Below are 54578 nucleotides of genomic sequence, written 5' to 3' on the forward strand. Positions count from 1 at the left end.
GCCCGTTGACCACCCAGTCCTCGCCCTCACGGACGGCCCGGGTGCCGAGGGCGGCCAGGTCGGAGCCGGCGCCGGGCTCGCTGAACAGCTGGCACCAGACCTCCTCACCCGTCCACAGCGGCCGCAGATGGCGCTGCTTCTGCTCCTCGGTGCCGTACTTGAGGATGGTCGGCGCGGCCATGCCGAGCCCGATGCCGTTGCGGCGCGCGTCGTTGTCGGGGGCGCCGGCGGCCTCCAGTTCGGCGTCCACGACGACCTGGAGGTGGCGGGGCGCGCCGAGGCCACCGAGGCCTTCCGGGTAGTGCACCCAGGCGAGACCGGCGTCGAAGCGGGCGCGCAGGAAGTCGAGTCGGTCGGTGCTCGCGGGGGGATGCCGGTCCAGCAACTCCCGTGTGCGGCGGCGCAGTTCTTCGGCGTCGGTCATGCTGCTCCCTCCATCACCACGGCGATCCGGCCGGTGGACCGGCCGTCCGCCACCTTCTGCACGGCCGCGGCGGCCTCGCTCAGCGGCACCCGCTCGCTCACCAGCGGCTTGATCGCGCCCCGGGCGGCCAGTTCGGTCAGTTCCTCGTGGCAGCGCAGGACGAGCTCGGGGTTCTTGGTGTTGTACAGACCCCAGTGCAGGCCGAGGATCGAGTAGTTCTTCACCAGGGCGTGGTTGAGGGCCGGGCTGGGGATGGCGCCGCTCGCGAAGCCGACGACGACGATCCGGCCCTCGAAGGCGACGAGCTTGGCGGACTGGGCGTAGGCCTCGCCGCCGACGGGGTCGTAGACCACGTCCGCGCCCCGGCCGCCGGTGGCCTCCTTCACGGCGGCGATCACATCCTCGGAGCGGCGGTCGACCACCACGTCACAGCCCTGCTCGCGGGCCACGGCGGCCTTCTCCGCGCCGCCGACGACACCGATCACGGTGGCGCCGGCCGCCTTGCCGAGCTGCACGGCCGCGCTGCCGACACCGCCGGCGGCGGCGTGCACGAGCAGGGTCTCGCCCGCCTGCAGGTGGGCCCGGCGGTGCAGACCGAACCAGCCGGTCTGGTAGCCGATGTGCAGCGCGGCGGCCTCGGCGTCGTCCAGCGCCTCGGGCGCGGGCAGCAGGGCGCGGGCGTCGGCGAGGGCGTACTCGGCGAAACCGCCGTACGGCAGCGCGGGGTTGGCGATCACGCGGCGGCCGTCCTCGGTCTCGCCGCAGATCTCCACGCCGGGTGTGAACGGCAGCGGCGGGCGCACCTGGTACTGGCCCCGGCACAGCAGCGCGTCCGGGAAGTTGATGTTGGCGGCGCGCACGCGCAGGCGCACCTGGCCGTCACCGGGCGTGGGCGGCTCCACCTGAGCCAGGCGCATCACCTCGCTCGGCTCGCCGTTCTCGTGCACGTGCCATGCCTGCATGCGGGGCCTCCACGGGACTGCTTCGTCTGACCGGGTTCCGATCGCATACTAAGCGGTCGCTTGCCGATCAGGGAACAGTCGGCCGTGTCACGTCCGCCTCGGCCTGGCCCGCACATGCATCCGCTCCCCCTGCGGCCCGAACAGACTGAGGAACTCCACCGGCCCCTCCCCCGTCGAACCGAACCAGTGCGGCACGCGCGTGTCGAACTCGGCGGCCTCCCCGGCCGACAGCACGACGTCGTGTTCGCCGAGGACCAGCCGCAGCCGGCCCGAGAGCACATACAGCCACTCGTAGCCCTCGTGGGTGCGCGGCTCCGGTTCGAGCTCGCGCTTCGGTTCCAGCACCTTGAAGGCCTGCAGGCCGCCGGGCTGGCGGGTCAGCGGCCAGTGGGTGCGTCCGCCCCGCACGATCGGCTCGGACCGCACCCGCGGGTCCCCCACCGGTGGCGCGCCGACCAGCTCGTCCAGCGGCACCTGGTGGGCCTGGGCGATCGGCAGCAGCAGCTCCAGGCTGGGTTTGCGCAGGCCGGACTCCAGGCGGGAGAGGGTGCTGACGGAGATGCCGGTGGCCTCGGACAGCGCGGCCAGCGTCACCTCCCGGTCCTTGCGGATGCGGCGCAGCCGGGGGCCCACTTCGGCCAGTACGTCGTCCGTGCTCATGGCCCCCATTGCAGGAACGGCAAATAGGTTTGTCAATCCCGCAGGGATCCGGCGACGGTCGGGTCATGACCGAGAACACACCCGCGAACAACAGGTACGAAGCAGTCGTCGTCGGCGGCGGGGCCGCCGGGCTGTCCGCCGCGCTCGTCCTCGGCCGCGCCCGGCGCCGCACCCTGGTGGTCGACGCGGGCGAGCCGCGCAACACGGCGTCCGCGCACCTGCACGGCTATCTGTCCCGCGACGGCATGTCACCGGCCGAGTTCCTGGCCGTCGGGCGCGAGGAGATCGCCCGGTACGGGGCGGAGCTGGTCCGGGGCCGGGTCGTGGACGCGGCCGGGGACGAGGACTTCACCGTCGCACTCGCGAGCGGACGGACGGTCGGGTCCCGGCACCTGGTGATCGCCACCGGCCTGAGGGACGAGCTGCCGGACGTCCCCGGGCTGGCCGAGCGGTTCGGCCGGGACGTGGTCCACTGCCCGTACTGCCACGGCTGGGAGGCCCGCGACCTGCCGACCGGGGTGCTCGCGACCTCGCCGCTCAGCGTGCACCAGGCGCTCATGGTCACCCAGTGGTCGAAGGACGTGCGGTTCTTCCTGCACGAGGTGAACGAGCCGGACCTGACGGACGACGACCTGCGCCGGCTGGCCGCCGCCGGGGTCACGGTCGTCCCCGGGAGGGTCGCGGAACTCGTCGTCACCGGCGACCGGCTCGCCGGCGTCCGGCTCACCGACGGCACGGTCCACGACCGCGAGGTCCTGTACGCCGCCCCGCGGCCCGTCCCCGACAACGACCTGCTCCTGAGGCTGGGCGCCGAGATGCGCGAGACGCCGTTCGGCGCCTACCCGGTGATCGACGAGCGGGGCCTGACGACCGTGCCGGGCCTCTGGGCGGCGGGCAACGCGAGCGGCTTCGCCGAGCAGGTGATCAACGCGGCGAGCCGGGGGTACCGGGCGGGGGCGGCGATCAACGGGGAGCTGCTGATGGCGGACCTGGACGCGGCCGTCCGGGTGTAGCCGCCGCTCCCGCGGTGCACGATGGCTGCATGCTGCTGACCCGCCTGGCCCAGGTGTCCCGGGACGTCGCCGCGACGACGGCCCGGTCCCGCAAGACGGCGCTGCTCGCGGAGTTGTTCCGGGAGGCGGGGCCGGACGACGTGCCGATCGTCATCCCGTATCTGGCCGGGCGGCTGCCGCAGGGCCGGCTCGGCGTCGGCTGGAAGGTGCTGAGCCGCCCGGTGCCGCCGGCCGGCGAGCCTTCTCTCACGGTCCGGGAGGTCGACGCCCTGCTCACCGACCTGGGCAAGGTGTCCGGGCCGGGGTCGCAGGCGGAGCGGGTCCGGCTCGTCGGCGAGTTGATGGGCGCGGCCACCGAGGAGGAGCAGCGGTTCCTGCTCGGCCTGCTCACCGGTGAGGTGCGGCAGGGCGCGCTGGACGCGGTCGCGGTGGAGGGCCTCGCCCGGGCGACGGGCGCCGACCCGGCAGCCGTACGCCGGGCGGTGATGCTCGCCGGGTCGCTGCAGACGGTCGCCGAGGCCCTGCTCGGCGAGGGGCCCGGGGCGCTGGAGAGGTTCCGGCTCACCGTGGGCCGCCCGGTGCTGCCGATGCTGGCGCACAGCGCGTCCTCGGTGGCCGAAGCGGTGGAGAAGCTGGGCGCCTGCGCGGTGGAGGAGAAGCTGGACGGCATCCGCGTGCAGGTCCACCGGGACGGCGACCTGGTCCGGGTGCACACCCGCACCCTGGACGACATCACCGGCCGGCTGCCCGAAGTGACCGCCGCCGCACGGGAGTTGCGGGGCGAGCGGTTCATCCTGGACGGCGAGGTGATCTCCTTCGACGCGGCCGGGCGGCCCCGGTCCTTCCAGGAGACGGCGGGCCGGGTCGGCTCCCGGACGGACGTGGCGCGGGCGGCCGGGGCGGTCCCGGTCTCCCCCGTCTTCTTCGACGTGCTGTCGGTCGACGGCACCGATCTGCTGGACCTGCCCTTCGCCGAGCGGCACGCCCGGCTGGCCCGGCTGGTGCCCGAGCCGATGCGGGTGCGCCGGACGGTCGCCTCCGGGCCGGGGGACATCGCGGAGGCGGAACGGTTCCTCGCCGAGACCCTGGCCCGTGGTCACGAGGGAGTGGTGGTCAAGGCACTGGACGCGCCGTACAGCGCGGGCCGGCGCGGCGCCGCCTGGCTGAAGGTCAAGCCGGTCCACACCCTGGACCTGGTCGTGCTGGCGGCCGAGTGGGGCCACGGCCGCCGCACGGGCAAGCTCTCCAACCTCCACCTCGGCGCCCGCACCCCGGACGGCGGCTTCGCCATGCTCGGCAAGACCTTCAAGGGCATGACCGACACGATGCTCACCTGGCAGACCGAGCGGCTGCGCGGGCTGGCCGTGGAGGACAACGGCTGGGTGGTCCGGGTCCGCCCCGAACTCGTCGTGGAGATCGCCTACGACGGCCTCCAGCGCTCCACCCGCTACCCGGCCGGCGTCACCCTCCGCTTCGCCCGCGTGGTCCGCTACCGCGAGGACAAACGGCCCGAGGACGCCGATACCGTGGAGGCCCTGCTGGCGGCCCATCCGGAGGTCAGGCCATGACGGTGCGGGCGACGAAGCACAGCGCGGGACTGCTGTTGTTCAGGCACACCGATGAGGGACTTGAGGTATTGCTCGGCCATATGGGTGGTCCGCTGTGGGCGAAGAAGGACGCCGGGGCATGGACCGTCCCCAAGGGCGAGTACGACCCCGACGAGCCCGCCTGGGAGGCCGCCCGGCGCGAGTTCCAGGAGGAACTGGGGCTGGCGCCGCCCGACGGGAGGGCCGTACCGCTGGGCGAGGTGGCGCAGCGGAACGGCAAGGTCGTCACGGCGTGGGCCGTCGAGGCCGACCCGGACCTGAGCGGTTTCAGCCCGGGCACCTTCGCCATGGAGTGGCCGCCGCGGTCCGGCCGGGTGCGGGAGTTCCCGGAGCTGGACCGCGTGGAGTGGCTCGGCGTGGAGCGGGCCCGGGAGCTGATCATCGCGGCGCAGACTGCGTTTCTCGACCGGCTGGCGGAGCACTCGGCCTGAAGGGACGCCACGCGTTGCGTACGGCCGTACCGCGCGCGAAGGTCTAAGCAAGCCCGCTCCCAGGGAGGTCAGCCATGCCCATCGCGACGGTGAACCCGGCGAACGGCGAGACGCTCAAGACGTACGAGCCCATGGGCGAGGAAGAGCTGGAACGCCGGCTCCAGCTCGCCGAGGCCACGTTCCGCACCTACCGGGCGATCTCGTTCGTCGACCGCGCCCGGCTGCTGCTCAGGGCCGCCGATCTGCTGGAGGAGGACCAGCGGGAGATCGGCCGGGTGATGACCACGGAGATGGGCAAGCCGATCAAACAGGCCTGGGCGGAGGCGGCGAAGTGCGTCAGGGCGATGCGCTGGTACGCCGAGCACGCGGAGGCGCTGCTCGCCGACGAGGAGCCCGCCGAGTCGGACGTGGAGGACTCCGGCGCGTCCCGGGTCCGGGTGCGCTACCGGCCGCTGGGCCCCGTCCTCGCGGTGATGCCCTGGAACTTCCCGCTCTGGCAGGTGATCCGGTTCGCCGCGCCCGCGCTGATGGCGGGCAACGTGGGCCTGCTCAAGCACGCCTCCAACGTCCCCCAGACGGCCCTGTACCTGGAGGACCTGTTCCATCGCGCGGGCTTCACGGAAGGCTGTTTCCAGACGCTGCTGATCGGCTCGGGCGCGGTGGACGACATCCTGCGGGACGAGCGGGTGAGGGCCGTGACGCTCACCGGCAGCGAGCCGGCGGGCCGGGCGGTGGCCGCCACCTGCGGGGAGATGATCAAGAAGACGGTGCTGGAGCTGGGCGGCAGCGACCCGTACGTGGTCATGCCCTCCGCCGACCTGGACCGGGCGGCCGCGGTGGCGGTCACCGCGCGCGTGCAGAACAACGGGCAGTCCTGCATCGCCGCCAAGCGGTTCATCGTGCACACCGACGTCTACGACACCTTCGCCGAGAGGTTCGTCGCCGGCATGACGGCGCTCAAGGTCGGCGACCCGCTGGAGGAGGACACCGAGGTCGGGCCGCTCTCCAGCGAGCAGGGGCGGAAGGATCTGGAGGAGCTGGTGGACGACGCGCGGCGCAGCGGGGCCGAGGTGCTGTGCGGCGGCGAGCGGCCGGACGGGCCCGGCTGGTACTACCCGCCGACCGTGCTGGCCGGGATCACCCGGGAGATGCGCATCCACCGGGAGGAGGCGTTCGGGCCGGTGGCCACGCTGTATCGGGCCGGCGACCTGGACGAGGCGCTGCTCATCGCCAACGACTCGCCGTTCGGGCTGAGTTCCAATGTGTGGACGCGGGACGAGGGCGAGGTGGAACGGTTCGCGCGCGACCTGGAGGCCGGATCGGTGTACGTCAACGGGATGACCGCCTCGCATCCGGCGTTCCCGTTCGGCGGGGTCAAGCGGTCCGGGTACGGGCGTGAGCTGTCCGGGCACGGAATCCGCGAGTTCTGCAACATCACCACGGTTTGGCAGGGTGCGTGAGCGCTGCGCGACTAGCATCCGGTTTGTGAACGGCGAAGTGACTCTGCCTCTGATCGTGGACGACCGTGGGGCCTTGCAGGTGGCGGCGCTCGATGTGAGTAAGTTGCTGCGGACCGTGGGGGCGCGGTGGCTGCGGCTTGTCGAGGCCGGCGAGCAGGGGTTGGACGAGGATACGGTTGCCGCTTTGACCATCGAGCTGGCCAAACTGGCGGATCGTATCGACGTGGCCTGTATCGCGCACAGCAGCGGGGCGCCCTAGAGGTTTCGGGCCGGCTGCCCCACCGCTTGCCAGAACATGCTCTCGAACTTCTGGAGCAGGGTTCCGTAGGTGTGTGCCAGCCCTGTGCTCAAGGCACCCGCGTCCAGGGCCGCCTGTACCGCCGCAGTCGCCCGGTCGTCCAGGTCCGGCGCCGGTTCGGCGAAGAAGTCGAAGAACGCGCACGCGTCGTCACCGAAGCCGTAGTGGGTGCGCAGGGCTGCCGCGATGCGGGCGCAGTAGTCACCCCAGGTGGAGAAGTTCGCCGTGAGGGCCAGGACGACGTCCGCGGGGGCGGCGTTGAGGGCCAGCCAGGAGACGTAGGCGGGGTAGGCCTGGCAGCCGGCCAGGGGGACGTGGGCGCGGGAGTGCTCCTCGGTGGCGCCGCAGGCCCGGGCGAAGGCGGTCAGGTGCCGGGCCGCCAGTTCCTCGCCCGTCGCGAGCGCGGTGAAGAAGGCCGCGGAGGCGGGGTCGGCGCGCTCGGCCAGGTGCTGGAAGGCGCGGCGGTCGGCGGGGATCACCCACTGCTGTTCCAGGGCGAGGCGGGCAAGGGCCTGCGGGGGTGCTTCGCCGCGTTCCACGAGGGGGACGAAGGGGTTGGCCTGCGGGTCCGGAGCGAGTTCCCTGGTGGTCGCCTGCAGTAGGCCCCTGGCCGTTGCCGTCATGGTGTTCTCCCTCGCGCGGACGTGCGGCTTCTCGTCCGAGCCTGACACGGGGGTCCCCGGTCTGGAGTAGTTCGGCGCGAGATCGTCGCCGGGACGAGTGATCGTGGGTGAACCACCCCCTGAGGTGAACGACCCTCTGACCGGCGGGCGCAGGCCTCCCGGAAGGCGAAAGCAGGCACGGTTCATGGCGACTTTGTGCAGACCCTCGGTGTCGGTTCCGGAACACGTGATCACGATGGAGGAGACGCTGGAGCTGGCGCGCTCCCGCCACGCGGACCACCCCCAACTGCCGCTCGCACTGCGGCTGATAGAGAACACGGGCGTGCGGACGCGGCACATCGTCCAGCCCATCGAGGAGACCCTCAAGCACCCCGGCTTCGAGGAGCGCAACAAGCTCTACGAGGCCGAGGCCAAGGCCCGGGTCCCCCGGGTGATCCAGCGGGCACTCGACGACGCGGAACTCCTCACCACCGACATCGACGTGATCATCTACGTCTCGTGCACGGGCTTCATGATGCCCTCGCTCACGGCGTGGCTGATCAACGAGATGGACTTCGACCCCACCACCCGACAGCTCCCCATAGCCCAGCTGGGCTGTGCGGCCGGCGGCGCGGCGATCAACCGGGCGCACGACTTCTGCACGGCCTACCCCGAGGCCAACGCGCTGATCGTGGCCTGCGAGTTCTGCTCGCTGTGCTACCAGCCCACCGACCTCGGTGTGGGCTCGCTGCTCTCCAACGGCCTGTTCGGTGACGGCATAGCCGCCGCCGTGGTCCGCGGCACCGGCGGCACCGGCGTGGAGCTGGAACGCAACGGCTCGTACCTGATCCCGAAGACCGAAGAGTGGATCATGTACGACGTCCGGGCGACCGGCTTCCACTTCCTGCTCGACAAGCGGGTGCCGGCCACCATGGAGCCGCTGGCCCCGGCGCTGCAGGACCTCGCGGGCATGCACGGCTGGGACGCGTCCGACCTGGACTTCTACATCGTCCACGCCGGCGGGCCGCGCATCCTCGACGACCTCAGCAAGTTCCTCCAGGTCGACCCGCACGCCTTCCGGTTCAGCCGGGCCACCCTCACCGAGTACGGCAACATCGCCTCCGGCGTCGTGCTGGACGCGCTGCGCCGGATGTTCGACGAGGGCGGCGCGCAGAACCGGGCGCGCGGGCTCCTCGCCGGGTTCGGACCCGGCATCACCGCGGAAATGGCGCTGGGCCGCTGGCGCAGCTGACGACCGAGAGACGGTTCGAGTACGGCATGACCGAAGAGACGCTCACCGAGACCCTGCCCCCGATCCGGCACTGGCCGGCGCTCGACCTGACCGGGACGGACTTCGACCCGGTGCTGAGAGAGCTGATGCGCGAAGGACCCGTCACCCGCATCCAGTTGCCCAACGGCGAGGGCTGGGCCTGGCTGGTGACCCGGATGGACGACGTGCGCATGGTGACCAACGACCCCCGCTTCAGCCGCGAGGAGGTCATGCGGAAGCCGGTCACCCGGCTGGCCCCGCACTTCATCCCCGACCCTGGCGCGGTCGGCTTCCTCGACCCGCCCGACCACACCCGGCTGCGCCGCTCGGTGGCGGCCGCGTTCACCGCGAAGGGCGTGGAGCGGGTACGGGAGAAGGCGCGCGCCATGCTGGAGGAGCTGGTCGACGAACTCCTCCAGGACGGCCCGCCCGCCGATCTCACGGCGACGGTCCTCAGCCCGTTCCCGATCGCGGTGATCTGCGAGCTGATGGGCGTCCCGGCCGCCGACCGGCACACCATGCACACCTGGACCCAGCTCATCCTGTCCTCCTCGAACGGAAAGGAGGTCAGCGAGAAGGCCAAACGGGAGATGGCCGCCTACTTCTCCGACCTGATCGGGCTGCGCGAGAACAGCACGGCCGAGGACGTCACCTCCCTGCTCGGCGCCGCGGTGGGCCGGGGCGAGGTCACCCTGGAGGAGGCCGTCGGGCTCGCCGGACTGCTGCAGATCGGGGGCGAGGCGGTCACCAACAACAGCGGGCAGATGTTCTACCTGCTGCTGACCCGCCCCGACCTGGTGGAGCGGCTGCGCGCGGAGCCCGAGATCCGCCCCAGGGCGATCGACGAACTCCTGCGCTACATCCCTCACCGCAACGCGGTCGGCCTGTCCCGGATCGCCCTGGAGGACGTCGAGATCCGCGGCGTACGGATCCGCGCGGGCGATGCGGTGTACAACTCCTACCTGGCCGCCAACCGCGACCCGGAGGTCTTCCCCGACCCGGAGACGATCGACTTCTCCCGCAGCCCGAACCCGCACGTCTCGTTCGGCTTCGGCCCGCACTTCTGCCCCGGCAACATGCTGGCCCGGCTGGAGGAGGAACTCATGGTGGACACCCTGCTCGACCGGGTGCCGGGCCTTCGGCTGGCCGTACCGCCGGAGAAGGTGCCCTTCAAGAAGGGCGCGCTGATCCGGGGGCCCGAGGCTCTGCCGGTGACGTGGTGAGCCACCGATGACCGGGATCGAGGCTCTGTACGTCCCGCCGGGCCACGGCCGTGTCGTCGAGACACCGGCCCAGCGGGTGACGTTCAAGGTCACCGGCACGCACTCGCGGATGGCCTCCACCTTCGAGGTGGAGGTCCCGCCGGGCTTCGACGTGGGCGCGCATGTGCACACGCGCAGCGAGGAGCTGTTCTACGTCCTGGAGGGCGAACTGGACGTCCTCGCCTTCGAGCCGCGCATCCGCACTCCCGACAACTGGCGGAAGTGGGAGTCGAGTTCGGGCCGCCGGGTGGTGCGGGCGACCCCGGGCACGGTCATCGTCGTACCGCCGGGGTGCCCGCACGCGTTCGCCAATCCGACGGACACCCCGGCCAAGATGTTCTTCCAGGCCTCTCCCCCACCGGATCACGAGCGCTATTTCGAGGAGCTGCTGGAGATCCTGGGCCACGGGGGCCCGCCGGACCAGGAGGCGATCGAGGCCCTGCGCGCCAAGTACGACATCGAGCAGCTGACGCCGCTCCGGCACCGCTAGCGGATGGGCATGCCCGACAGAGTGCGGGCGATCACCAGCCGCTGGATCTCGCTCGTGCCCTCGAAGATCGTGTAGATCGCGCTGTCCCGGTGCATGCGCTCGACGGGGTATTCACGGGTGTACCCGTTGCCGCCCAGGATCTGGATGGCCTGGGCGGTGACCTTCTTCGCGGTCTCACTGGCGAACAGCTTGGACATCGACCCCTCGGCCGCGGTGAACGGCTTGCCGTTGACCGCCATCCAGGAGGCACGCCAGACCAGCAGCCGGGCGGCGTCGATCTGCGTCCGCATGTCCGCCAGCTGGAAGGCCACGCCCTGGTTGTCGATGATCGGCCGGCCGAACTGCTCCCGGGTCTTCGCGTAGTCGAGAGCGACCTCGTAGGCGGCCCGGGCGGTGCCGACCGCCATGGCGCCGACCGCCGGGCGGGAGGCCTCGAACGTGGCCATCGCCGCGTTCTTGACGCGCTCGCCGCCCGTCCGGGCCTTCTCCCGCGCCCGGGCCAGCCGCTCGTCCAGCTTCTCCTTGCCGCCGAGCAGGCAGGAGCCGGGGACGCGGACGTCGTCGAGGATGACCTCGGCGGTGTGCGAGGCGCGGATGCCGTGCTTCTTGAACTTCTGGCCCTGGGCCAGGCCGGGCGTGCCCGGCGGGACGATGAAGGAGGCGTGGCCCTTGGAGCCCAGCTCCGGGTCGACGCAGGCGACGACGACATGGACGTTGGCGATGCCGCCGTTGGTCGCCCAGGTCTTCGTGCCGTTGATCACCCACTCGTCCTTGGCCTCGTCGTACACGGCACGCGTGCGCATGGACGCGACGTCGGAGCCCGCGTCGGGCTCGGAGGAGCAGAACGCGGCGACCTTGACGTCGTCGACGTCGCCGTACATCTGCGGGATCCAGGTGCCGATCTGTTCCTCGGTGCCGTTGGCGAGAACGCCCACGGCGGCGAGCCCGGTGCCCACAATGGACAGGGCGATGCCCGCGTCGCCCCAGAACAGCTCCTCCATGGCCATCGGGATGCCGAGGCCGGTGGGGTCGAAGTACTGCTGAGCGTAGAAGTCGAGGGAGTAGATGCCGACCTTCGCGGCCTCCTGGATGACCGGCCAGGGAGCCTCCTCGCGCTCGTCCCACTCGGCGGCCGCGGGGCGGATCACGTCGGCGGCGAAGCCATGGAGCCAGTCCCGGACTTCCTTCTGTTCGTCGTTCAGCTCCATGGTGAACTCGGCCATGTCCCCTCCAGCGGCGGCAATGCGATGTTACTAGCGGTAACTCGAGTCTGTTACCGACCGGTAGGAAAAGTCAACCGCTGATGACGTCTCGGCATCCCGTTCGATGTCAGGGGCACAGTCAGTGTTAGTTTGCGCAGGCGTCACCGAAACAGCAGGGGTGGGGAGAGCACATGGACACCACACAGCGGACCGACCAGCAGCGGTCCGCCGACCGCCGACGGCGCGAGTTGCTGGAGGCCGCCGACCGGGTGGTGCTGCGCGACGGCCCGCAGGCGTCGATGAACGCGATCGCCGCGGAAGCCGGCATCACGAAGCCGATCCTTTACCGCCACTTCGGCGACAAAGGCGGCCTTTATGCCGCTTTGGCCAAGCGGCACACCGATGCGCTGCTCGATTCCCTGCGGGCGGCCCTGGACGCTCCGGTGGACCGGCGGGAGCGGGTCGAGTCGACGCTGGACACGTATCTCGCCGCGATCGAGGCACGACCCCAGGTGTACCGGTTCCTGATGCATCCGGCGGAGGGGAGCGGGGGCGGTGACCAGGGGTTCGACGTCGGCAAGCATTCGGCTCCGCTGCTGCGGCGCATGGGCGAGGAACTGGCCCAGGTCATCGAGGAGCGAGTGGATCTGGGACCGGAGAGCCAGCAGCTGTCCCGGGTCTGGGGGCACGGGATCGTCGGGATGATGCATGCGGCCGGGGACTGGTGGCTGGGGGAACGCCCTTGTTCCCGGGCGGAGTTGGTGCGGTCCCTCGCCGACTTGTTGTGGGGTCGCCTCGCGGCGGCCGGCGACAGGATGGGGGGCCCGGGGTTCTAGGTGGTCTCGCCTAGCCACTCCATGAAGCCCGGCTGATCCGCCTCGCCAGCCTCCGCTTCCGCCAACCCGTCAGACGGTCCGCGTACACCCGGCCCTCCAGGTGGTCGCACTCGTGCTGCAGGCACCGCGCGAAGAAACCCGTGCCGTGCACGGTGACCGGTTCCCCGGTCACCGTGCAGCCCTCGACCACCGCATGGTCGTAGCGCTCGGTCCCTGCCTCCAGGCCCGGCAGGGACAGGCACCCCTCGGGCCCCCGGAGGACCACCCCGTCGGCCTCGACCAGCCGCGGGTTCACCACATGTCCCAGATGTCGCACCTCGTCGTCGTCCGGGCAGTCGTACACGAACACCCGGAGCGGCACCCCCACCTGATTCGCCGCCAGACCGACCCCCTGCGCCGCGTACATCGTGGCGAACAGGTCCTCCACGAGCGCCGCCAGTTCGGGGCCGAATTCGGTGACTTCCCGGCATTGTTCGCGCAAACCGGCGTCGCCGAGCAGGGTGAGAGGCCGGACGCGCCCGTGGGCGCCCGGAATGAAACCGTGTCGCATGGCGGCAAGGGTACGGTTCGTATCGCCCATGCCCGCCGCTCGAGCCGTGGGCCGGGATTCGGGTGTGCGAACGGATCTCGATAGGCTGAGGGCACACCACGCTGCCGGATGGCCCCAGGCGCGGCGCGTACGCAAGGAGGATCGAGAACTGATGGCAGGCAACTCGGACCCGCTCACGCCGCGGGCGAAGCTGGCCGTGACCGCCGGCAAGGCGGTCGCTGCGGCATCGCGCGCCGCGGGGCGCGGCAGCGGGTCGGTGATCGGTGGCCGGGTCGCGCTGAAACTCGACCCCGACCTGCTCGCCCGGCTCGCGCAGAACCTGGACGTCATCCTGGTGTCCGCCACCAACGGCAAGACGACGACCACCCGGCTGATCGCCGAGGCGCTGCGCGCCGCGGGCCCGGTCGTGTCGAACGCGCTGGGCGCCAACATGCCGGCCGGTATCACCTCCGCGCTCGCCGGCGGCTCGGACGCGAAGTTCGGTGTGATCGAGGTCGACGAGAAGTACCTGGCCGGTGTGGCCCGGGACACCGACCCGAAGTGCATCGCCCTGCTCAACCTCTCCCGCGACCAGCTCGACCGTGCGGCCGAGACCCGCATGCTCGCCGAGAACTGGCGCGAGGGTCTGGCCGGGTCCAAGGCCGTGGTCGTCGCCAACTGCGACGACCCGCTGGTGGTGTGGGCCGCTTCGTCGTCCCCCAATGTGATCTGGGTCGCGGCCGGGCAGATGTGGAAGGACGACGCCTGGTCCTGCCCGGCCTGCGGTGGCGTGATGCAGCGCCCCGGCGAGGACTGGTTCTGCGGCGAGTGCGGGTTCCGGCGGCCCACGCCGACCTGGGCGCTGTCCGGGGATCACGTGCTCGATCCGCACGGGTCCGCGTGGCCCATCCATCTGCAGCTGCCGGGCCGGGCCAACAAGGCCAACGCGGCCAGCTCGGCCGCCGTCGCCGCCGTCTTCGGGGTGCCGCCGCAGGTCGCCCTGGAACGGATGTACCAGGTGCAGGCCGTCGCGGGTCGCTATGACGTCGTGCAGTTCCAGAACCGCGACCTGCGGCTGCTGCTGGCCAAGAACCCGGCCGGCTGGCTGGAGACGTTCTCCCTGATCGACCCGCCGCCCACCCCGGTGATCCTGTCCGTGAACGCCCGCGGCGCCGACGGCACCGACACCTCCTGGCTGTGGGACGTCGACTACACCCGGCTGACCGGCCACCCGATCTTCGTGATCGGCGACCGGAAGCTGGACCTCGCCGTCCGTCTGGAGGTCGCGAACCAGCACTTCCAGGTCTGCGAGAACCTCGACCAGGCCGTGCAGATGTGCCCGCCGGGCCGGATCGAGGTCATCGCGAACTACACCGCGTTCCAGGACCTGCGCCGCCGCGTCGGCAACTGATCTTCTGATCCTCGAAGGGCGATCACCTCAATGAGCGACAACCAACTGCGGCTGGTGTGGATCTACCCGGACCTGCTGAGCACCTACGGCGACCAGGGCAACGCCCTCGTCGTGGAGCGGCGGGCCCGGCAGCGTGGCCTGGACGTGGCCCGTCTCGACGTGCGCAGCGACCAGCCGATCCCGACCTCCGGCGACATCTACCTGATCGGCGGCGGCGAGGACCGTCCGCAGCGGCTGGCGGCCGAGCGGCTGCGCCGGGACGGGCATCTGCAGCGGGCGGTGCAGAACGGCGCGATCGTCTTCTCCGTCTGCGCCGGCTACCAGATCCTCGGCCACGAGTTCATCAACGATCTCGGCCAGCGCGAGCCGGGCCTCGGTCTGCTCGACGTGGTGTCGGTGCGCGGCGAGGGCGAGCGGTGCGTCGGTGACGTACTCGCCGACATCGACCCCCAGCTGGGCCTGCCGCAGCTGACCGGCTTCGAGAACCACCAGGGCGTGACCCACCTCGGCCCCACCGCCCGTCCCTTCGCGCGGGTGCAGATGGGCAAGGGCAACGGCACGGGGGACGGCACGGAGGGCGCGTACAACGGGACCGTCTTCGGCACGTACATGCACGGCCCCGTCCTCGCCCGAAACCCGCAGATCGCCGACCTCCTGCTGAAGCTGGCGCTCGACGTCAACGCGCTGCCGCCGACCGACGACCGCTGGTACGAGGCGCTCCGCAACGAGCGCATCGCGGCTGCGCAGCAGCCCGCGTGAACACCGTTGCGCAGCAGCCCGCGTGAACATTGCTGCTCAGCAGCCCGCGTAAGCGGCGCGACAGCAAGACTTCAGCAACATCTCAGCGACCTCCGGCAGCCTCGTAACGGGCCCGCCTGACAGGCCGTCCGCTCACATGTGCGGGCGCGTCCAGCAGGCGGACGCCCGCTACGGAGCCACCCCCTCACGCCGGTAGGGTGGCCGGGAATCCGCCGGACAACGTGGTCCGGTTTACCCGGCCCACGTTGAGAAGGTATTTCGGGCTATGCGCATTGGTGTCCTCACGTCCGGCGGCGACTGCCCCGGCCTGAACGCCGTCATCCGGTCCGTCGTGCACCGTGCCGTCGCCGACCACGGCGACGAGGTCATCGGTTTCCGGGACGGCTGGAAGGGCCTCCTGGAGTGCGACTACCTCAAGCTCGACCTCGATGCCGTGGGCGGCATCCTGGCGCGCGGCGGCACCATCCTCGGCTCCTCCCGGGTCCGCCCGGAGCATCTGCGGGACGGCGTCGAGCGCGCCAAGGGCCATGTCGCGGAGCTCGGCCTGGACGCGATCATCCCGATCGGCGGTGAGGGCACGCTGAAGGCGGCCCGGCTGCTGTCCGACAACGGGCTGCCGATCGTGGGCGTGCCCAAGACGATCGACAACGACATCGCTGTCACGGACGTCACCTTCGGCTTCGACACGGCCGTCACCGTGGCGACGGAGGCCCTGGACCGGCTGAAGACCACCGCCGAGTCGCACCAGCGCGTGCTGATCGTGGAGGTCATGGGCCGGCACACCGGCTGGATCGCGCTGCACTCGGGCATGGCGGCCGGCGCCCACGCCATCGTCGTCCCGGAACGGCCCTTCGACATCGAGGAGTTGACGCGGAAGGTCGGCGAGCGGTTCGAGGCGGGCAAGCGGTTCGCCATCGTCGTCGCGGCCGAGGGCGCCAAGCCGCAGCCCGGCAGCATGGACTTCGACGAGGGCGGCAAGGACATCTACGGCCACGAGCGCTTCGCCGGCATCGCCCGGCAGCTGTCGGTCGAACTGGAACACCGGCTCGGCAAGGAGGCGCGGCCGGTGATCCTGGGGCATGTGCAGCGGGGCGGCACGCCGACGGCGTACGACCGCGTGCTGGCGACCCGTTTCGGCTGGCACGCGGTGGAGGCCGTGCACCGGGGCGAGTTCGGGCGGATGACGGCTCTGCGCGGGACCGACATCGTGATGGTGTCGCTGGCCGAGGCCGTCGAGACGCTGAAGACCGTCCCGGTGGAGCGGTACGACGAGGCGGAGTGCGTCCTGTAGTTCATCCGAGAACAACCCGCCCCCGGTCACGGCCATGACCGGGGGCGGTTCTACGCTGGGGGGCGGACAACTCGCACAACCCCCACGAATCAGGAGCCGCCGGATGGACCACAGCGGGCACGGCATGATGATGGATCTGCCGCCGTTCACGCTGGGACGGGGGCTGGAGTGGTCCACCGACCCGTTCTTCCTCGTCGCCTGCCTGCTCGGGCTCGGGCTCTACGGGTGGGGTGTCGTACGGCTGCGGCGGCGCGGGGACGCGTGGTCGGCCGGCCGTACCGTGTCGTACGTCGTAGGTGTGCTGACCGTCGCCCTGGTGATGTGCACCAGGCTGAACGACTACGGCATGGTCATGTTCAGTGTGCACATGGTGCAGCACATGGTGATCAGCATGCTGTCGCCGATCCTGATCCTGCTCGGCGCGCCGGTCACGCTGGCGCTGCGGGCGCTGCCGACCGCCGGCCGGGACCGCAAGGGCCCGCGCGAGCTGCTGCTGGGGCTGCTGCACAGCCGCTACATGCGGATCGTCACGCACCCGGCGTTCACGATCCCGATGTTCATCGCGAGCCTGTACGTCCTGTACTTCACCCCGCTGTTCGACTTCCTGATGGGGTCGAAGGCCGGGCACATCGCGATGATGGTCCACTTCTTCGCCGTGGGCATGGTGTTCTTCTGGCCGATCATGGGCGTCGACCCGGGCCCGCACCGACCGGGATACGTGATGCGGATGCTGGAGCTGTTCGCGGGCATGCCGTTCCACGCGTTCTTCGGTATCGCGCTGATGATGGCGACGTCGCCGATGGTCGGCACCTTCGAGCACCCGCCCGCCTCGCTCGGCATCGACGCGCTGTCCGACCAGAACGCGGCCGGTGGCATCGCCTGGGCGTTCAGCGAGATCCCGTCCGTGCTGGTGCTGATCGCGCTGTTGTTCCAGTGGTACGGCTCCGAGCAGCGGCAGGCCAGGCGCAAGGACCGGGCCGCGGACCGGGACGGCGACAAGGAGCTGGAGGCGTACAACGCCTATCTGGCCTCGCTGAACGCTCGCGAGAGCTGAGCCGCACGCGAGAGCTGGGCGGAGCCGTCCCGTCCGGGCGGAAACCGGGGCACCATGGTCGTGGACGGACCATGAGGAGGGTGTCGCGATGCCCGGTTCCATGAACGGTTCCACGAATGGCTCCACCAAGGCGATGGGGGCTGTCACGGTCGGCGGGCTGGTCGTCGTGACCGCCTACACGGTCGCGCTCGGCAGCAACGGCTGGCTGTGGTTCGGATGGGTGGTGCTGGCTCTGCTGACGCTCGCCATGGTCGTGACCCAGTCGTGAGGCGGGCCGCCGGGCGGGGCTGACTACAGTGCCCGCATGAACAGCAGGACGACCTCGTTCGACGACCTCGACCGCAAGATCATCACCGCGCTGATGGCGAACGCCCGGACCAGCTTCGCCGAGATCGGCGCGGGCATCGGACTGTCCGCGACCGCGGTCAAGCGGCGCGTGGACCGGCTCCGGGAGACCGGGGTGATCACCGGGTTCACCGCCACGGTGAAGCCCTCCGCGCTCGGCTGGCGCACCGAGGCGTACGTCGAGGTGTACTGCGAGGGCGCGGCCCCGCCCCGGCGGCTGGCGGAGGTCGTGCGCAACCATCCGGAGATCACGGCGGCCATGACGGTCACCGGCGGCGCCGACGCGCTGCTGCATGTCCGGGCGCGGGACGTGGAGCACTTCGAGGAGGTGCTGGAGCGGATCCGGGTCGAACCGTTCATCCGCAAGACGATCAGCGTGATGGTGCTGTCCCACCTCCTCCCGGACAGCCCGGAAGCGGGCGCGACCCACGCGGCACCGGAATAGGGCGAGGCATGCGCAGGAGTCGTGCGCATACCCGCCGAAGAACGCAGCGATGCTGCGCATCTACGCAGCTTTCGTTTCTTGTCGGCCGTCTGCCTCCCTTTCTACCGTGGTGTGCACCCCCAGTGACACATAGCAAAGCGGAGGAAACCCTCTGTGTCCGAAAGCCGTGTACAGCGTCCTCGGCGCTTCCTCGTCTGCGAACCCAGACACTTCGCCGTGCAGTACGCGATCAATCCCTGGATGCACCCCGACAGGCCGGTCGACGTGGACCTCGCCCGCGAACAGTGGCAGACACTGATCCGCGCCTACCGCGCCCACGGTCACACCGTCGAGTCGGTCGAGCCGGTCCCCGGGCTGCCCGACATGGTGTTCGCCGCCAACGCGGCGTGCGTGGTCGGCGGCCGTGTCTTCGGCTCCCTGTTCCACGCCCCGGAGCGGCGCCCGGAGTCGCTGCACTACGACACCTGGTTCAAGGCCGCGGGCTACGACGTGTACCGCCCGGAGTCGGTGAGCGAGGGTGAGGGCGACCTGGTGTGGACGGGCCGGTACGTGCTCGCCGGCACCGGGTTCCGCACCACCCGTGAGGCGCACCGGGAGGCACAGGAGTTCCTTGGTCACCCGGTGATCGGCCTGACCCTGGTGGACCCGTACTTCTACCACCTGGACACGGCGCTGTTCGTCCTCGACGACGACAACATCTGCTACTACCCCGAGGCGTTCTCGGCCGGCAGCCGCGAGGTGCTGCGCCGGCTGTACCCGGACGCGGTGCTCGCCACCCGCGAGGACGCGCTGGCGTTCGGCCTGAACTCCGTCTCCGACGGCCACAACGTCTTCATCGCCCCCCAGGCCGAGGCACTCGCCGAGCGCCTCTCGGGCCAGGGTTACGTCCCCGTCCCCGTCGACCTGTCCGAGTTCCACAAGGCCGGCGGCGGCATCAAGTGCTGCACCCAGGAGATTCGCTGATGACCGCGCCTTCTCAGGTATCCGCCCGCACCCGTACGTCCGCCGAGCTGATCCGTGCGGAGGAGCCGGTCCTCGCACACAACTACCACCCGCTGCCGGTGGTGGTCGCCCGCGCCGAGGGCACCTGGGTGGAGGACGTCGAGGGCAACCGGTACCTGGACATGCTCGCCGGCTACTCGGCCCTGAACTTCGGCCACCGTCACCCCGCGTTGATCGAGGCCGCGCACCGCCAGCTCGACCAGCTGACGCTGACCTCCCGCGCCTTCCACAACGACCGGCTCGCCGAGTTCGCCGAGCGGCTGGCGGAGCTGACCGGGCTGGACATGGTGCTGCCGATGAACACCGGCGCGGAGGCGGTGGAGAGCGCCATCAAGGTGGCCCGCAAGTGGGCGTACGACGTCAAGGGCGTTCCCGCCGACGAGGCGACGATCGTGGTCGCGGCGGAGAACTTCCACGGCCGTACGACGACCATCGTCAGCTTCTCCACCGACGAGACGGCCCGGGCGGGCTTCGGCCCCTTCACGCCCGGCTTCAAGATCGTGCCGTACAACGATCCGGCCGCGCTGGAGGAGGCCGTCGACGAGACCACGGCGGCCGTGCTGATCGAGCCCATCCAGGGCGAGGCGGGCGTGCTGATCCCGGACGACGGCTATCTCGCCGCGGTGCGCGAGCTGACCCGCCGCAAGGGCTGCCTGTTCATCGCCGACGAGATCCAGTCGGGGCTCGGGCGCACCGGCCGCACCTTCGCCGTCGAGCACGAGGACGTCGTACCGGACGTGCTGCTGCTCGGCAAGGCGCTGGGGGGCGGGATCGTGCCGGTGTCGGCGGTGGTGGCCCGGCGCGAGGTGCTGAGTGTGCTCCACCCGGGCGAGCACGGCTCGACGTTCGGCGGCAACCCGCTGGCGGCGGCGGTCGGCACGGCCGTGGTCGAGCTGCTGCGGACCGGCGAGTTCCAGCAGCGGGCCGCCGAGCTGGGCGTGGTCCTGCGGGACGGGCTGACCGAGCTGGCCGGCCGGGGCGTGGTCGGCTTCCGCTCCCGTGGCCTGTGGGCGGGCGTCGACATCGACCCGGCGATCGGCACCGGTCGCGAGGTCAGTGAGCGGCTGATGCGGGAGGGGGTCCTGGTGAAGGACACCCACGGTTCCACGATCCGGCTGGCGCCACCGCTGACGATCACGGCGGAGGAGCTGCGCTCCGCGCTGGCGGCACTGGAGAAGGTGCTGGGTCGCTGACCCGGTGGGGGGGTGGCTACGGGCCGCCCCCCGTCCCGCCGCTCGTTCGCCCCAAGGGTGAAGATTGAGCCATGAGGGGGTAGACCACTCTCAGCTAGAGAGAGGTCGGCCGTGAGCACTCACGAGGAGCAGGACGTCACCCGGCGGTTCGACGTGGCCGACGCCGCGCCCCTGCTGCTCGACGCGCACGGCGTGGTGACGAGCTGGACGCAGGGCGCCCAGCGTCTGCTCGCGTACACGGCCGCCGAGGTGGTGGGCACCCGGGTGACCGGCCTGCTGTCCGCGGAGGACGCCGAGCGGGTGCCCGAACTGGCCGAGCGCTGCCGCAGGGACGGCGGCTGGGCGGGTCTGCTGACCGCGCGGCGCAAGGGCGGGCAGCCGATGCGGGTGATGGTGCGGATCACTCCGGCTGTGGAACCCGGCGGGGCAGCGCACTGGCTGGTTCTCGTCTCCGACGTGGCCGGGGGACGCGGCTGGGACATGAGCCGTGGGGTGCTGGAACAGATGGTGACCGACTCCCCGGTCGGCATCGCGATCGTGGACACCGATCTGCGGTGCGTGTGGTCGAACGCGGCCCTGGAGCGGTACGGCGGCGGCTCCCCGCAGGAGCGGCTGGGGCGGCGGCTGGCGGAGATCCAGCCGGGGCTCGACTCCGAGGGCATCGAGGCGCAGATGCGGCACGTGCTGGAGACCGGCCGGCCCGTGGTCGGCTACGAGCACGTCGGCAAGGTGCGGTCCGCGCCGCGCCGGGAGACGGCGCACATGATGTCGTTCACCCGCCTCGACGACGACCAGGGCCACCCGATGGGCGTCTACTACACGGTCGTCGACATCACCGAGCGGTACCGCGCCCGGCAGCGCCTGGCCCTGCTCGACCGGGCCGGCGAGCAGATCGGCCGCACCCTGGACATCGTGCGGACCGCGCAGGAACTGGCCGACACGGGCGTGCAGGAGTTCGCCGACTTCGTCAGCGTGGACCTGCTGGAGTCCGTGCTGCGGGGCGCGGAGCCGGAGCCGGGGCCGGTGCGCGACACGGACCAGGTGCGGCTGCGGCGGGCCGGGCACCAGTCGGTGATGGCCGGGGTCCCGGAGGCCGTCGTGGGGATCGGCGAGGCGGCCGCCTATTTCGCCGGATCGCCGCCGATCCGCAGTCTGACCACGGGCCGGTCCTGGCGCGAGGAACGGCTCGACCCGCTCGCCAAGGAGTGGGCCACCGGCCTCCCGGGCGGCCGGGCGGCGACCTTTCTGGAGCTGGGCCTGCACAGCGTGATGATCGTGCCCATCCGCGCCCGGGGCATCACGATGGGCGTCACCACCTTCTTCCGGCGCCACCGTCAGGACCCGTTCGACGAGGACGACCTGAGTCTCGCCGAGGACCTGGTGTCCCGGGCGGCGGTCTGCGTGGACAACGCCCGTCGCTACACCCGCGAGCGGGACGCGGCCCTGGTCCTGCAGCGCAGCCTGCTGCCGCGCCGGCTGCCCGAGCAGGAGGCGGTGGAGGTGGCCGCCTGCTACCGTCCCGCCGACGAGCTGACCGGCCTCGGCGGCGACTGGTACGACATCATCCCGCTGTCCGGTGCGCGCGTTGCCCTGGTCGTGGGCGAGGTGCCGGGGCACGGGATCGACGCCGCGGCGGCCATGGGGCGGCTGCGCACCGCCGTTCACACCCTCGCAGCACTCGATCTGCCGCCCGAGGAGGTCCTCGCGCACCTCGACGACCTGGTGGGGAGGATGGCCCGGGAAGAGGGCGTCCGGCCCGAGGACCCGGAGGCCGCCGGAATCCAGGCGGTGGGGGCGGGGTGCGTGTACGTCGTCTACGACCCCGTCACCGGCGAGTGCGCGATGGCCGCCGCGGGCCATCCCGCGCCCGCCGTCGTCCTGCCCGACGGCGCCGTCAGCTTCGTCGACCTGCCGCAGGGGTCGCCGCTCGGGGCGGGCGGTCCGCCCTTCGAGGCGGTCGAGCTGACCCTGGACGAGGGCAGCATGCTGGCCCTGCACACCGACGGGCTGCTGGTCCACGGGGACGACCGGGACAGTGCGGGGGCCGTCGCCGCGGACCGCGACCGGCTGCGCCGGGCTCTGGAACGGGGCGCCCCCACGCTCGACAGGCGCTGCCGGGCGGTGGTCGAGTCGCTGGTCCCGGCCCGGCCGCACGACGACGTGGCCCTGCTGATGGCCCGCACCAGGCTGCTCGGCGCCGGCCGGGTCGCCGACTGGGTGCTGCCCGCGGACCCGGCCGTGGTCGCCGACGCCCGCAAGGAGGCCGGCCGGCAGCTGAGCGAGTGGGGGTTGCAGGAGCTGGTGTTCACCACGGAACTGGTGGTGAGCGAGCTGGTCACCAACGCCATCCGGCACGCGGAGGGCCCCGTCCGGCTGCGGCTGATCAGGGACCGGGAAGCCCTGATCTGCGAGGTCTCCGACGGCAGCGCCACCGCGCCCCATCTGCGCCATCCGCGCGCCACGGACGAGGGCGGCCGCGGACTGCTGCTGGTCTCCCAGTTCACCCAGCGGTGGGGAACCCGCTTCATCCTCGGCGGCAAGATCATCTGGGCCGAGCAGTCCACGACGGACCAGCCGGACTGAGCTGCACGGACGAGGAGTTCCTGGGGGTGGCCGGGCGCGTCCGGGTTAGGGCCGACTGCGCCCGAGCCCGCTGTGGACCGGACTCACCGGACGCGCCGTCGTGCCGTTCGGCCCGCGGGTCGGCGGCACGCTCGGCGATTCGGCCACCGCCGCTTCTGGCCCGGTCCTTGTGCGGCAAGGGTCGGTGCAACCGACATGCTCCGGCGCCCGCTCCAGTACGGGGTTACCAGCACGACCGAAACACATGTGTTCGAAATGCCGGCGGAGTCGTTGAGCCGTATGAACCAGCCGCACAACTCAAGGGGGACCACGATGACTTCGCCCGGCACACAGGCGCGACCGGCGCCCGACGCATCGTCCACGAGCACGGGAGGCGCCTGGTGAAGAGGTTCTTCGGACGCGTGCGGATGGCCGAGCCCCCGGTCTCCGATGCCGAGCAGGAGCTCTTCGGCGGTCCTCTGCGCTACGACCTCGGCTGGTCCGAACACGAGCGTGCCCGGCTCGACCTGACGATGATGTCGGCTCTGCGTTCCATGCCGAGGCTGGTCGGGACGACCTTGCGGATGGCGTGGCACGCGGACCGCCGCGCTCTGCTCACGGTCGCGATCTGCGAGATCGGGCAGGGTTTCGCCGCGGCCATCGGGTTGCTCGCGGTCAACGCCGTCATGCACGCACTGCTCGGCTCGGTCACCCCCGGCCACCGGTTGCAGGCGGTCCTGCCGGGACTGCTCGCCGCCGCCGGAGCAGCCGTGGTCAACTCCGGCCTGGCCGGATGGTCCACCTCGCGGGCGGGCCGGCTGGAGCCCCTGGTCGAGCGGATCGCCACGACCCAGTACCTGGCCGCCGCCGCGTCGGTGGAGCTGGAGGCCATCGAGGATCCGGCGTTCCGGCGGCTGATCGACGTCGCCCAGTTCGGCGCCGCCTCCGCCCGCCGCATGATCAGCGCCTGCGTGGCCGCGCTGAACGGGACCATCTCCCTGGTCTCCACGGCGGGCGTGCTCACCATCCTCCACCCGGTCCTGCTGCCGATGCTGATCCTGATCGCGGCGCCGCGCGGCTGGGGCGCGATGCGCGTGGCGCAGGAACGGTATGTGTCGGTGATGAGCTGGATCGAGCACGTGCGGGCGAGCCGTCTCATCGGCAACCTGCTCACCGAGCGCTCCGCCGCACAGGAAGTGCGCATCCACGCCGTCGGGCCGTTCCTGCTCAGCCGCTACGAGCGGATGGCCGAGAGCGCCGAGGCCGAGCAAGCGCGGCTGGCCGCCGGCAAAGCCGTCACCGAGTGGCTGGCCGCCGCGCTGTCCGGATTCGCCATGGCGGCGACGTACGCGGCCATGTTCCTGCTGATCATGAGCGGGCACATGGGTCTGGCCGTGGCCGGGACCGCCGTCATCGCCGTCCGGTCCGGCTCGGCGAGCCTGGGCGCGCTGGTGATGAACATCAACCAGTTGCACGAGGAGTCCCTGTACGTCCGCGACCACGCCCGTTTCCTGGACGAGGCGGCACGGCGCACCATTCCCGGCGGGGGCGATCCCGTTCCGGCACAGGTGAAGCAGGTCGTTCTCGACCAGGTCGGCTACCGCTACCCGGACCGGGACACCCCCGCCCTGGACGGGGTCTCGCTCACGCTGCCCATGGGCTCGGTCACCGCCGTCGTGGGCGAGAACGGCTCCGGCAAGAGCACGCTGATGAAGGTGCTGTCTGGCCTGCTGCTGCCGCAGAGCGGGACCGTACGGTGGGGTGAGGCCGACGTCGCCTCCCTGGACCGCGCCCAGGTCTTCGACCGCGTCGCTCTGCTCACCCAGGACTTCCAACGCTGGCCCGTGACCGCGGCGTTGAACATCCGGATCGGCCGGCCCGGCCGGGAGGCCCGCCCCGAGGACCTTCAGCCGTCCGTCGACTACGCGGGTGCCGGACCGGTCATCACGAAACTCCCCGACGGCCTGCGCAGCCTGCTGGCCCGGATGTTCCGCGGCGCCAGCGAACTGTCCGGCGGCGAGTGGCAGAAGATCGGGCTCGCCCGGACCCACTGGCGCAGCTCCACCTCGGACGACGACAGCCTCCTCATCGTGGACGAGCCCACCTCCGCCCTCGACCCGGAGGCCGAGATCGCCGCTTTCGACCGCATCCGCCGGCTCGCCGCCCCGAACCGGGCCGTCGTCCTGGTCACCCACCGGATGTCCGGCGTCCGCCACGCCGACCAGATCTACGTCCTGCACCACGGACGGCTCGTCGAACACGGCAGCCACGACGCGCTCATGGCCGCCCAGGGGCGTTACGCCTCGATGTTCGACGCGCAGGCCGCCCAGTACATGCCCACGGGCACCATTCCCCGCCCCGCCTCCCCCACCGTCGTGGATCCCGCGTGAGCCTGCCCGAAAGACCCGCTGTGACGACTCCTCCGGAAAGGACGTGAACCTCGTGTTCACCACCCAGGCCGAATGGAACACCGGTTACGCCGCCGGCCACCGCTATCGCCGACTCGGCGACCATGAGCGGTCACTGCTCGCCACGCATGTGCCCGCCCCCGTCGACGGCAGAGCCCTCGACATCGGGTGCGGGGTCGGCGATCTCGCGGCCCACCTGTCCTCGCTGGGCCACCGCGTCGATGCCGTCGACTGGTCCGACAACGCGCTGGCCGAGGCAGCCGCCCAGCACGGAAAGGCCGCCCGGTGGCTGCGCCTGGACATCGAGGGCGACGACTGGACACCCCTGCACGCCGACGGCTACGACGTGATCACCCTGCGGTTCGTGTATCCCTTCCTGAAACACCGCGACCGAACCATGCAGGCCCTCGGCCGCCGCCTGCGCGCCGGCGGTGCCGTCGTGGTCATCGCGCCCCTCGCCGCCGACACCCCGGCCGAGCGGCGAGGCATCGCCCTCGACGAGAACGAGCTCGCCCGACTGCAGGCCGGCTGGTCCGCCGTCGAGCGCCACGACACCGAGGGACTGGCCTTCGTGGTGCTGCGCGGCCCTCACCCGGTCGAGGCCACGCCCTCGTCCGAGTCATCGGCCGACCGCACGCGGCACGCGCTCACTGACCGTCAAGGCGCCCCACCCCCCTTGCGGCAGCACCACTTCGACCTGCGGGAGCGCTACTACGCGCAGGTGGAGTCCGGACGCAAGACGATCGAGGTACGCGTCCGAACCCCCACGAAAGCGGCCGTGGAGGCCGGGGACACGATCGTCTTCCGCGAGCCGGGCAGTGGACGGGAACTCGACGTCGTCGCGCAGCGGATCACCCCGTACACCTCGTTCGACGAACTGCTCGACGCCGAGGATCCGGGGCGCATCGATCCCGACTCCACGCGCGAGGAGCAACTGACCAACCTCCGCCGCATCTACCCGCCCGAGAGGGAAGCGCTGGGTCCCCTGGCCTTCGAGTTCGACCACCGTCCGGGACGTCCCGGACGGCCCCTGCCCATGGCTCCCGCCGAGTACGTTCAGACGGTGCCCCACCACACGGTGTACGCCTGCCTGTACCTCCGCGACGAACACGACCGCCCGGTACAGCTGCGCTCCGTGTACGGCAATCGGCCCTGGCAGTTCCCCGGAGGAAACGCCGACGCCGCGGAAGACCCCCTGCAGACCGCACGCCGCGAAGCACGTGAGGAGACCGGACTCGAACTCGGCCGGGGAGAACCCCGCCTCCTGCTGACGCACTACCTCTGCCCCGGCCCCGGCCGGCCGCTGGGCAAGGTCGGCTTCGTCTTCGACGGCGGCCGGCTCGGCTCCGAGCAGCTGCGCCGCATCCGGCTCGACCCGGCCGAACACGATCTGTGGGCCGTCCACGATCTCACCGACTGGCACCGGCTCATGGGTGAGGTGCTCTTCGCCCGTCTCGATGCCATCGAACGCGCACGCCGGGGCGAGGGCCCGAACTACCTCGTGACCGGTCCGTGAGCCGCGAAGCCGGACGCTGAAGCCGCCCCGTCACCGCTCCCCCTCTGCTCTCAGGAGTCTCCCATGTCCGAAGAGGACCTCAACGCCGAAGCATGGACCGTGTACGGCAGACGTCAGCTGAGCCGTGCGTATGTGCCGCCCGTCCCCGAACGCCTGGAATGGGCCCCGTGGAACGGAGTCGGTCCAGGTGCGGAGGTCCTCGGCGACGTCACCGGCAAACGCGTCCTGGACATCGGCTCCGGCGCCGGGCACCACGCCGTGCACCTGGCCCGTACCCACGGGGCACTGGTCACCGCGATCGAGCTGTCCCTCACCCAGCACCAACGCGCCACCGGTGCGCATGCGGGCGCTCCCGGCGTCCAGTTCGTGCACGGCGACGTGGCCGACCACCTGCGCACCGCCGAGCCCTTCGACGCCGCGTACGCCATCGGCACCCTCGCCTTCACCGACCCGCACCGCGTCCTGCCCGCGCTGCGCGACGGCCTGCGCCCAGGTGCACCGCTGGTCCTCTCTCTCCTCCACACCGACCTGCACGGCCACGGTCCGTCCTCGACTGTCGCGCCGCGCGAACAGATGATCAGACTCCGCGACGATCCGCCGTTGCCCACCCAGATGTGGGTCCTGGCCCCCCAGCTGTGGGAGGACCTGCTCACCGAGCACGGCTTCCGGGTCGAGGCCATCGACCTGCTGCGCCCCTCGGACGGGAACAGCCCCGTCGTACAGCAGCTCATCCGCGCGCGCCGCCTCCCGGACCGGTCCTCGCGCATCTCCAGCCGGCCCCGCACCGCACGGCCGCCCGTGCCGCACGCGGCCATCGGCGTCGGCGCCGTCGTCCTCAGCGACCAGGGCGTGCTCCTCGGGCGCCACCATCGAGGGACCCTCGAACTGCCGGGAGGAACCGTGGAGGCCGGGGAGTCCCTGGAAGCGACCGTGATCCGTGAACTCGCCGAAGAGACCGGCCTGATCGCCCGGCCCGACGACATCACTCTCCTGGGCACGCTCGTCGACCACGTCGAACACGTCGTACGGGTCACCGTCGGCGCCCTCGTGAACGCCTGGCACGGCCGGCCGGCCACGCAGCCGGACGAGAGCGTCGGTGACTGGTCCTGGTACCCCTTGGACCGGCTGCCCGACGGCCTGTTCGTGTGCAGCGCCCAGATCCTCACCGCCTGGCGCCCCGACCTGCCCATCGACCATCCCCCGGCGCATTTCACCCCGTACGCCTGTCGCACGGCTCCGTCGGCTCAGGGCGACCGGGCTCTTCCCGATCTCCCACCACCGTCGCCCTGATGCTTGCTCGAGACGCGGGCCACTGAGTGTTCAGTGCATGTGGAACCACCCCGCCGACGCGAGGTGAAGAACACCGAGGAGACCGGCACAGATGGTCATGCCCTTGTTGCGTTGCTGTACGCCTATCGCGGAGTCGCCGATCTGGGCCAGACCGGCGACGGCCAGAACGGGGGCGACGGCAGACCGGTCGCCCATGCCGAGCAGGGCGAGGGTGACGGCGGCGAGAGGGATCGCCCTGGCTCCGTAGGCGTTCGCGTAGAGATGTGTGCCCCCGTTGACGGCCATGCCCTCGGGCAGGGCAAGACCGGGCCTGAACACTCCGGCGACGCAGAAGCCGGCGGAGGCGAGGGAGGCAAGGCCGTTGGCGGCGATGAGGACGGTCTGGACGGTGGACGAGTTCATACTTACGCCTCCCCGTGAATCATTCATATCGTGAATGGTTATTCGACGCTATCATTCTCGACATGAGTGATGTCAATGAGGCGGCGGCCGACGATGCGTCGGGCCTGACCTCGACCGTGGTGTTCAGGCTCGGCACCCTCGGCACAGTGGTCACCGACCGGTTCACACGGCGGATCGAGGAGCTGGGCCTCAAGCCCAAGCACGTCGGTCTGATGGCCACGCTCAGCCTTGCCGCCGTGGCATCCCAGCAGGAACTGGCCGCGCGGATGGGGGTCGCGCCCAGCCTGATGGTGTCGCTGGCCGACTACTTGGAGGGTCTCGGCGCGGTCAAGCGGGTGCGGGATCCGCAGGACCGCCGACGGCAGGTACTGACACTCACGGAGAAGGGGCAAGGCCTGCTGGACCGCTGCACGTCCATGGCGCGGGCCCTGGACGAGGAGTTCGTGGCCGGTCTGACGGAGGAGCAACGGAAGGCGCTGAACGAGGCGCTGCGCGTACTGGCGAAGCGCGCCGACCTGCCGTAGAGGACGACCTGCCGTAGAGGACGAGGAACTCGGCCCCTCCATCGGCCTTCGGTTGGCCGGCGCTGGTGCGGTTGGGGCCGCCGTGGCGAACTCAAGGCGTTCGCGGAGGGCCACCGCATTTGGTTCACCCGCTCACCGCGGCAGCCTCACAAGACCTGCATTGGCATGGCCTTGACCAGCGCAGGACGGCGGCCGCATGGTGAATCGTCTGGCCCGCAGCTCACCTGACATGTCGTCTGTCAATGCTGCTTTTCGCCATGTGGCCTGCCCTTCCGAACCGCCTCAAACCGCACGGAGGCTTGATGCAACGACGCGAGATACCCTCCGGATCCCTGGTGATCCACCGCCCCCGAGCGAGACGTCAGGGGCGGCGGATCGCAGCTGCCCTCACCGCGATGCTCACCCTCACCGGCACCGCGCTCGCCATCGGCCTGGCCGCCAGTGCCCAGGCCGCCGCTCTCTCCTCCGCCCCGCACGCGTCGGCCTCCACGGGCAGAACGGACTTCGGCTGCGCCCATCCCGCGCAAGCGGGACAGGCCCGCTGTTTCGGCGTCCTGAAGGACCACCGCACCGCCTCGGGCCGCATGTCACCGTTCACCACCGGATCCCCGACCACGGCGGGTTACATGCCGTCCGATCTGCGTTCCGCCTATCACCTGGGCGGTACCTCGGGATCCGGCCGGACGGTGGCGATCGTCGACGCCATGGACGACCCGAACGCCGAGTCCGACCTGGCCGCCTATCGCCGTGCCTACGGTCTGCCGTCGTGCACGACCGCCAATGGCTGCTTCCACAAGGTGAATCAGCGTGGCCAGGCATCGCCGCTGCCCTCCGGTGACTACGGATGGGCAGAGGAGATCAGCCTCGACCTCGACATGGTCTCGGCGACATGCCCCGGCTGCCACATCCTCCTGGTCGAGGCAGGTTCGACGGACGTCGCGGATCTCATGAAGGCCGAGGACACCGCCGCCTCCACGTCGGGCGTCGTCTCTGTCTCCAACAGCTGGGGCGGGTCCGAGGACAACACCATCACGTCCTTCGACTCGCACTTCAAGCACTCCGGCGTCGCGATCACAGCGAGTTCGGGTGACTCCGGCTACGGCGTCTCCTGGCCCGCCTCCTCCCCGTACGTCACCGCCGTGGGCGGCACGTCGCTGAGCAAGGCGTCCAACTCGCGCGGCTGGACCGAGACCGCCTGGAGCGGCGCGGGCTCCGGCTGCTCGGCGTACGAGGCCAAGCCGTCCTGGCAACATGACTCCGGATGCGCCAAGCGCACCGTCGCCGATGTGTCGGCGGTCGCCGACCCCAACACCGGGGTGGCGGTCTACGACACCTACAACAACTGCGGTGGCGGAATGCTGTGCGACACCGAGCTTCAGCTCGGCCTCTCACAGGGTGCCGACGGATGGGTCGAAGTCGGAGGCACCAGCGTCTCGTCGCCGATCATCGCGAGCGTCTACGCACTGGCCGGAAACACCTCCCAGGTCGTGAACGGCTCGTATCCGTACAGCCACACGTCGGCACTCAACGACGTCACGTCGGGCAGCAACGGCTCCTGCGGAGGCACTTACCTGTGCACCGCGAAGCCGGGATACGACGGGCCGACCGGCCTCGGCACACCCGACGGCACCGGCGCCTTCTGACGGCGGCGCCGGCCCGGCCGGCAAGGGCTGGGCCCGCACCGCGCCACTGCGGTGCGGGCCCAGCCCTTGCCCCGTCTCAGCCCGTGCTCCACTGTCGGCCCGTACCCGTCCATCGACGTGACGCAGACCGGCAGCGACGCGCACGCGAGCGGTGGATCAGCCGTGGACGACGAACGTCCTGGCCTTGCCGGAGCGACTCGAGCAGGACCGCTTCTCCTCGGCGGTCATCTTCCTGGACTTGACGACCACCGCGTTGCTCTGGCCGTCCGTGCCGTTCGGGGCGGGCCCCGTGACGACGTCGGGGACGAACCAGAAGTAGTGACCCCACCTCCGGTCGTCGTAATGGGTCTGCCAGGTGCCGGAGACGGTCTGCATCACCTGCGCACGGGAGATCCAGCCGACTTCACCGGGTTGGACCGTCATGTTGACGGAGCTGGTCTCCGAGTGCGAGCTCGACCAGGTGTGGCTGTAGGTCGCCGTCACGCTGACGTCGATGATGTCCGCTATCTTGCCGCCGACGGTCACGGACACTCCCGCCGAGTCCGTGGAACCGACCGTGTCGGACCAGGTCATCGACTGGGTGGCGGGCGAGGTGCTGCAGTTGTAGAGCGCGTCGGAGACCCGGTGGAAGCCTCCGAGGTACGCCTGGCCCAGCTTCGGGTCGTTGAAGGTGCACTTCCCTTCGCCCGAGCCACAGTCGGACATGATCTGTGCCCGGGTCGGCTGGTCGTCGGCCGAGGCCGGAACGGCTGTCGCCGCGACCGCGCCCAGGGCAGCCACCGTGAGCGCCAGCACCCGTCCGCCGTGGCGCATCCTGCGGTTGTTCGCCATACATGTGCCTTTCGCTGTGCATGAGGGGGGTCGGCGATCGCAGGAAGAACGACCGGAGGGTCACCGCGATCACCGCCTGTCGCGCTTTCGAAGGCGCAACAACTGCCTTATGTACACCACCAGTTGCCGAAATCCCAGCCACGCCTTCAGACCGTCGTCCGACCAGCCGTCAGCCCACTGCGCAAGGGGGGTCAGCATGAGACCGGCCGGACCTGGCTACAGATGACGACAGGTGCACATCGGTGCATGTTCGAAATTCAAGAGCTGACCTGGGGAAACGCCAGTTCCAAGAGGGCTGGTGGTGAGGAGAGAGAGCCGTGTTCTACTACCTGCTCAAGTACGTCTTGCTGGGTCCCCTGCTGAGACTGGTCTTCCGGCCCCGCATCGAGGGCCTGGAGAACGTGCCGGACTCCGGTCCCGCGATCGTCGCCGGGAACCATCTGTCCTTCTCCGACCACTTCCTGATGCCGGCCATGCTGAGGCGCCGGATCACCTTCCTCGCCAAGGCGGAGTACTTCACCGGACCGGGGCTCAAGGGCCGGCTCACCGCGTTCTTCTTCCGCAGCGCCGGGCAGATCCCGGTGGACCGCTCGGGCAAGGACGCGGGGCAGGCGGCGATCCGCGAGGGCCTCAAGGTGCTGGGCAGGGGCGAGCTGCTCGGGATCTATCCGGAGGGCACCCGGTCGCACGACGGCAAGCTCTACAAGGGCAAGGTCGGCGTCGCGGTGATGGCACTGAGGGCCGGCGTGCCGGTCGTGCCGTGCGCGATGATCGGCACGTTCGAGGCCCAGCCGCCGGGGAAGGTCATCCCGAGCATCCGCCCGGTCACCATCCGCTTCGGCAAGCCGCTCGACTTCTCCCGCTACGCCGGTATGGAGCAGGAGAAGGCGATCCTGCGGGCCGTCACCGACGAGATCATGTACTCCATCCTGGCCCTGTCGGAGCAGGAGTACGTCGACGAGTACGCGGCCGTCGTCAAGGAGCGGCAGGCCGCCGAGAAGGGCACGAGGGAGCGCAGGTTCCCGCGGGCGCCGCTCGGCTGAACCGCCTCTGCCGACGGCAGAAGGACCGTCGCCCGGGCGGCCCACGTGCCTAGGCTCACCGTATGAAGAGAGCTGTGGTGATCGGGGCGAGCGGGCAGATCGGCCGTCCGACGGTGGACGCGCTGGTGCGGGACGGCTGGGAGGTGACGGCCGCCTCGCGCGGCGGCCGCCGGGACCAGGGGTGGGACGACGGGGTACGGACGGTCCGGCTGGACCGCTCCGACGACACGGCACTGGCCGCGCTGATCGGCGACGGCTGCGACCTGGTGGTCGACATGGTCGCGTACGACACCGTGCACGCACGGCAGTTGACGTCCCTGGCGGGCCGTGTCGGTTCGGCGGTCGTCATCTCCAGTGTGTCCGTGTACGACGACGGAACGGGCCGGAACTTCGACACGTCGCACGAGCCGGACGGCTTTCCGGCCTACCCGGTGCCGGTCCCCGAGAACCAGCCGACGGTGGCTCCGGGCGAGGCGTCGTACAGCACCCGCAAGGCCGCTTTGGAGCGTGAACTCCTTTCGGGTTCCGACACGTTGCCGGTGACCGTGCTGCGGCCGGGCGCGGTGCACGGGCCGTACAGTCCACTGCCCCGTGAGCTCTGCTTCGTGAAACGGAATCTCGACGGCAGGCGCAACCGGGTGCTGTCGTACCGGGGCGAGAGCCGGTTCCATCCGTCGAGCGCCCGGAACATCGCCGAACTGGTCCGGCTGGCGGCGGCCCGGCCCGGTACCCGGGTGCTGAACGCCTGTGACGGCGAGGCGCCGACGGTCGCCGAGATCGGCGCGGCGGTCGACGCGGTGATGGGCGTGGAGACGCGGACGAGGTGTCTCGACGGCCCTCCGGAGGGCTCCGTCGGCCGGACGCCGTGGTCGGTTCCGCTGCCGGTCGTCTTCGACATGTCCGCCGCGGAGCGGGAGTTGGGTTACCGGCCGGTGGTGTCGTACGCCGACAGCCTGCCGGAGACGGTCGCCTGGCTGGCGGACGCGCTCGCCGGGCGGGACTGGCGGGAGTGCTTCCCGCTCCTCGCCCAGGTGTATCCGGACCTGTTCGACTACGCGGCCGAGGGCGCCCGGCTCGCGGCATGAGCGAGGGGCGGCCGGAGAGTCCGGCCGCCCCTCGTCACCGTACGATCCCGGTTACGGCTTGGGCGTGGCGTGCGGGCCGCAGGTCACGTCCGCGCCATCCAGCTTGCCGTCGATCAGGTAGGCGTCGACGCGCTGGTTGATGCAGGGATTGACCAGACCGGTCACCCCGTGCGAGCCCGCGTCCTTCTCGGTGATCAGACGGGAGCCCTGGAACCGCTGGTGCAGGGTGACGGCGCCCTCGTACGGGGTGGCCGCGTCCCGGGTGGACTGTACGATCAGCACCTGCGGCAGGCCCTGGTGGGTCGTGACGTGGACCGGTGTCCGCTGCTTGACCGGCCAGGTGGCGCACGGCAGGTTCATCCAGGCGTTGGCCCAGGTCATGAACGGGTACTGGGCGTTGAGCCGGGTGTTGTCCCTGTCCCACTTCTTCCAGCTCGTGGGCCACTTGGCGTCGGTGCACTCGACGGCCGTGTAGACGGCGTTGCCGTTCTCCGCGGAGATGTTCCCGGCCGTGTTCGACAGGTCGGGCGCGGCGGCGTCGACCAGCGCCTTGGTGTCACCGGCGACGTACTTGCTGAACACCGTGGCGACCGGCACCCACGAGGAGTCGTAGTACGGCGCGCTCTGGAAGAAGGAGATCAGCTCGGCCGGGCCGACGACCCCGCCGATGGGGTTCTTCTTGGCGGTGGCGCGCAGCTGGAGCCACTTGTCCTGGACGGCGGCGCGGGTGGTGCCGAGGTGGAAGGCGGCGTCGTTGGCGGCGACCCAGTCCTCCCAGTCCTTCCAGCGGCCCTCGAAGGCGATGTCCTGGTTCAGGTTGGCCTGGTACCAGATGTTCTCGCGGGCGGGGTTGACCACGCTGTCCACGATCATGCGGCGCAGGTGGCCCGGGAACAGGGTGCCGTAGACGGCGCCGAGGTAGGTGCCGTAGGAGACGCCGAGGTAGTTGAGCTTCTTCTCGCCGAGCGCGGCGCGGATGACGTCCAGGTCGCGGGCGGTGTTCGGCGTGGTCATCTGCTGGAGCATCGCGCGGCCGGTGCGGTCCAGGCAGCCGTCCGCGTAACTGCGGGCCAGCTTGCGCTGGGCGGTCTTGTCCGCCTCGGTGTCCGGCACCGGGTCCATCTTCGGCGCCTTCACGAACTCCTGCGGGTCCTCGCAGGAGATGGGCGCGGAGTGGCCGACGCCGCGCGGGTCGAAGCCGACGAAGTCGTAGGCCTTGGCGACGTTCGCCCAGACGGCGTTCTTGGTGGTGACCCGGCGCGGGAAGCGCAGGCCGGAGCCACCAGGACCGCCCGGGTTGTAGACGAGGGCGCCCTGGCGCTCCTCCTTGGTGCCGGTGTTGCCGATGCGGTCCACGGCGAGCTTGATCTGCTTGCCGTACGGGTGGGCGTAGTCCAGCGGCACGCTGACCCAGCCGCACTGGATGGGCTTCTCCAGCCCCCAGTCGGCCGGGCAGTCCTGCCAGTCGATACCGGCCTTGGCGGCGCGGGCGGCGGCTGTCTCCGCGCCCTTGGCCTCCCGGCCCTGGTCGGGCCGGCCGGCGGCACTGGCCGCGGGCGCCGAGACGGCACCGGCGATCAGGGTGGCGGTGACGAGCGCTCCGGCCGAACCGAGCGCCAGCAGGCGGCTCTTCGGTCTGTTGTCCCTCAAGTGGGCCCCTCCCCCTACATCAGGATCACTGCGAGTGGTCAGTTCGGGGATCGTCTCGGCTGTGAGCCGTCTGAGAACAGGGGGCGCCCGCCATCTTTACCAATCCGATAAACGGATGGTCATGTTCGGTAGGGAGGGGCGTACTTCAGCCGAGGCAGGTCAGTGCCTCGTCCAGGACTCGTCGAAGGCGCAGTGCGTCCGGTGCCACCGCGCTGACCAGGACTGCCGGGCCGGCCAGTGGCATCAGGGCCGCGCACTCGCCCAGCAGCCGGGGCTCGACCGGATGGCCCGCGAACTCCTGTCGCACCACGACCAGTTGGCCCACCGCGCGGCGCCCCGCCAGCACCGCCGGTCCGTCCCAGCCCCCCGGCGCCCCGGGCCCGCAGGCCAGCTCCTGGTCCAGCACCGTACGGCCCGCGACCCGCACGGTCAGCCGGCTGGTGAGCCGCCCGGGTTCCTCTCCCGCCCGCCCCAGCACCTGTTCCTCGCGCAGCACGAGCCGGGCGCCGGCGGCGAGTTCGGCGCGGGTGGTGACGTGCAGGTCGCTGCCGCGGGCCGAGATCAACTGCTCGGGGAGCCAGTGCAGTTCGGCGCCGTCGGCCACGTCGAGCCGTACGTCGTAGCGGGCCTCGCCCTTGGCCTGCCCGGGCAGGGCGAGGGTGGCGGCGGCGGAGCCGACGTGCAGCCGGGCACCCTCGGTCACGCTCGCCGCGAGCGAGAAGCGGTCGCCGCCGAGCGGGCCGCTCATCGCGCCGACGACCATGACCCTCGCCTCGCGGCCGCCGGACCGGGTGCGGCGCAGGGCCAGCGGGCCGTCGCTGTCCAGGACGGGCAGCGCGGTGCCGCCGCGGCCGTCGGCGCGGGCCACGATCCGCGCGTCCGCCCGGACCCCGGCGGCCGTCACGCCGTCCACGCGGCGAGCCGCTCGCGCACCCAGGCGGCCACGTCGGCGACGCCCCGCTCGGCGCGCAACGACTGGAAGACGACGGGGAGTTCGGCCCGCTGGTCCTTGGCGTCGGCGGCCATCCGGGCGAGGTCGGAGCCGACGTACGGGGCGAGGTCGGTCTTGTTGACGACGAGCAGGTCGGCGGTGGTGACGCCGGGGCCGCCCTTGCGCGGGATGTCGTCGCCGCCGGCCACGTCGATCACGAAGATCTGCGCGTCCACGAGCCCCTTGGAGAAGGTCGCGGTGAGGTTGTCGCCGCCCGACTCGACGAGGATCAGGTCCAGCGGTCCGACCGCGTCCTCCAGGTCTTCCACGGCTTCGAGGTTGGCGGAGATGTCGTCGCGGATCGCGGTGTGCGGGCAGGCGCCGGTCTCCACGGCGGTGATCCGCTCGGGCGGCAGCACGGCCTCCCGGAGCAGGAACGCGGCGTCCTCACGCGTGTAGATGTCGTTGGTGACGACGGCCAGCGACAGCTCGTCGCGCAGGGCCCGGCAGAGCGCCGCGACGGTCGCGGTCTTCCCGGACCCGACGGGCCCGCCGAGCCCGATGCGCAGGGCACGGCGGGAGCCGTCGGGCCGGTGGGCGTCCGCGCTGAGGGCGGCGGGGCCGGGGTGGGTGTGGTCGAGGTGCATGGGTACGGCTCCTGTAGGGGCGAGAGGCCGGATCACGTGTGCGGGAGGGCTTGGGACCTCGAACGGTCACCTTGAACCAGGTGATCCGGGCGGACGGGGGACGGGCGGACGGGCGGACGGGCAAGATCATGAAGCGAACAGTCGCACCGGCCATGCGGCGTGTTCCTCCGCCATGACCTCCAGCAGCGGTGCCGAACCGGCGGGCAGCGCGTCGCTGCCCTCGGCGGCCGCCTTCCGCGCCGCCTCGACGGCCCGGTCCGCGACGCGGTCCAGCTCCGGCGCGAGCCGGGCCAGTACGCCCGTCGCGTCGAACGGGTCCAGGCTCAGCAGTCGTACCGTGGCCGTGGCCGGTCCGCTGGCGCTCTCGTAGAGCGCGCAGTGGGCCGCGTCCTGCGGGGCGAGTCCGGCCGCCCGCGCGGCCATGCCGAGCACGACGGGCTGATGGGCACCCTTGGGGAACTCCCGTGCCAGCGCGTCGAGTTCGGCCGACGGCCAGCTCGCTCGGGCGGCCCGCAGCAGCTGCCGTCCCAGCCTCCGCGCAGCGGTCCGCAGGGCGGGCGACGGCGTGCGGGCGTCCGCCGCCGCGTCCAGCTCCCCGGGGTCCACGCCGAGTACGGCGGCGGCCGCCAGCGCGCCCGCGACCAGCCCGGCGGTGTGCAGCCGGCCCCGGCAGAAGTCCTCCAGGCTCGCGGCGGAGGTGATCCGGCCCGCCTTGACGGCGGCCTCCGCCCCGCCGGAGTGCGCGTGTCCTCCCGCGGGGAAGCGGCCGTCGGCCAGGACGAGAAGTGCTGTCCGTGACATCGCGACGCCCTCAGAAGAGGAAGTAGCGCTGGGCCATGGGCAGTTCGGCGGCCGGGGTGGCCTCGACCAGTTCGCCGTCGATGTGCACGGCGAAGCTGTCGGGGTCGATCCGGACGTCGGGCCGGGCGTCGTTCTCGCGCATGTCGGCCTTGGTCACCGCACGTGTGGAAGCGATCGCCGCGAACCGCTTGCCGAGGCCCAGCCGCTCCGGCAGCCCGTCCTCGATCGCCAACGGGGCCACGAAGTTGACCGAGTTGGCGGCCGGGGCCCGGCCGATCGCGCCGTACATCGGGCGGGGCAGGATCGGCTGCGGGGTGGGGATGGAGGCGTTGGCGTCGCCCATCTGCGCGTAGGCGATCTGCCCGCCCTTGAGCACGAGCTGCGGCTTGACCCCGAAGAACGCCGGCTCCCACAGCACGAGGTCGGCGAGCTTGCCGCTCTCCACGGAGCCGATCTCGGCGGCGAGGCCCTGGGCGAGCGCGGGGTTAATCGTGTATTTGGCGACATAGCGACGCACGCGGTGGTTGTCCGCGCGCCCGTCGCCGGGCAGCGCCCCGCGCCTGCGCTTCATCACATGGGCCGTCTGCCAGGTGCGCAGGATCACCTCGCCGACGCGGCCCATGGCCTGGGAGTCGGAGGAGATGATCGAGATGGCGCCGAGGTCGTGCAGGACGTCCTCCGCGCCGATGGTGGACGGCCGGATCCGGGACTCGGCGAACGCCAGGTCCTCGGGGACGGCGGCGTTGAGGTGGTGGCACACCATCAGCATGTCGAGGTGTTCCTCGGCGGTGTTGACGGTGTAGGGCCGGGTCGGGTTGGTGGAGCTGGGCAGCACGTTGGGCTGCGAGACCACGGTCATGATGTCCGGCGCGTGCCCGCCGCCGGCGCCCTCGGTGTGGTACGAGTGGATGCCCCGGCCCGCGATCGCGGCGAGGGTGTCGCCGACGAAGCCGGCCTCGTTGAGGGTGTCGGTGTGTATGGCGACCTGGATGCCGGTCCGGTCCGCCACGGTCAGCGCGGCGTCGATGACGGCCGGGGTCGAGCCCCAGTCCTCGTGCAGCTTCAGGCCGGCCGCGCCGCCGCGGATCTGGGAGAGCATCGCCTCGTGCGAGACGGTGTTGCCCTTGCCGAGGAAGCCGACGTTGACCGGGTAGGCCTCCATCGCCTCGAACATCCGGGCGAGGTGCCAGGGGCCGGGCGTGACGGTGGTGGCCTTGGAGCCCTCGGCGGGCCCGGTGCCGCCGCCGACGAGGGTGGTGATGCCGGAGGCCAGCGCCTCGTCTGCGATCTGGGGGCAGATGAAGTGGACGTGCGCGTCGATGGCGCCGGCGGTGAGGATCCGCCCGTTGCCCGCGATGATCTCGGTCTCGGGGCCGATGACCAGGTCGGGGTGGACGCCGTCCATGGTGTCCGGGTTGCCGGCCTTGCCGATCGCGGCGATCCGGCCGTCGCGGATGCCGATGTCGGCCTTGACGACGCCCCAGTGGTCGACGATCACCGCGCCGGTGATCACGGTGTCCGGGGTGCCCTCGGCCCGGGTGGCGCGGGCCTGGCCCATGGACTCGCGGATGACCTTGCCGCCGCCGAACACCGCCTCGTCGCCGGACGCGCCGGGTCCGCCGGAGCGGTCCTCCTCGATCTCGATCAGCAGGTCGGTGTCGGCGAGCCGGATGCGGTCACCGGTGGTCGGCCCGAACAGGTCGGCGTAGGCGCCGCGGGAGATCTCAGGCATCGAGGGCACCTCCGGTCTCCCCACGCAGCCCGGGCACGATCCGGGCGCCGGCGAGGGGTACGAGTTCGACGGCGACGGGGATGCCGGGCTCGAAGCGCACGGCAGTGCCGGCGGCGACGTTCAGCCGCTTGCCGCGGGCTGCGGCACGGTCGAACTCCAGGCCGGGGTTGGCCTCGGCGAAGTGGTAGTGGGAGCCGACCTGGACCGGTCGGTCGGCGGCGTTGAGGACGGTGAGACGGGTGACCTCGCGGCCCTCGTTGACGAGGACGGGGTCGTCCGCGAACAGGATCTCTCCGGGAATCATCACGGCCCCCGTCAGATGATCGGCTCGTGGACGGTGACGAGCTTGGTGCCGTCGGGGAAGGTGGCCTCGACCTGGACGTCGTGGATCATCTCGGGGACCCCGGCCATGACGTCGTCCCTGCTGAGGAGCTTGCGGCCGGAGGACATGAGGTCGGCGACCGTACGGCCGTCACGCGCGCCCTCGAGGATGTGCGACGTGATCAGGGCGACCGCTTCCGGGTGGTTGAGCTTGAGCCCGCGGGCCCTGCGCTTCTCGGCCACGTCGGCCGCCACATGGATCAGCAGCCTCTCTTGCTCGTGCGGGGTCAGTTGCACGTCCCACCTCAGTCCTTGCTCCGGACCGTGCGGGGTCCGGTTGCCGCAGCCATCGCAACGGGGATAGGTGTAGCACGCAGACAAATCCCCGGATCGTCGTCAATCCGGGCAGAAAAACCCCTGATGGCGTGGATCGGCAGGCTAGAACGCCGGAGTTTCAGCGACGTTAACCAGACCTTGATCCACCGATGACCGGGCGATGGAAGCCCCCATACCCCGATATCCGCGCGGGCCGGGCACCCGCGCGGATCAGGACACGCCGGGACCGCGATGCTCGGCGGCCATGCCGGGGCCGCGATGCTCGGCGGCGATCCCGAACCGCTGCTGTTCGCGCGGGGCGGAACCGACCTCACGGACACCCGAGACCGAGCTGATGACCTGTTCCTCGGCCGGTTCCCCGAGCGCGTCCAGCCGCTCCAGATCGGCGGCCGATACCAGCGCGACCAACGGCTTGCCGTGCCGCGTCACGACGACGCGCTCACCGCCGTACACCACGCGGTTGATCAGGTCGGCGAGCTCAGCCCTGGCTTGCGTCACCGGAATCTCGTAGGCCATACACCCATCGTACGTCAGGTACGTCCTGTACATTTTTTACAGAACCCGAGCCGACCGGAGGCCGTGCAATGAGGAGGGGTATGCCCATGTCCCGAGCGTTCGCCCGATATGTCCTGCCCGAATTCACCGAGCGCACCAGCGGCGGCGTCCGCACGCTCGATCCCTACGGCAAGCTGTTCGAGGACCGGATCGTCTTCCTCGGGACCGCGCTGGACGACGCGGCCGCGAACGACGTGATGGCGCAGTTGATGTACCTCGAACACGCGGCCCCGGAGCGGGACATCACGCTGTACATCAACTCCCCCGGCGGTACGTTCAGTGCGCTGACGGCGGTCTACGACACGATGCGCTACGTCAGCTGCGACGTGGCGACCTACTGCCTGGGACAGGTGGTCTCCCATGCCGCGCTGCTGCTCGCGGCCGGCACACCGGGCAAGCGGTTCACCCTGCCCGGCGCACGCATGGTGATCGAACAGCCGCAACTCCCCGAACCCTTGCAGGGCCAGTTCAGCGACCTGATCATCCAGGCCGAGGAGTTGGCCCGGATCCGCGCGCTGACGGAGGAGATGCTGGTACGGCACACCGGGCGCACACCCGAGCAGGTACACCGTGACCTGGAGCGGGACTTGGTCCTGGACGCCCGCGCGGCGGTGGCCTACGGCCTGGTGGACGCCGTTGTGCCCGGCCGGCGGAGCACCCCCGGCGCACCGGACGCGAGGTGAGCCGCCGATGCTGCCGGACCTGCCGCCGCTGCCCGCACTGACCCGAGCCGAGGGCGACCTGATCGACCGTTACCTGGAGGCCGCCGACCTGCTGGGCCGCATCAATCCCGCGCACGGCGGGGACACCTATCGCGGGCTGCGCGCAGCCCAGGCCCTGGTGCGCAAGTCCGCAGAGCTGCGTGACGCCCTCGCGTCGATGCACCAGCGGGGCGAGACGGAGCTGTACGGGGACACACTGGCACGGGCGTTGAGGGTGCTGGACGGGGAACGCCGGACCGCGCGCGTCGCGCTCCCGACCGATGGCGGCGGCTGATCCGGACGCCGGGCCGGGCCGAATCTGACGACTTGTCGACATCGGCCGTCCGGACCGGACTTGAAACGGGCCGAACGATGTACCGCCGACCGGTGTATATCCCGATCGTTTTCCGCGCCTCCCGACTTGCGCTCCACACCGGTCCACCGTTCGCGGAAAAGCGCTCCGCCCCAGGTCCGGGGCTACGTCCCGGACCTGACGGGACCTCGAACACCGCACTGTCCACCCGAACGGGCGAGTGGTGAGTAACGCCACAAATCCGCGGATGCGTTGGGATTTTCGGACTGGTGTGGGTGAAGATCCCGTCCGACGACAAGCCCCCGCCACCGCGGCGGGGCGGTCCGGGCGGACGCCGAGTCCTGCCGCCACCCGGACGACCGGTCGACAGGAGTGGATCGGCAGGAGTGGAGGACCCAGGCAAGACGGGTCGCCGGAACGGATGTTCGTCTGTTCGTCGCAGACGGCCTGAGGTTCCGAGCAGCCCTTGGGGTGAAGCCGCGGCAACGCGGCCGGGCAACTTCGCCAGCCCGAATCCGACAGGTCATCCTTCACAGGCGGCTGACGAAGGGTTGCGCATGACTGCGCTCAATCGTGTCCCGTCGCTCATGGCCCGGGCCGGTACGGCCTCGGCCCTCACCCTCGCCGCCGTCGGCGGCTCGATCGCGGTCCCCGGGCTCGCCACCGAGGCCTCGGCCGCGACCCTCGCGGCAAAAGCACTGCAGGTCGCGGCCTCCGAGGAGGGGGCGCCGTACCGGTACGGCGCCACCGGGCCGCGCAGTTTCGACTGCTCGGGGCTGACGCTCTACTCGTACAAGAAGGCGGGCAAGACCCTGCCGCGTACCGCCGCCCAGCAGTACAACAAGACGCACCACATCTCCTCCGGCCAGCGCAAGGCCGGTGACCTGGTGTTCTTCCACTCGGGCTCCTACGTCTACCACGTCGGCATCTACGCCGGCCACGGGAAGATCTGGCACGCGCCGAGGACCGGGGACGTGGTGCGGCTCCAGAAGCTCTGGACCAACAACGTCTGGTACGGCAGGGTCAGCTGAGCCACCCTCAGGGCAGGAGCGGCTCCAGCAGCAGGGCCGCTCCCAGCACCGTCAGTGCCACCCCGGTGCCCGCCTGGAGTCCACGGGCGGCCCGGGGCCGGCGCAGCCATCTGCCCAGGCGGTCGACCAGCAGCGCGACCACCTGGAACCACAGCAGCGCCAGCGCGAACACGATGAGCGCGAGCAGCAGGGTCCGGGGCAGTGCGGGGCTCCCGGCGGGCACGAACTGCGGCAGCAGGCTGAGGAAGGTCAGCGACGCCTTCGGATTGAGGACGTTGGTGACGAAGCCCTGCCGGAGTGGATACGCAGGCCGGGCCGTCGTCTCCTCGGGCGCCTGGACGGCGCCCCGCAGCGACCGCAGCGTGCGCACCCCGAGCTGCAGCACATAGGCGCCGCCCAGCAACTGCAGCGCCCGGAACAGCGCGGGTACGGCCACCAGCACGGCCGCGACACCGGCCACCGCCAAGGTGGCGTGCACCAGGAGTCCACCCGCGATGCCGAGTCCGCAGACCGCGCCGGCCCGGCGCGACACCAGCGCGTTGCGTACGACCACGGTGAAGTCCGCGCCCGGCATGGCGACCAGTCCGGCGGCGATGCCGGTGAAGGCGATGAGCTGTCCGTCCATGCGCCCAGCCTGCCCCGGCTGGGCCTTCAGCAGGTATTTCCAGTCCTCTGGGTGAGCCTGAAGCAATGCTTTAGGCTCGTCCCATGTACGACCCCACTCGGCTGGCCGCGCTGGTGGCCGTCGCGGAGGCCGGCTCCATCACCCGGGCCGCCGACCGGCTCGGCTACACACCGCCCGCCCTCTCCCAGCAGTTGGCCAAGCTGGAGCGGGAGGCCGGCGCCGCGCTGCTGGTACGGCACCATCGCGGGGCCCGGCTCACCGAGGCGGGCGAGGTGCTGGTGGCACGGGCCCGGCGGGTCCTGGACGAGCTGGATCAGGCCCGGCACGAGCTGGCCCGGCTGACCGGTCTCACCGGCGGCGCCCTGCGGCTCGGCACCTTCCCGACGGCCGGGGTGCATCTGCTGCCGCCGGCGCTGAGCGCGTTCCGCCGGGCGCATCCGGACGTGACGCTGTCGGTCGCGGACTACGACCCGCCGACGGGGGTCACGGCCGTGGCGTCCGGCGAGGTGGACCTGGCACTGACGCACACCTACCACCCGGCCGAGCCCTCCCCCGTCCCGTCGTCGGTGTGTCTGGAGCCGGTGCTGGTGGAGGAACTGGTGCTCGTGACCGCGCCGGGCCACGCCCTGAGCAGCACCTCCTCCCGGCTGCCCCTGGCCGATCTGGCCGGCCAGCCGCTGATCAGCATGGCACCGCAGCATCCCGCCCGCCGGGACATCGAGGCCCTGCTGTCCGACGCGGGCGCCACACCGGCCCTGCTGGTCCCGACCCCCGGATACGCCGTGGTCTGCGCGCTCGTCAGCGCCGGGCTCGGCGTGGCCGTCGTCCCCGAGATGGTGGCCCGCACGGCGGCCACACCGGTGGGCGTACGCCCCCTGGAGGCGGGCCGGCTGCGCCGCACCATCTCGGTGGCCTACCGCCCGGACGAATCCACACCGGCCGCGGACGCCTTCCGCGCCCTGCTCCGAGGCGCCTTCGGCCGAGCGGGCCGCGCGCCGGGAACGTGAGCCACCCGAGCGCACGCAGTGCGTGGCGCACTGGGGGCTACCCGCGAGGGGCATGCGTCCGGCGCCTGAAGCCCCGTCACGGCACCTCGGACCGGCCCTGCCCGCTGTTGCCCCGGCGAAGGAAACCGCAGACGGCACCCACGCCTCCCGAGCGCCGCACGAGAGCTCTCCCGGTCCGGACCCGGCGATCAGCGGGAGTTCGAGGCGCCGGTACGCCACCTCGGCCAGGGCGTCCTCGTCCAGCGCCGAAGGGGGGAGCCGCGCCGCCACCCGGCCCACCGTCCCGCACCCTGCGTCCCGGCCCCCTGGCCGCCTCTGGACTCGCCGTCACCAACAGCCCTCTCCCTGCCCCTCCCCCCACCCCACTCTCGGCCCCGCCACCGACCTCCCCGACCCGGCACGCGGTGAGAGCACCAGCACCACGCGCCTCCGCCCGGAGGGCTACGGCTCCTGTGGCCCGACCGCAGGCACCGGCTCGGCCGGGATGATCCACGGGAGTTCGATGGAGACCGTCTTGCCGCCCTCGCGGGTGGGGCGGACGCGGAGTTTGCCGCCGCACTCCGCGGTGAGCCAGCGGATGATGACCATGCCGCGGCCGTTGTCCTGCTGGACGGCGGCGGGCAGTCTCTTCGGGAAGCGCGGATGACTGTCCGTGACGCCGATGCGGAGGTGTTCGTCGCGGTCCAGGGCGATGTCAACCGTGAAGGTGGGTGACTGACCGAAGGTATGCTGTACGGCGTTCGTGGCGAGTTCGGAGACGATGAGCCGCACGGTGTCGGCCGTCTCGGTGTCCGACGGCAGGCCCCACTCCGCGAGCGTACCCACGACATACGTGCGGGCGGCGGAGACCGAGGCGGGATCGCTCGGCAGAGTGACGGATGCTTCCAAATGGTCTGCCATGGCGACGTCGTCCCTTTCCCACGGGACCGCAGTCCGACACGGAGCCGGATGGTTCGAGTACGGTCCCGGACTGGTGCTTGCTCGTCAGCCTGCCATCACGGGACCGGTCACGGGGAGCGATCCACCAAGATATGCATATATCTGTCGCCCGAAGCGGTGAACTCTACGACGGGAGACCGTATTTGGGCGGCCCGGAAGGAGTAAGGAGGAGCCCATGCAGAACGGGCCGGCAGTACGCCGCCGCAAACTGGGCGCCGAACTGCGCACGCTGCGTATCGGCTCTGGGCTCACGAGCGGTGAGGCGGCCCGACTGGTCGGCTGGCATCAGTCGAAGGTCAGCCGTATCGAGACCGGCGCCAGTGGTGTGAAACCAGCCGATGTGCGGTTACTTCTCGACGCCTACGAGGTGCGGGACGGGCACCTGCGCGCGTTGCTGCTGATGCTGGCGGGCTCCGAGGACACGGGCGACCGGGACCGCTGGTGGCACGCCTACCGCGGGGTGCTGCCACCCACGTACCGGGACTTCATCAGCCTGGAGTCACAGGCCAGCACGATGCGCACCCTGGAGACCACGGTCGTACCCGGCCTGCTGCAGACGCCCGAGTACGCCCGCGCGGTGACCCGGGCGGCCGTGAAGGACCTGGACGAGGAAGGCCTGGACGCGCTGGTGGAGGTGCGCCTGGCCAGGCAGGACGTGCTCCGCGCCGACCGGCCGCTGGAGCTGAGCGCGGTGCTGGACGAGGCGGTGCTGCGGCGCGAGGTCGGCGGCCCCGAGGTGATGGCCCGGCAGCTGGAACGGCTGATGGAGGCGGCCCGGCTGCCCCAAGTCCGGCTCCAGGTACTGCCGTTCGGCGCCGGAGCGCATGTCGGCCTCACCGGGCCTTTCGTTATCTTGTCATTTCCGAGCACTTCTGATCTGGACGTGGTTGTTCTCGACCAGTTGACGAGTAGCCTCTACCTGGAGCGGAAAGAAGACCTCATGGCCTACGCGGAGGCCTTCGACACCCTCAGGATGCACGCCCTTTCACCCGAGGACACCTTGGACTACATCGCCGGGATAGGTGACGGCGCGTAAGGAGGCACCATGTCAGCACTGCCTCGGAACGTCCCTGCCAGTACCGACCTGCACGACGTGCGCTGGCTGCGCAGCAGCTACAGCACGGGAGCCAACAACTGCGTGGAGACGGCCCGGCCGCGCTCCGGCCCCGGGGCCGGACTGCTCGCCGTGCGCGACTCCAAGAACCCGGCCGGACCCGCGCTGCTCTTCTCCGCCGGGATCTGGGCCGGTTTCCTCAGCACCCTCTGATCAGAAGCGATCCCAACCGATCATCCCAACCGATCACCGTATCCACCCAAGGTTGAAGCACGGCCGTGTCACGCCGACTCATGGTCGCGTTTCGCCGATCACCCGTACAGCGCGTTGGATCTCGGCCCCGGACAGGTCCGCGCGGGCGGTCAGCCGCAGCCGTGAGATGCCGTCGGGCACGGAAGGAGGACGGAAACAGCCCACGGCCAGCCCCGCGGTACGGCAGTCGGCCGCCCAGCGCACCGCCTGCTCCGGGGACGGAGCCCGCACGGAGACCACCGCGGCGTCCGGACGCACCGCTTCCAGACCCGCGGCGGTCAGCCGTGCGTGCAGTTCCGCGGCCACCTCGCGGGCGCGCGCCGCGCGCTCCGGCTCGCGGACGAGCAGCCGCAGCGCCGCGAGCGCGGCGCCGGCCGCCGCCGGGGCCAGGCCGGTGTCGAAGATGAAGGTCCGGGCCGCGTTGACCAGGTGGTCGATCACCCGCGCCGGGCCGAGCACGACCCCGCCCTGACTGCCCAGCGACTTGGACAGGGTGGCCGTGGCCACGACGTCCGGGGCACCGGCGAGCCCCGCCGCGTACGGCGCACCCCGCCCGCCGTCCCCCAGCACCCCGAGCCCGTGGGCGTCGTCCACGACCAGTCCCGCGCCCTGTGCCCGGCACGCCTCGGCCAGCTCGGCCAGCGGTGCCCGGTCGCCGTCCACCGAGAACACGGTGTCCGACACGACGATCGCCGGCCCCTGGTGCGTGGCCAGGGCCTTGCGCACCGCCTCCGGATCACCGTGCCCGACGACCTGCCGCTCACCCCGCGCCAGCCGGCAGCCGTCGATGAGGGATGCGTGGTTGCCCGCGTCGGAGACGATCAGCGAGCCGTGCGGGCCGAGCGCGGTCACCGCGGCCAGATTGGCGGCGTACCCGGAGGAGAAGACCAGCGCCGCCTCGAACCCGCAGAAGGCGGCCAGCTCGCGCTCCAGCTCGGTGTGCAGCTCGGTGGTGCCGGTGACGAGCCGTGAGCCGGTGGACCCGCCGCCCCAGGTCCGGGCGGCCCGGGCGGCCCCCTCGGTGACCTCGGGGTGGTGGGCGAGGCCCAGGTAGTCGTTGCTCGCCAGGTCCAGCAGGGCCGAGTCGGCGGGGCGGGGGCGCAGGGTGCGTACGAGTCCGGCGCGGCGGCGCGCCTCGGCCTGCTCGTCGATCCAGCCGAACGCCATGGGTCCTCCGGGGCTTTTGTAGGTAGCGGACAGACACTAGCGGCACGATCAGCCGCCCACGGTGTGGCAATACCCACACGGTGAACCGTCTCCGTTGTGCAAACTCTCCTTGGCCCGGGGCGGTCCCGTAAGACAGGATCGGACCTCATGGACCTGCTGAACACGCTGGTGGACAAGGGGCTTCGGCGCGAGCTGCCGACCCGCGAGGAAGCACTCGCCGTACTGGCCACCTCCGACGACGATCTGCTCGATGTGGTGGCCGCGGCCGGCAAGGTGCGCCGGCACTGGTTCGGCCGGCGCGTGAAACTGAATTACCTGGTCAACCTCAAGTCCGGCTTGTGCCCGGAGGACTGCTCCTACTGCTCCCAGCGGCTCGGCTCGAAGGCCGACATCCTGAAGTACACCTGGCTCAAGCCGGACGAGGCCTCCAAGGCGGCCGCCGCGGGCCTCGCGGGGGGCGCCAAGCGGGTCTGTCTGGTGGCCAGCGGCCGCGGTCCGACGGACCGGGACGTGGACCGGGTCTCGGACACCATCCGGACCATCAAGGAGCAGAACGAGCACGTCGAGGTGTGCGCCTGTCTCGGTCTCCTCTCCGACGGCCAGGCCGAGCGGCTGCGCGAGGCGGGTGCGGACGCCTACAACCACAACCTCAACACGTCCGAGGGGACGTACGCGGACATCACGACCACGCACACGTACGCCGACCGGGTGGACACGGTGCAGAAGGCGCACGCGGCCGGGCTGTCCGCCTGCTCCGGTCTGATCGCGGGCATGGGCGAGAGCGACGATGACCTGGTCGACGTGGTCTTCAGCCTGCGCGAACTGGACCCGGACTCGGTGCCGGTGAACTTCCTCATCCCGTTCGAGGGCACCCCGCTGGCCAAGGAGTGGAACCTCACCCCGCAGCGCTGTCTGCGGATCCTCGCGATGGTCCGGTTCGTCTGCCCGGACGTGGAGGTCCGTATCGCGGGCGGCCGTGAGGTCCATCTGCGCACGATGCAGCCGCTCGCGCTGCACCTGGCCAACTCCATCTTCCTCGGCGACTACCTGACCAGCGAGGGCCAGGCCGGCAAGGCCGACCTGGAGATGATCGCGGACGCCGGCTTCGAGGTGGAGGGCGCCGGCGAGGTGACGCTGCCGGAGCACCGGGTCGAGGCCGCGGGCGGCTGCGGGTCGGTCTGCGGCTCGCACGAGGGCTGCGGCTCGCACGAGGGCGCGGAGGCGCACGGTCACGACGGCGCGGACGTGTGCGGTCACGAGGGCGGGGGCGTGTGCGGTACGGCTGCCGCGCCGGCCGTGCAGGAGGCACGCACCGATCTCGTCGCCGTGCGCCGTCGGGGCGCCGGAACGGACCTCGCGCCCAATGCCTGAGCTGCCCGGCCTGACCGTGCCCGAGCTGCTGGAGCTGGACCGACGGCATGTGTGGCATCCGTACGGCCCGATGCCCGGACGTGCCGAACCGCTCGTCGTGGAGTCGGCGAGCGGGGTCCGGCTGCGGCTCGCGGACGGCTCGGGCGAGCTGGTGGACGGCATGTCCTCGTGGTGGTCGGCGATCCACGGCTACAACCACCCCGTCCTCAACGAGGCGGCGCACGGCCAGCTCGGGCGGATGAGCCATGTGATGTTCGGCGGGCTGACGCACGAGCCCGCCGTACGGCTCGCGAAGCATCTTGTCGACATGTCGCCAAGTGGCCTGGAGCACGTCTTCCTCGCCGACTCCGGTTCGGTGTCGGTCGAGGTCGCGGTGAAGATGTGCCTGCAGTACTGGCGCTCGCTCGGCCGGCCCGGCAAGCAGCGGCTGCTGACCTGGCGGGGCGGCTACCACGGCGACACCTGGAACCCGATGTCGGTGTGCGACCCCGAGGGCGGGATGCACGCCCTGTGGTCGGGGGTGCTGCCGCGCCAGGTTTTCGCGGACGCACCGCCGACGGAGTACGAGGAGTCGTACGCCGGCGCTCTGCGCGAACTGATCGGCCGCCACTCGGACGAGCTGGCCGCGGTGATCGTGGAGCCGGTCGTGCAGGGCGCGGGCGGCATGCGCTTCCACTCCCCCGCCTATCTGCAGGTGCTGCGCGAGGCCTGCGACGCACACGACGTGCTGCTGGTGTTCGACGAGATCGCCACCGGCTTCGGCCGTACCGGCGCGCTGTTCGCGGCGGAGCACGCGGGCGTCACCCCGGATGTGATGTGCGTGGGCAAGGCGCTGACCGGCGGCTATCTGACACTGGCGGCCACGCTGTGCACCGCGCGGGTCGCCGACGGCATCTCGCGGGGCGAGGTGCCGGTGCTCGCGCACGGACCGACGTTCATGGGCAACCCGCTGGCGGCGGCCGTGGCCTGCGCCTCCATCGAACTGCTGCTGGGCCAGGACTGGCAGTCGGAGGTCAAGCGGATCGAGGCGGGCCTGTGGGACGGCCTGTCACCGGCGCGCGAGCTGCCCGGTGTGCGGGACGTCCGCGTCCTCGGGGCGATCGGCGTCGTCCAGCTCGACCACGAGGTGGACATGGCCGCGGCCACGCGGGCGGCCGTACGCGAGGGCGTGTGGCTGCGGCCGTTCCGCGACCTGGTCTACACGATGCCGCCGTACATCACCTCGGACGAGGACCTGGCACGGATCGGGCGCGCGGTGTGCGCCGCGGCGCGGGAGGGATGACATGCCGGTACTGGTGATCACGGGCACGGGCACGGAGGTCGGCAAGACCGTCACCACCGCCGCGGTGGCGGCCGCCGCGCTCACGGCCGGCCGCTCGGTGGCCGTGCTCAAGGCCGCGCAGACGGGCGTACGGCCGGACGAGCGCGGGGACGCCGACGAGGTCGCGCGGCTCGCGGGCGGGGTCACGGCCACGGAACTGGCCCGCTACCCCGAACCGTTGGCGCCCGGCACGGCGGCGCGGCGGGCGGGTATGCCCCCCGTCCATCCGCACGAGGTGGCCGAGCGGGCGGCCAAGCTGGCCGCCGAGCACGACCTGGTGCTGGTCGAGGGCGCGGGCGGGCTCCTCGTCCGCTTCGACGCGGCCGGCGGCAACCTGGCCGACGCGGCCGGGCTGCTCGGCGCACCGGTGCTGGTGGTCGCCCAGGCAGGGCTGGGCACCCTCAACACCACCGAGCTGACCGCGCTCGAACTACGGCGCCGGAACGTGGAGTTGGCCGGCGTGGTGATCGGCAGCTGGCCCGACTCCCCCGACCTGGCCACCCGCTGCAACGTGACCGACCTGCCGGAGGTCGCGGGAGCCCCCCTGCTCGGCGCGATTCCCCACGGGGCGGGGGCCCTGTCACCGGCCGCCTTCCGCACGGCGGCCCCTACCTGGCTCGCCCCCCGCCTGGACGGAAGCTGGGACGCGGAGGCCTTCCGGGTGCGCCAGGCACCGTAGCCACCACGAGCCGTATCCCGAGCCGGGCAGGGTCCAGGGCGGAGCCCCTGGCGGGGTTCGGGGCGGAGCCCCGTGACGTGCGCTGCGGGAGCGGAGCCATGGCGTGCTGGGTGGGCGGAGCCGTGGTGCTGCGGCAAGGGTGCGAGAGGCGCCGTACGGGGGAAACTCTTCCTAGGCCGTCCCCGGGAGGTTCGCCATGCGGCTGCTGTCCGGCTCCGAGAAGGTGGCGCGGAGTCCCGTCCACCATCCCCTGTTCGCCCGGTTCTATGCCCAGTACAGCGTGCATGCCGAAACCCGGCTGGGCATGGCCGGGATACGGGAGCAGTTGCTTGCGGGTGTGTCCGGGCGGGTGATCGAGATCGGCGCGGGCAACGGGCTGAACTTCGCGCACTATCCGGGCACGGTCGCGGAGGTCGTCGCGATCGAACCGGAGCCGCTGCTCAGGAAGTTGGCGCTGGAGTCGGCCCTGCGCGCCCAGGTTCCGGTCGACGTCGTGCCGGGCGCGGCGGAGGCGCTGCCGGTCAAGAGCGAGGCCTTCGACGCGGCCGTGCTGTCCCTGGTGCTGTGCAGCGTGCGGGACGTACGCCGGGCGCTGAGCGAGGTGCGGCGCGTGCTCAAACCGGGCGGGCAGGTGCGGTTCTTCGAGCACGGCCGGGGCGGCGGCCCGACGATGCGGCTGACCCAGCGCACCCTGGACCGGACCCTGTGGCCCGCCCTGACCGGCGGCTGCCACCTGGCCCGGCAGCCGGTGGCCGCGCTGCGCGAGGCCGGTTTCACGCTCGGCCCGCAGCGGCAGGTGCTGGTGCCGGAGAAGGGCCCGGCACTGCCGTCCTCCTACTGCGCGCTCGGGGTCGCCTGGCGGCCGGACGAGCCGGACGCGCGCTGATCACACGCCCCAGCGGCGCAGCTCGCGCGCGATGTCGTCCACGCCGGCCGCCCCCTCCTTCACCAGCCGGGCGAGATCCCGCACCTGCTCGGGCGTGGTGACCACCTTGACACCGCTGGCGACCAGGTAGGCATAGGCCACCGCCGAGGCGAACAGCGCGTTGGAACGCTCCAGCGCCGGCAGGTGGATCAGCAGCTGGAGCAGGGCTGCGGCACGGGCGTGCGGGTCGTCGTACACGGGCACGCCGAATATCTCGGCCCGGTGCCGGGCGACGGCGGCGACCAGCGCACCCCAGTCGGTGACCTGAGGGTCCCCGGGTGTCTTCCGCTCGGCGAGCATGAGGAGCCAGGCGAGGTCGATGCTGAGCTCGTTCAAGGGATCAGCGGCCGTCCCCGATACCGGCACCGGTGCCGCGGGTCTCGGCGAACTCCTCGGCGAACACGGACTCGTACTGCTTCATGAAGTCGGCGGCGGCCTCGACGAACGTACGGCCGGCCTCACCGGTGTCCTGTCTGACCAGCTCTTCGATGTACCGGTTGACGCTGATGCCGCGGGCCAGGGCGCGTTCGCGGGCCGCGCGGGCGGTGCCCTCGTCCACACGCACGTTCAGCTGGGTCTTCGCCATGCCTCGACGCTAGCGCCGGCGCGCTAGCAAGGCAAGGGCGCGCGGCACCGGTGCGCCGGGCCGGCTTGTCGCCTACGCTCGCCCGGGACGGGCGGTTCAGGCGACCGGGAGGCGCTCTTGTCCACACCTGCTGCGCAGCACGCGCCGGGCGGCGCGGTCGCGGCCCGCGCCCGCGGGCTGACCAAGGCCTACGGCTCCGGCGAGACGGCCGTCATCGCCCTGGACTCGGTGGACGTGGACATCGCGCGCGGCCGTTTCACCGCCGTGATGGGGCCCTCGGGGTCCGGGAAGTCCACGTTGATGCACTGTCTGGCGGGGCTCGACACGGTCTCGGCGGGCCAGGTGTGGCTGGGCGACACCGAGATCACCGGGCTGCGGGACCGGGAGCTGACCCGGCTCAGGCGGGACCGGGTCGGGTTCATGTTCCAGTCGTTCAACCTCATCCCGACGCTGACGGCCGCCGAGAACATCACCCTGCCGATGGACATCGCGGGTCGCAGGCCCGACCAGCGGTGGCTGGACCAGGTCATCGACACGCTCGGCCTGCGCGACCGCCTCACGCACCGGCCCGCCCAGCTCTCCGGCGGTCAGCAGCAACGGGTCGCGTGCGCGCGGGCGCTGGCCTCCCGGCCTGAGCTGATCTTCGCGGACGAGCCGACCGGCAACCTCGACTCGCGGGCCGGCCTGGAGGTGCTGGGCTTCCTGCGCGGCGCGGTGGACGATCTCGGGCAGACGGTCGTGATGGTCACCCACGACCCCGGTGCCGCCGCCCACTCCGACCTGGTGCTCTTCCTTGCCGACGGGCGCATCGTGGACGACATGGAACGGCCGACGGCGGACGCCGTACTGGAACGGATGCGCGTCTTTCCGGGGGCGAACCCCCGTACCCCCACCGCCGGAGAGGACTGACCGGGTGCTCAAGGCGACCCTGAGGAGTTTCCTCGCGCACAAGGGGCGGCTCGCGCTGTCCGCGCTCGCCGTGATCCTGTCCGTGGCGTTCGTCGCGGGCAGTCTGATCTTCTCCGACACGGTCAGCCGCACGTTCGACCGGCTGTTCGCCTCCACCGCCGCCGATGTGACGGTCCAGCCGAAACAGCTGGACCTGCGGTCGGCCCGGGTGAGCGGCTCGGTGCAGACGCTGCCGGCCGCGCTGCGGGACCGCGTGGCGCGGGTCGACGGGGTCGCGGCGGCACGCGCCGAGGTGTCGGTGCAGAACGCCGTCGTGGTCGACGGCCGCAACAGGTCCGTCGGCCCGACCACCGGGGCCCCGACCATCGCGATGGCCTGGTATGTCACCCACCGCAGCCCCGTGAAGCTCACCTCCGGCCGTGCCCCGCACGGCGCGGGTGAGGCGCTGCTGGACGCCGACACGGCCGACAAGAAGCACGTACGGATCGGCGACACGCTGACCGTGCAGGCACAGCCGGGCACCTTCCGGGTGTGGGTCGTCGGCATCGCCACGTTCACCACCACCAACCCCGGCGCGGCCCTGGTCTTCCTGGACCCGGCGGTGGCGGGCCGCGAACTGCTCGGTTCCCCCGCCAGGGCGACCAGCATCGCGGTGGACGCGGCCAAGGGGGTGTCCGACGCGGAGCTCAAGCGGCGTGTCGGCCGGGCTGTCGGCACCGGGACCTACGACCTGAAGACGGCGAACGAGCAGGCCAAGTCGGCGGCGGCCAGCCTCGGCACCTTCCTCGACGTGATCAAGTACGTGATGCTGGGCTTCGCCGGTGTCGCCCTCCTCGTCGGCGTGTTCCTCATCGTCAACACCTTCTCCATGCTGA

58 protein-coding genes and 1 riboswitch (2 of these 59 only partly in view) are annotated in these 54578 nt (G+C 71.4%); of the genes, 37 read left to right on the plus strand and 21 right to left on the minus strand.

Going from position 1 to position 54578, the window contains the following annotated elements; all coding sequences use genetic code 11:
- The 3 genes from ACFYZB_RS12870 to ACFYZB_RS12880 form a co-directional block, all read right to left on the minus strand.
- Nucleotides 1-424 carry the 5' portion of an acyl-CoA dehydrogenase family protein gene (locus tag ACFYZB_RS12870; RefSeq protein ID WP_351204841.1) on the minus strand. Its footprint begins 758 nt before the window's first position, so 424 of the gene's 1182 nt are visible here — the first part of the coding sequence; its start codon is at nt 422-424; its stop codon lies off the left edge, out of view.
- On the minus strand, nt 421-1386 hold the full coding sequence (locus tag ACFYZB_RS12875; protein WP_388757781.1) for an NADPH:quinone oxidoreductase family protein: 966 nt from the start codon (nt 1384-1386) through the stop codon (nt 421-423). Before ACFYZB_RS12875 ends, ACFYZB_RS12870 begins: the two co-directional genes overlap by 4 nt.
- 87 nt (nt 1387-1473) lie before the next feature.
- Nucleotides 1474-2046, minus strand: coding sequence for a helix-turn-helix domain-containing protein (locus ACFYZB_RS12880; protein WP_388757783.1), 573 nt, complete (start codon nt 2044-2046; stop codon nt 1474-1476).
- Nucleotides 2047-2111: 65 nt separating this feature from the next.
- Between ACFYZB_RS12880 and ACFYZB_RS12885 the strand changes: the two genes are divergently transcribed.
- The 5 genes from ACFYZB_RS12885 (at nt 2112) to ACFYZB_RS12905 (ending at nt 6816) form a co-directional block, all read left to right on the plus strand.
- Nucleotides 2112-3059, plus strand: a complete 948-nt coding sequence (locus tag ACFYZB_RS12885) for an NAD(P)/FAD-dependent oxidoreductase (protein ID WP_388757785.1) — start codon at nt 2112-2114, stop codon at nt 3057-3059.
- 29 nt (nt 3060-3088) lie between these two features.
- Nucleotides 3089-4627, plus strand: coding sequence for an ATP-dependent DNA ligase (locus ACFYZB_RS12890; RefSeq protein ID WP_388757786.1), 1539 nt, complete (start codon nt 3089-3091; stop codon nt 4625-4627).
- Nucleotides 4624-5097, plus strand: a complete 474-nt coding sequence (locus ACFYZB_RS12895) for an NUDIX domain-containing protein (protein WP_351204851.1) — start codon at nt 4624-4626, stop codon at nt 5095-5097. Before ACFYZB_RS12890 ends, ACFYZB_RS12895 begins: the two co-directional genes overlap by 4 nt.
- Before the next feature lie 74 nt (nt 5098-5171).
- Nucleotides 5172-6557 carry an NADP-dependent succinic semialdehyde dehydrogenase gene (locus tag ACFYZB_RS12900; RefSeq protein ID WP_388757788.1) on the plus strand — a complete coding sequence of 462 codons (1386 nt, stop codon included), beginning with the start codon at nt 5172-5174 and terminating at the stop codon, nt 6555-6557.
- Nucleotides 6558-6582: 25 nt separating this feature from the next.
- A complete protein-coding gene (locus tag ACFYZB_RS12905) occupies nt 6583-6816 on the plus strand; it encodes a DUF6213 family protein (RefSeq protein WP_351204855.1) in 234 nt (77 codons plus the stop codon).
- Here ACFYZB_RS12905 and ACFYZB_RS12910 read toward each other — a convergent pair.
- Complete coding sequence (locus ACFYZB_RS12910; RefSeq protein WP_388757790.1) at nt 6813-7478, minus strand: transcriptional regulator; 666 nt, start codon at nt 7476-7478, stop codon at nt 6813-6815. The two genes, ACFYZB_RS12905 and ACFYZB_RS12910, sit on opposite strands and share 4 nt — an antisense overlap.
- Before the next feature lie 184 nt (nt 7479-7662).
- On the opposite strand from ACFYZB_RS12910, the gene ACFYZB_RS12915 reads away from it, so the two are divergent.
- The 3 genes from ACFYZB_RS12915 to ACFYZB_RS12925 are packed head-to-tail and all read left to right on the plus strand — an operon-like array spanning nt 7663 to nt 10479.
- On the plus strand, nt 7663-8709 hold the full coding sequence (locus tag ACFYZB_RS12915) for a type III polyketide synthase (RefSeq protein WP_388757792.1): 1047 nt from the start codon (nt 7663-7665) through the stop codon (nt 8707-8709).
- A 26-nt stretch (nt 8710-8735) separates the two neighbouring features.
- The gene (locus ACFYZB_RS12920; RefSeq protein WP_351204859.1) at nt 8736-9950 is read left to right on the plus strand and encodes a cytochrome P450; all 1215 of its coding nucleotides are present in this window, start codon (nt 8736-8738) and stop codon (nt 9948-9950) included.
- Nucleotides 9951-9957: 7 nt separating this feature from the next.
- Nucleotides 9958-10479 carry a cupin domain-containing protein gene (locus ACFYZB_RS12925; RefSeq protein WP_388757794.1) on the plus strand — a complete coding sequence of 174 codons (522 nt, stop codon included), beginning with the start codon at nt 9958-9960 and terminating at the stop codon, nt 10477-10479.
- On the opposite strand, the gene ACFYZB_RS12930 is transcribed toward ACFYZB_RS12925, so the two are convergent.
- Nucleotides 10476-11702 carry an acyl-CoA dehydrogenase family protein gene (locus ACFYZB_RS12930; protein ID WP_388757796.1) on the minus strand — a complete coding sequence of 409 codons (1227 nt, stop codon included), beginning with the start codon at nt 11700-11702 and terminating at the stop codon, nt 10476-10478. The genes ACFYZB_RS12925 and ACFYZB_RS12930 overlap by 4 nt on opposite strands.
- A 170-nt stretch (nt 11703-11872) precedes the next feature.
- On the opposite strand from ACFYZB_RS12930, the gene ACFYZB_RS12935 reads away from it, so the two are divergent.
- Nucleotides 11873-12517, plus strand: coding sequence for a TetR family transcriptional regulator (locus tag ACFYZB_RS12935; RefSeq protein WP_351204866.1), 645 nt, complete (start codon nt 11873-11875; stop codon nt 12515-12517).
- Nucleotides 12518-12527: 10 nt separating this feature from the next.
- Here the strand turns inward: ACFYZB_RS12935 and def are convergent, their stop codons facing one another.
- Nucleotides 12528-13067 carry a peptide deformylase gene (def, locus tag ACFYZB_RS12940; protein ID WP_351204868.1) on the minus strand — a complete coding sequence of 180 codons (540 nt, stop codon included), beginning with the start codon at nt 13065-13067 and terminating at the stop codon, nt 12528-12530.
- A gap of 151 nt (nt 13068-13218) precedes the next feature.
- Between def and ACFYZB_RS12945 the strand changes: the two genes are divergently transcribed.
- The 12 genes from ACFYZB_RS12945 (at nt 13219) to ACFYZB_RS13000 (ending at nt 28322) form a co-directional block, all read left to right on the plus strand.
- Nucleotides 13219-14457, plus strand: coding sequence for a MurT ligase domain-containing protein (locus ACFYZB_RS12945; RefSeq protein WP_388757799.1), 1239 nt, complete (start codon nt 13219-13221; stop codon nt 14455-14457).
- Nucleotides 14458-14487: 30 nt separating this feature from the next.
- Nucleotides 14488-15216 (plus strand): type 1 glutamine amidotransferase, encoded by a 729-nt coding sequence (locus ACFYZB_RS12950; protein ID WP_388757801.1) that lies wholly within the window; start codon nt 14488-14490, stop codon nt 15214-15216.
- Nucleotides 15217-15481: 265 nt separating this feature from the next.
- A complete protein-coding gene (locus tag ACFYZB_RS12955) occupies nt 15482-16507 on the plus strand; it encodes a 6-phosphofructokinase (RefSeq protein WP_388757803.1) in 1026 nt (341 codons plus the stop codon).
- Nucleotides 16508-16610: 103 nt separating this feature from the next.
- A complete protein-coding gene (locus ACFYZB_RS12960; protein ID WP_388757805.1) occupies nt 16611-17561 on the plus strand; it encodes a cytochrome c oxidase assembly protein in 951 nt (316 codons plus the stop codon).
- 88 nt (nt 17562-17649) lie between these two features.
- Nucleotides 17650-17829, plus strand: coding sequence for a hypothetical protein (locus tag ACFYZB_RS12965; RefSeq protein ID WP_388757807.1), 180 nt, complete (start codon nt 17650-17652; stop codon nt 17827-17829).
- A 36-nt stretch (nt 17830-17865) separates the two neighbouring features.
- Nucleotides 17866-18351, plus strand: a complete 486-nt coding sequence (locus ACFYZB_RS12970) for an Lrp/AsnC family transcriptional regulator (RefSeq protein ID WP_351204880.1) — start codon at nt 17866-17868, stop codon at nt 18349-18351.
- A gap of 153 nt (nt 18352-18504) precedes the next feature.
- Complete coding sequence (gene ddaH / locus ACFYZB_RS12975; protein ID WP_388757810.1) at nt 18505-19314, plus strand: dimethylargininase; 810 nt, start codon at nt 18505-18507, stop codon at nt 19312-19314.
- The gene (gene rocD, locus ACFYZB_RS12980) at nt 19314-20546 is read left to right on the plus strand and encodes an ornithine--oxo-acid transaminase (protein WP_388757812.1); all 1233 of its coding nucleotides are present in this window, start codon (nt 19314-19316) and stop codon (nt 20544-20546) included. The genes ddaH and rocD overlap by 1 nt, the downstream gene beginning before the upstream one ends.
- A 111-nt stretch (nt 20547-20657) precedes the next feature.
- Nucleotides 20658-23129 (plus strand): SpoIIE family protein phosphatase, encoded by a 2472-nt coding sequence (locus tag ACFYZB_RS12985; RefSeq protein ID WP_388757814.1) that lies wholly within the window; start codon nt 20658-20660, stop codon nt 23127-23129.
- A 380-nt stretch (nt 23130-23509) separates the two neighbouring features.
- Entirely contained in the window at nt 23510-25498 is a 1989-nt protein-coding gene (locus ACFYZB_RS12990; protein ID WP_388757816.1) for an ABC transporter ATP-binding protein, read from the plus strand.
- A gap of 52 nt (nt 25499-25550) precedes the next feature.
- Nucleotides 25551-27032 carry a methyltransferase gene (locus ACFYZB_RS12995; protein ID WP_388757817.1) on the plus strand — a complete coding sequence of 494 codons (1482 nt, stop codon included), beginning with the start codon at nt 25551-25553 and terminating at the stop codon, nt 27030-27032.
- Between the two features lie 63 nt (nt 27033-27095).
- The gene (locus ACFYZB_RS13000) at nt 27096-28322 is read left to right on the plus strand and encodes an NUDIX domain-containing protein (protein WP_388757819.1); all 1227 of its coding nucleotides are present in this window, start codon (nt 27096-27098) and stop codon (nt 28320-28322) included.
- A 30-nt stretch (nt 28323-28352) separates the two neighbouring features.
- Here ACFYZB_RS13000 and ACFYZB_RS13005 read toward each other — a convergent pair whose 3' ends face one another.
- Nucleotides 28353-28724 carry a hypothetical protein gene (locus ACFYZB_RS13005; protein WP_388757821.1) on the minus strand — a complete coding sequence of 124 codons (372 nt, stop codon included), beginning with the start codon at nt 28722-28724 and terminating at the stop codon, nt 28353-28355.
- Nucleotides 28725-28786: 62 nt separating this feature from the next.
- Between ACFYZB_RS13005 and ACFYZB_RS13010 the strand changes: the two genes are divergently transcribed.
- Together ACFYZB_RS13010 and ACFYZB_RS13015 are read left to right on the plus strand one after the other, a co-directional pair.
- On the plus strand, nt 28787-29248 hold the full coding sequence (locus tag ACFYZB_RS13010) for a MarR family winged helix-turn-helix transcriptional regulator (protein WP_388757823.1): 462 nt from the start codon (nt 28787-28789) through the stop codon (nt 29246-29248).
- 302 nt (nt 29249-29550) lie between these two features.
- Complete coding sequence (locus ACFYZB_RS13015; protein ID WP_388757825.1) at nt 29551-30891, plus strand: peptidase S8; 1341 nt, start codon at nt 29551-29553, stop codon at nt 30889-30891.
- 156 nt (nt 30892-31047) lie between these two features.
- Here ACFYZB_RS13015 and ACFYZB_RS13020 read toward each other — a convergent pair whose 3' ends face one another.
- Nucleotides 31048-31722, minus strand: a complete 675-nt coding sequence (locus tag ACFYZB_RS13020) for a hypothetical protein (RefSeq protein WP_388757827.1) — start codon at nt 31720-31722, stop codon at nt 31048-31050.
- A gap of 317 nt (nt 31723-32039) precedes the next feature.
- Between ACFYZB_RS13020 and ACFYZB_RS13025 the strand changes: the two genes are divergently transcribed.
- Together ACFYZB_RS13025 and ACFYZB_RS13030 are read left to right on the plus strand one after the other, a co-directional pair.
- Nucleotides 32040-32765, plus strand: a complete 726-nt coding sequence (locus tag ACFYZB_RS13025) for a lysophospholipid acyltransferase family protein (protein WP_388757829.1) — start codon at nt 32040-32042, stop codon at nt 32763-32765.
- Nucleotides 32766-32827: 62 nt separating this feature from the next.
- Nucleotides 32828-33850 carry an NAD-dependent epimerase/dehydratase family protein gene (locus ACFYZB_RS13030; protein ID WP_388757831.1) on the plus strand — a complete coding sequence of 341 codons (1023 nt, stop codon included), beginning with the start codon at nt 32828-32830 and terminating at the stop codon, nt 33848-33850.
- 51 nt (nt 33851-33901) lie between these two features.
- Here the strand turns inward: ACFYZB_RS13030 and ACFYZB_RS13035 are convergent, their stop codons facing one another.
- The 8 genes from ACFYZB_RS13035 to ACFYZB_RS13070 form a co-directional block, all read right to left on the minus strand.
- Entirely contained in the window at nt 33902-35500 is a 1599-nt protein-coding gene (locus ACFYZB_RS13035) for an alpha/beta hydrolase (RefSeq protein WP_388757834.1), read from the minus strand.
- A 145-nt stretch (nt 35501-35645) separates the two neighbouring features.
- On the minus strand, nt 35646-36404 hold the full coding sequence (locus ACFYZB_RS13040; protein WP_388758112.1) for an urease accessory protein UreD: 759 nt from the start codon (nt 36402-36404) through the stop codon (nt 35646-35648).
- Nucleotides 36401-37078, minus strand: coding sequence for an urease accessory protein UreG (ureG, locus tag ACFYZB_RS13045; protein WP_351204908.1), 678 nt, complete (start codon nt 37076-37078; stop codon nt 36401-36403). Before ureG ends, ACFYZB_RS13040 begins: the two co-directional genes overlap by 4 nt.
- 126 nt (nt 37079-37204) lie before the next feature.
- On the minus strand, nt 37205-37879 hold the full coding sequence (locus tag ACFYZB_RS13050) for an urease accessory protein UreF (protein ID WP_388757837.1): 675 nt from the start codon (nt 37877-37879) through the stop codon (nt 37205-37207).
- 10 nt (nt 37880-37889) lie between these two features.
- On the minus strand, nt 37890-39611 hold the full coding sequence (locus ACFYZB_RS13055; protein WP_351204912.1) for an urease subunit alpha: 1722 nt from the start codon (nt 39609-39611) through the stop codon (nt 37890-37892).
- Nucleotides 39604-39915, minus strand: coding sequence for an urease subunit beta (locus ACFYZB_RS13060; protein ID WP_388757840.1), 312 nt, complete (start codon nt 39913-39915; stop codon nt 39604-39606). The genes ACFYZB_RS13055 and ACFYZB_RS13060 overlap by 8 nt, the downstream gene beginning before the upstream one ends.
- A gap of 11 nt (nt 39916-39926) precedes the next feature.
- Nucleotides 39927-40229, minus strand: a complete 303-nt coding sequence (locus tag ACFYZB_RS13065) for an urease subunit gamma (RefSeq protein ID WP_351204914.1) — start codon at nt 40227-40229, stop codon at nt 39927-39929.
- A 249-nt stretch (nt 40230-40478) separates the two neighbouring features.
- Nucleotides 40479-40784, minus strand: a complete 306-nt coding sequence (locus tag ACFYZB_RS13070; protein ID WP_388757843.1) for a type II toxin-antitoxin system Phd/YefM family antitoxin — start codon at nt 40782-40784, stop codon at nt 40479-40481.
- Between the two features lie 86 nt (nt 40785-40870).
- Between ACFYZB_RS13070 and ACFYZB_RS13075 the strand changes: the two genes are divergently transcribed.
- The 3 genes from ACFYZB_RS13075 (at nt 40871) to ACFYZB_RS13085 (ending at nt 42868) form a co-directional block, all read left to right on the plus strand.
- Nucleotides 40871-41506 (plus strand): ATP-dependent Clp protease proteolytic subunit, encoded by a 636-nt coding sequence (locus tag ACFYZB_RS13075; RefSeq protein WP_388757845.1) that lies wholly within the window; start codon nt 40871-40873, stop codon nt 41504-41506.
- A 7-nt stretch (nt 41507-41513) separates the two neighbouring features.
- Complete coding sequence (locus ACFYZB_RS13080) at nt 41514-41819, plus strand: hypothetical protein (RefSeq protein ID WP_388757847.1); 306 nt, start codon at nt 41514-41516, stop codon at nt 41817-41819.
- Between the two features lie 350 nt (nt 41820-42169).
- Nucleotides 42170-42391: riboswitch (cyclic di-AMP (ydaO/yuaA leader) on the plus strand.
- Between the two features lie 3 nt (nt 42392-42394).
- On the plus strand, nt 42395-42868 hold the full coding sequence (locus tag ACFYZB_RS13085) for a C40 family peptidase (protein WP_388757849.1): 474 nt from the start codon (nt 42395-42397) through the stop codon (nt 42866-42868).
- Between the two features lie 7 nt (nt 42869-42875).
- Here ACFYZB_RS13085 and ACFYZB_RS13090 read toward each other — a convergent pair whose 3' ends face one another.
- Nucleotides 42876-43493, minus strand: coding sequence for a LysE family translocator (locus tag ACFYZB_RS13090; RefSeq protein WP_388757851.1), 618 nt, complete (start codon nt 43491-43493; stop codon nt 42876-42878).
- An 83-nt stretch (nt 43494-43576) separates the two neighbouring features.
- Here ACFYZB_RS13090 and ACFYZB_RS13095 point away from each other — a divergent pair, with 83 nt between their 5' ends.
- The gene (locus ACFYZB_RS13095; RefSeq protein WP_388757854.1) at nt 43577-44500 is read left to right on the plus strand and encodes a LysR family transcriptional regulator; all 924 of its coding nucleotides are present in this window, start codon (nt 43577-43579) and stop codon (nt 44498-44500) included.
- A 441-nt stretch (nt 44501-44941) separates the two neighbouring features.
- On the opposite strand, the gene ACFYZB_RS13100 is transcribed toward ACFYZB_RS13095, so the two are convergent.
- Nucleotides 44942-45400, minus strand: coding sequence for an ATP-binding protein (locus ACFYZB_RS13100; RefSeq protein ID WP_388757856.1), 459 nt, complete (start codon nt 45398-45400; stop codon nt 44942-44944).
- 214 nt (nt 45401-45614) lie between these two features.
- Here ACFYZB_RS13100 and ACFYZB_RS13105 point away from each other — a divergent pair, with 214 nt between their 5' ends.
- Both ACFYZB_RS13105 and ACFYZB_RS13110 read left to right on the plus strand, forming a co-directional pair.
- On the plus strand, nt 45615-46475 hold the full coding sequence (locus ACFYZB_RS13105) for a helix-turn-helix domain-containing protein (protein ID WP_388757858.1): 861 nt from the start codon (nt 45615-45617) through the stop codon (nt 46473-46475).
- 9 nt (nt 46476-46484) lie between these two features.
- Nucleotides 46485-46706 carry a DUF397 domain-containing protein gene (locus ACFYZB_RS13110; protein ID WP_388757860.1) on the plus strand — a complete coding sequence of 74 codons (222 nt, stop codon included), beginning with the start codon at nt 46485-46487 and terminating at the stop codon, nt 46704-46706.
- A 78-nt stretch (nt 46707-46784) separates the two neighbouring features.
- On the opposite strand, the gene ACFYZB_RS13115 is transcribed toward ACFYZB_RS13110, so the two are convergent.
- Nucleotides 46785-47912, minus strand: coding sequence for an 8-amino-7-oxononanoate synthase (locus ACFYZB_RS13115; protein ID WP_388757862.1), 1128 nt, complete (start codon nt 47910-47912; stop codon nt 46785-46787).
- Between the two features lie 147 nt (nt 47913-48059).
- Here ACFYZB_RS13115 and bioB point away from each other — a divergent pair, with 147 nt between their 5' ends.
- From bioB to ACFYZB_RS13135, 4 genes are all read left to right on the plus strand, one after another.
- Nucleotides 48060-49283 carry a biotin synthase BioB gene (bioB, locus tag ACFYZB_RS13120; protein WP_388757864.1) on the plus strand — a complete coding sequence of 408 codons (1224 nt, stop codon included), beginning with the start codon at nt 48060-48062 and terminating at the stop codon, nt 49281-49283.
- Nucleotides 49276-50565, plus strand: coding sequence for an adenosylmethionine--8-amino-7-oxononanoate transaminase (locus ACFYZB_RS13125; RefSeq protein ID WP_388757866.1), 1290 nt, complete (start codon nt 49276-49278; stop codon nt 50563-50565). Before bioB ends, ACFYZB_RS13125 begins: the two co-directional genes overlap by 8 nt.
- Before the next feature lies 1 nt (nt 50566).
- Entirely contained in the window at nt 50567-51283 is a 717-nt protein-coding gene (gene bioD / locus ACFYZB_RS13130; RefSeq protein WP_388757868.1) for a dethiobiotin synthase, read from the plus strand.
- Between the two features lie 196 nt (nt 51284-51479).
- Nucleotides 51480-52169, plus strand: coding sequence for a class I SAM-dependent methyltransferase (locus tag ACFYZB_RS13135; protein ID WP_388757870.1), 690 nt, complete (start codon nt 51480-51482; stop codon nt 52167-52169).
- Here the strand turns inward: ACFYZB_RS13135 and ACFYZB_RS13140 are convergent, their stop codons facing one another.
- Together ACFYZB_RS13140 and ACFYZB_RS13145 are read right to left on the minus strand one after the other, a co-directional pair.
- Nucleotides 52170-52544 (minus strand): fic family toxin-antitoxin system, toxin component, encoded by a 375-nt coding sequence (locus tag ACFYZB_RS13140; RefSeq protein ID WP_351204946.1) that lies wholly within the window; start codon nt 52542-52544, stop codon nt 52170-52172.
- 4 nt (nt 52545-52548) lie between these two features.
- The gene (locus ACFYZB_RS13145; RefSeq protein WP_351204948.1) at nt 52549-52794 is read right to left on the minus strand and encodes a toxin-antitoxin system HicB family antitoxin; all 246 of its coding nucleotides are present in this window, start codon (nt 52792-52794) and stop codon (nt 52549-52551) included.
- A 117-nt stretch (nt 52795-52911) separates the two neighbouring features.
- Here ACFYZB_RS13145 and ACFYZB_RS13150 point away from each other — a divergent pair, with 117 nt between their 5' ends.
- Together ACFYZB_RS13150 and ACFYZB_RS13155 are read left to right on the plus strand one after the other, a co-directional pair.
- A complete protein-coding gene (locus tag ACFYZB_RS13150) occupies nt 52912-53703 on the plus strand; it encodes an ABC transporter ATP-binding protein (RefSeq protein ID WP_388757872.1) in 792 nt (263 codons plus the stop codon).
- Nucleotides 53704-53707: 4 nt separating this feature from the next.
- A protein-coding gene (locus tag ACFYZB_RS13155; RefSeq protein ID WP_388757874.1) for an ABC transporter permease crosses the window boundary here: on the plus strand, nt 53708-54578 show its 5' portion. The gene runs 1700 nt beyond the window's last position; 871 of the gene's 2571 nt are visible here — the first part of the coding sequence; its start codon is at nt 53708-53710; its stop codon lies off the right edge, out of view.

This window comes from Streptomyces sp. NPDC001852 (assembly GCF_042891825.1).
In the GTDB taxonomy this organism is placed as follows: domain Bacteria; phylum Actinomycetota; class Actinomycetes; order Streptomycetales; family Streptomycetaceae; genus Streptomyces.

What these genes read in the sequence shown, in the direction of transcription:
- ACFYZB_RS13030 (WP_388757831.1), top strand. Translation starts at nt 32,828, where the DNA reads ATGAAGAGAGCTGTGGTGATCGGGGCGAGCGGGCAGATCGGCCGTCCG.
- ACFYZB_RS12900 (WP_388757788.1), top strand. Translation starts at nt 5,172, where the DNA reads ATGCCCATCGCGACGGTGAACCCGGCGAACGGCGAGACGCTCAAGACG.
- ACFYZB_RS13145 (WP_351204948.1), bottom strand. Translation starts at nt 52,794, where the DNA reads ATGGCGAAGACCCAGCTGAACGTGCGTGTGGACGAGGGCACCGCCCGC.
- ACFYZB_RS13085 (WP_388757849.1), top strand. Translation starts at nt 42,395, where the DNA reads ATGACTGCGCTCAATCGTGTCCCGTCGCTCATGGCCCGGGCCGGTACG.
- ACFYZB_RS13015 (WP_388757825.1), top strand. Translation starts at nt 29,551, where the DNA reads ATGCAACGACGCGAGATACCCTCCGGATCCCTGGTGATCCACCGCCCC.
- ACFYZB_RS12950 (WP_388757801.1), top strand. Translation starts at nt 14,488, where the DNA reads ATGAGCGACAACCAACTGCGGCTGGTGTGGATCTACCCGGACCTGCTG.
- ACFYZB_RS12965 (WP_388757807.1), top strand. Translation starts at nt 17,650, where the DNA reads ATGCCCGGTTCCATGAACGGTTCCACGAATGGCTCCACCAAGGCGATG.
- ACFYZB_RS13090 (WP_388757851.1), bottom strand. Translation starts at nt 43,493, where the DNA reads ATGGACGGACAGCTCATCGCCTTCACCGGCATCGCCGCCGGACTGGTC.
- ACFYZB_RS13050 (WP_388757837.1), bottom strand. Translation starts at nt 37,879, where the DNA reads ATGTCACGGACAGCACTTCTCGTCCTGGCCGACGGCCGCTTCCCCGCG.
- ACFYZB_RS12910 (WP_388757790.1), bottom strand. Translation starts at nt 7,478, where the DNA reads ATGACGGCAACGGCCAGGGGCCTACTGCAGGCGACCACCAGGGAACTC.
- ACFYZB_RS12955 (WP_388757803.1), top strand. Translation starts at nt 15,482, where the DNA reads ATGCGCATTGGTGTCCTCACGTCCGGCGGCGACTGCCCCGGCCTGAAC.
- ACFYZB_RS12915 (WP_388757792.1), top strand. Translation starts at nt 7,663, where the DNA reads ATGGCGACTTTGTGCAGACCCTCGGTGTCGGTTCCGGAACACGTGATC.
- ACFYZB_RS12935 (WP_351204866.1), top strand. Translation starts at nt 11,873, where the DNA reads ATGGACACCACACAGCGGACCGACCAGCAGCGGTCCGCCGACCGCCGA.
- ACFYZB_RS13105 (WP_388757858.1), top strand. Translation starts at nt 45,615, where the DNA reads ATGCAGAACGGGCCGGCAGTACGCCGCCGCAAACTGGGCGCCGAACTG.
- rocD (WP_388757812.1), top strand. Translation starts at nt 19,314, where the DNA reads ATGACCGCGCCTTCTCAGGTATCCGCCCGCACCCGTACGTCCGCCGAG.
- ACFYZB_RS13100 (WP_388757856.1), bottom strand. Translation starts at nt 45,400, where the DNA reads ATGGCAGACCATTTGGAAGCATCCGTCACTCTGCCGAGCGATCCCGCC.
- ACFYZB_RS13115 (WP_388757862.1), bottom strand. Translation starts at nt 47,912, where the DNA reads ATGGCGTTCGGCTGGATCGACGAGCAGGCCGAGGCGCGCCGCCGCGCC.
- ACFYZB_RS13020 (WP_388757827.1), bottom strand. Translation starts at nt 31,722, where the DNA reads ATGGCGAACAACCGCAGGATGCGCCACGGCGGACGGGTGCTGGCGCTC.
- ACFYZB_RS12920 (WP_351204859.1), top strand. Translation starts at nt 8,736, where the DNA reads ATGACCGAAGAGACGCTCACCGAGACCCTGCCCCCGATCCGGCACTGG.
- ACFYZB_RS13000 (WP_388757819.1), top strand. Translation starts at nt 27,096, where the DNA reads ATGTCCGAAGAGGACCTCAACGCCGAAGCATGGACCGTGTACGGCAGA.
- ACFYZB_RS13095 (WP_388757854.1), top strand. Translation starts at nt 43,577, where the DNA reads ATGTACGACCCCACTCGGCTGGCCGCGCTGGTGGCCGTCGCGGAGGCC.
- ACFYZB_RS13070 (WP_388757843.1), bottom strand. Translation starts at nt 40,784, where the DNA reads ATGGCCTACGAGATTCCGGTGACGCAAGCCAGGGCTGAGCTCGCCGAC.
- ACFYZB_RS12960 (WP_388757805.1), top strand. Translation starts at nt 16,611, where the DNA reads ATGGACCACAGCGGGCACGGCATGATGATGGATCTGCCGCCGTTCACG.
- ACFYZB_RS13135 (WP_388757870.1), top strand. Translation starts at nt 51,480, where the DNA reads ATGCGGCTGCTGTCCGGCTCCGAGAAGGTGGCGCGGAGTCCCGTCCAC.
- ACFYZB_RS13080 (WP_388757847.1), top strand. Translation starts at nt 41,514, where the DNA reads ATGCTGCCGGACCTGCCGCCGCTGCCCGCACTGACCCGAGCCGAGGGC.
- ACFYZB_RS12945 (WP_388757799.1), top strand. Translation starts at nt 13,219, where the DNA reads ATGGCAGGCAACTCGGACCCGCTCACGCCGCGGGCGAAGCTGGCCGTG.
- ACFYZB_RS12970 (WP_351204880.1), top strand. Translation starts at nt 17,866, where the DNA reads ATGAACAGCAGGACGACCTCGTTCGACGACCTCGACCGCAAGATCATC.
- ACFYZB_RS13010 (WP_388757823.1), top strand. Translation starts at nt 28,787, where the DNA reads ATGAGTGATGTCAATGAGGCGGCGGCCGACGATGCGTCGGGCCTGACC.
- ACFYZB_RS13055 (WP_351204912.1), bottom strand. Translation starts at nt 39,611, where the DNA reads ATGCCTGAGATCTCCCGCGGCGCCTACGCCGACCTGTTCGGGCCGACC.
- ureG (WP_351204908.1), bottom strand. Translation starts at nt 37,078, where the DNA reads ATGCACCTCGACCACACCCACCCCGGCCCCGCCGCCCTCAGCGCGGAC.
- ACFYZB_RS13110 (WP_388757860.1), top strand. Translation starts at nt 46,485, where the DNA reads ATGTCAGCACTGCCTCGGAACGTCCCTGCCAGTACCGACCTGCACGAC.
- ACFYZB_RS12895 (WP_351204851.1), top strand. Translation starts at nt 4,624, where the DNA reads ATGACGGTGCGGGCGACGAAGCACAGCGCGGGACTGCTGTTGTTCAGG.
- ACFYZB_RS13125 (WP_388757866.1), top strand. Translation starts at nt 49,276, where the DNA reads ATGCCTGAGCTGCCCGGCCTGACCGTGCCCGAGCTGCTGGAGCTGGAC.
- ACFYZB_RS12875 (WP_388757781.1), bottom strand. Translation starts at nt 1,386, where the DNA reads ATGCAGGCATGGCACGTGCACGAGAACGGCGAGCCGAGCGAGGTGATG.
- ACFYZB_RS12890 (WP_388757786.1), top strand. Translation starts at nt 3,089, where the DNA reads ATGCTGCTGACCCGCCTGGCCCAGGTGTCCCGGGACGTCGCCGCGACG.
- ACFYZB_RS12930 (WP_388757796.1), bottom strand. Translation starts at nt 11,702, where the DNA reads ATGGCCGAGTTCACCATGGAGCTGAACGACGAACAGAAGGAAGTCCGG.
- bioD (WP_388757868.1), top strand. Translation starts at nt 50,567, where the DNA reads ATGCCGGTACTGGTGATCACGGGCACGGGCACGGAGGTCGGCAAGACC.
- ACFYZB_RS12925 (WP_388757794.1), top strand. Translation starts at nt 9,958, where the DNA reads ATGACCGGGATCGAGGCTCTGTACGTCCCGCCGGGCCACGGCCGTGTC.
- ACFYZB_RS12885 (WP_388757785.1), top strand. Translation starts at nt 2,112, where the DNA reads ATGACCGAGAACACACCCGCGAACAACAGGTACGAAGCAGTCGTCGTC.
- ACFYZB_RS13075 (WP_388757845.1), top strand. Translation starts at nt 40,871, where the DNA reads ATGTCCCGAGCGTTCGCCCGATATGTCCTGCCCGAATTCACCGAGCGC.
- ACFYZB_RS12880 (WP_388757783.1), bottom strand. Translation starts at nt 2,046, where the DNA reads ATGAGCACGGACGACGTACTGGCCGAAGTGGGCCCCCGGCTGCGCCGC.
- def (WP_351204868.1), bottom strand. Translation starts at nt 13,067, where the DNA reads ATGCGACACGGTTTCATTCCGGGCGCCCACGGGCGCGTCCGGCCTCTC.
- bioB (WP_388757864.1), top strand. Translation starts at nt 48,060, where the DNA reads ATGGACCTGCTGAACACGCTGGTGGACAAGGGGCTTCGGCGCGAGCTG.
- ACFYZB_RS13005 (WP_388757821.1), bottom strand. Translation starts at nt 28,724, where the DNA reads ATGAACTCGTCCACCGTCCAGACCGTCCTCATCGCCGCCAACGGCCTT.
- ACFYZB_RS13060 (WP_388757840.1), bottom strand. Translation starts at nt 39,915, where the DNA reads ATGATTCCCGGAGAGATCCTGTTCGCGGACGACCCCGTCCTCGTCAAC.